Annotated in this window: 48 protein-coding genes (2 of these 48 only partly in view); 28 read left to right on the forward strand and 20 right to left on the reverse strand. The window is 58.7% G+C overall.

From position 1 onward, the window contains the following. Nucleotides 1-456, reverse strand: partial view of a HipA family kinase gene (locus tag M9Q49_RS08675; protein WP_254508323.1) — the 5' portion only. The gene continues 264 nt to the left of window position 1, outside the view; 456 of the gene's 720 nt are visible here — the first part of the coding sequence; the start codon lies at nucleotides 454-456; its stop codon lies beyond the left edge, outside the window. Between the two features lie 294 nt (nucleotides 457-750). Here M9Q49_RS08675 and M9Q49_RS08680 point away from each other — a divergent pair, with 294 nt between their 5' ends. Continuing rightward, nucleotides 751-972: a hypothetical protein gene (locus M9Q49_RS08680; RefSeq protein WP_254508324.1), complete on the forward strand. Its 222-nt coding sequence runs from the start codon at nucleotides 751-753 to the stop codon at nucleotides 970-972. A gap of 484 nt (nucleotides 973-1,456) precedes the next feature. On the opposite strand, the gene mtaB is transcribed toward M9Q49_RS08680, so the two are convergent. Next, complete coding sequence (mtaB, locus tag M9Q49_RS08685) at nucleotides 1,457-2,761, reverse strand: tRNA (N(6)-L-threonylcarbamoyladenosine(37)-C(2))-methylthiotransferase MtaB (protein WP_254508325.1); 1,305 nt, start codon at nucleotides 2,759-2,761, stop codon at nucleotides 1,457-1,459. A gap of 146 nt (nucleotides 2,762-2,907) precedes the next feature. Between mtaB and M9Q49_RS08690 the strand changes: the two genes are divergently transcribed. Together M9Q49_RS08690 and M9Q49_RS08695 are read left to right on the forward strand one after the other, a co-directional pair. Continuing rightward, entirely contained in the window at nucleotides 2,908-3,789 is an 882-nt protein-coding gene (locus tag M9Q49_RS08690) for a 2-oxo acid dehydrogenase subunit E2 (RefSeq protein ID WP_254508326.1), read from the forward strand. A gap of 81 nt (nucleotides 3,790-3,870) precedes the next feature. Continuing rightward, nucleotides 3,871-8,481, forward strand: a complete 4,611-nt coding sequence (locus M9Q49_RS08695; protein ID WP_254508327.1) for a serine/threonine-protein kinase — start codon at nucleotides 3,871-3,873, stop codon at nucleotides 8,479-8,481. 5 nt (nucleotides 8,482-8,486) lie between these two features. Here M9Q49_RS08695 and M9Q49_RS08700 read toward each other — a convergent pair whose 3' ends face one another. The 6 genes from M9Q49_RS08700 to M9Q49_RS08725 form a co-directional block, all read right to left on the reverse strand. Next, nucleotides 8,487-9,353, reverse strand: a complete 867-nt coding sequence (locus M9Q49_RS08700; RefSeq protein ID WP_254508328.1) for a metallophosphoesterase family protein — start codon at nucleotides 9,351-9,353, stop codon at nucleotides 8,487-8,489. A 22-nt stretch (nucleotides 9,354-9,375) separates the two neighbouring features. Next, nucleotides 9,376-9,711, reverse strand: coding sequence for an AtuA-related protein (locus M9Q49_RS08705; RefSeq protein ID WP_254508329.1), 336 nt, complete (start codon nucleotides 9,709-9,711; stop codon nucleotides 9,376-9,378). Further along, on the reverse strand, nucleotides 9,708-11,069 hold the full coding sequence (locus M9Q49_RS08710) for an acyclic terpene utilization AtuA family protein (protein WP_254508330.1): 1,362 nt from the start codon (nucleotides 11,067-11,069) through the stop codon (nucleotides 9,708-9,710). Before M9Q49_RS08710 ends, M9Q49_RS08705 begins: the two co-directional genes overlap by 4 nt. A gap of 91 nt (nucleotides 11,070-11,160) precedes the next feature. Then, complete coding sequence (locus M9Q49_RS08715; protein ID WP_254508331.1) at nucleotides 11,161-13,194, reverse strand: amylo-alpha-1,6-glucosidase; 2,034 nt, start codon at nucleotides 13,192-13,194, stop codon at nucleotides 11,161-11,163. A 32-nt stretch (nucleotides 13,195-13,226) separates the two neighbouring features. Next, the gene (gene treZ / locus M9Q49_RS08720) at nucleotides 13,227-15,125 is read right to left on the reverse strand and encodes a malto-oligosyltrehalose trehalohydrolase (RefSeq protein WP_254508332.1); all 1,899 of its coding nucleotides are present in this window, start codon (nucleotides 15,123-15,125) and stop codon (nucleotides 13,227-13,229) included. A 155-nt stretch (nucleotides 15,126-15,280) separates the two neighbouring features. After that, nucleotides 15,281-15,523 (reverse strand): BON domain-containing protein, encoded by a 243-nt coding sequence (locus M9Q49_RS08725; RefSeq protein ID WP_254508333.1) that lies wholly within the window; start codon nucleotides 15,521-15,523, stop codon nucleotides 15,281-15,283. 497 nt (nucleotides 15,524-16,020) lie between these two features. Between M9Q49_RS08725 and M9Q49_RS08730 the strand changes: the two genes are divergently transcribed. Both M9Q49_RS08730 and M9Q49_RS08735 read left to right on the forward strand, forming a co-directional pair. Further along, a complete protein-coding gene (locus M9Q49_RS08730; RefSeq protein WP_254508334.1) occupies nucleotides 16,021-16,239 on the forward strand; it encodes a hypothetical protein in 219 nt (72 codons plus the stop codon). Nucleotides 16,240-16,298: 59 nt separating this feature from the next. Beyond that, the gene (locus M9Q49_RS08735; protein ID WP_254508335.1) at nucleotides 16,299-18,050 is read left to right on the forward strand and encodes an HAD family hydrolase; all 1,752 of its coding nucleotides are present in this window, start codon (nucleotides 16,299-16,301) and stop codon (nucleotides 18,048-18,050) included. Nucleotides 18,051-18,062: 12 nt separating this feature from the next. Here the strand turns inward: M9Q49_RS08735 and M9Q49_RS08740 are convergent, their stop codons facing one another. From M9Q49_RS08740 to M9Q49_RS08755, 4 genes are read right to left on the reverse strand one after another with little or no spacing between them, the layout of a single operon-like run. After that, a complete protein-coding gene (locus M9Q49_RS08740) occupies nucleotides 18,063-20,030 on the reverse strand; it encodes an acetylxylan esterase (RefSeq protein ID WP_254508336.1) in 1,968 nt (655 codons plus the stop codon). Then, nucleotides 20,027-21,079 (reverse strand): prenyltransferase/squalene oxidase repeat-containing protein, encoded by a 1,053-nt coding sequence (locus M9Q49_RS08745; protein ID WP_254508337.1) that lies wholly within the window; start codon nucleotides 21,077-21,079, stop codon nucleotides 20,027-20,029. The genes M9Q49_RS08740 and M9Q49_RS08745 overlap by 4 nt, the downstream gene beginning before the upstream one ends. A gap of 42 nt (nucleotides 21,080-21,121) precedes the next feature. Continuing rightward, nucleotides 21,122-21,523, reverse strand: a complete 402-nt coding sequence (locus tag M9Q49_RS08750) for a 6-pyruvoyl trahydropterin synthase family protein (protein ID WP_254508338.1) — start codon at nucleotides 21,521-21,523, stop codon at nucleotides 21,122-21,124. Between the two features lie 24 nt (nucleotides 21,524-21,547). Next, nucleotides 21,548-22,216: a 7-cyano-7-deazaguanine synthase gene (locus M9Q49_RS08755; RefSeq protein WP_254508339.1), complete on the reverse strand. Its 669-nt coding sequence runs from the start codon at nucleotides 22,214-22,216 to the stop codon at nucleotides 21,548-21,550. A 193-nt stretch (nucleotides 22,217-22,409) separates the two neighbouring features. Here M9Q49_RS08755 and M9Q49_RS08760 point away from each other — a divergent pair, with 193 nt between their 5' ends. Beyond that, nucleotides 22,410-23,873 carry a nicotinate phosphoribosyltransferase gene (locus M9Q49_RS08760; RefSeq protein WP_254508340.1) on the forward strand — a complete coding sequence of 488 codons (1,464 nt, stop codon included), beginning with the start codon at nucleotides 22,410-22,412 and terminating at the stop codon, nucleotides 23,871-23,873. Nucleotides 23,874-23,919: 46 nt separating this feature from the next. On the opposite strand, the gene M9Q49_RS08765 is transcribed toward M9Q49_RS08760, so the two are convergent. The 5 genes from M9Q49_RS08765 to M9Q49_RS08780 all read right to left on the reverse strand — a co-directional run bounded on the left by M9Q49_RS08765 (nucleotide 23,920) and on the right by M9Q49_RS08780 (nucleotide 28,617). Next, nucleotides 23,920-24,138 carry a hypothetical protein gene (locus tag M9Q49_RS08765; RefSeq protein WP_254508341.1) on the reverse strand — a complete coding sequence of 73 codons (219 nt, stop codon included), beginning with the start codon at nucleotides 24,136-24,138 and terminating at the stop codon, nucleotides 23,920-23,922. Between the two features lie 69 nt (nucleotides 24,139-24,207). Next, nucleotides 24,208-25,800 carry an aldehyde dehydrogenase (NADP(+)) gene (locus tag M9Q49_RS08770; RefSeq protein ID WP_390843640.1) on the reverse strand — a complete coding sequence of 531 codons (1,593 nt, stop codon included), beginning with the start codon at nucleotides 25,798-25,800 and terminating at the stop codon, nucleotides 24,208-24,210. Between the two features lie 89 nt (nucleotides 25,801-25,889). After that, the gene (locus M9Q49_RS08775) at nucleotides 25,890-27,968 is read right to left on the reverse strand and encodes an FAD-dependent oxidoreductase (RefSeq protein WP_254508343.1); all 2,079 of its coding nucleotides are present in this window, start codon (nucleotides 27,966-27,968) and stop codon (nucleotides 25,890-25,892) included. A 119-nt stretch (nucleotides 27,969-28,087) separates the two neighbouring features. Continuing rightward, nucleotides 28,088-28,387 (reverse strand): type II toxin-antitoxin system RelE/ParE family toxin, encoded by a 300-nt coding sequence (locus M9Q49_RS35960; protein WP_390843642.1) that lies wholly within the window; start codon nucleotides 28,385-28,387, stop codon nucleotides 28,088-28,090. Continuing rightward, a complete protein-coding gene (locus M9Q49_RS08780) occupies nucleotides 28,384-28,617 on the reverse strand; it encodes an addiction module protein (RefSeq protein ID WP_254508344.1) in 234 nt (77 codons plus the stop codon). Before M9Q49_RS08780 ends, M9Q49_RS35960 begins: the two co-directional genes overlap by 4 nt. Before the next feature lie 189 nt (nucleotides 28,618-28,806). Between M9Q49_RS08780 and M9Q49_RS08785 the strand changes: the two genes are divergently transcribed. The 20 genes from M9Q49_RS08785 (at nucleotide 28,807) to M9Q49_RS08880 (ending at nucleotide 48,978) form a co-directional block, all read left to right on the forward strand. Continuing rightward, complete coding sequence (locus tag M9Q49_RS08785) at nucleotides 28,807-30,264, forward strand: leucyl aminopeptidase (RefSeq protein WP_254508345.1); 1,458 nt, start codon at nucleotides 28,807-28,809, stop codon at nucleotides 30,262-30,264. 45 nt (nucleotides 30,265-30,309) lie between these two features. Further along, a complete protein-coding gene (locus M9Q49_RS08790) occupies nucleotides 30,310-31,617 on the forward strand; it encodes a lactate racemase domain-containing protein (RefSeq protein WP_254508346.1) in 1,308 nt (435 codons plus the stop codon). A 1-nt stretch (nucleotide 31,618) separates the two neighbouring features. Next, the gene (locus M9Q49_RS08795; RefSeq protein ID WP_254508347.1) at nucleotides 31,619-32,068 is read left to right on the forward strand and encodes an acyl-CoA thioesterase; all 450 of its coding nucleotides are present in this window, start codon (nucleotides 31,619-31,621) and stop codon (nucleotides 32,066-32,068) included. Between the two features lie 3 nt (nucleotides 32,069-32,071). Continuing rightward, entirely contained in the window at nucleotides 32,072-32,893 is an 822-nt protein-coding gene (locus tag M9Q49_RS08800) for a tetratricopeptide repeat protein (protein WP_254508348.1), read from the forward strand. A 31-nt stretch (nucleotides 32,894-32,924) separates the two neighbouring features. Further along, nucleotides 32,925-33,470 carry a hypothetical protein gene (locus M9Q49_RS08805; RefSeq protein WP_254508349.1) on the forward strand — a complete coding sequence of 182 codons (546 nt, stop codon included), beginning with the start codon at nucleotides 32,925-32,927 and terminating at the stop codon, nucleotides 33,468-33,470. A 134-nt stretch (nucleotides 33,471-33,604) separates the two neighbouring features. Then, nucleotides 33,605-34,708, forward strand: coding sequence for a glucose 1-dehydrogenase (locus M9Q49_RS08810; RefSeq protein ID WP_254508350.1), 1,104 nt, complete (start codon nucleotides 33,605-33,607; stop codon nucleotides 34,706-34,708). 116 nt (nucleotides 34,709-34,824) lie between these two features. Beyond that, nucleotides 34,825-35,634: a carbon-nitrogen hydrolase family protein gene (locus M9Q49_RS08815; protein WP_254508351.1), complete on the forward strand. Its 810-nt coding sequence runs from the start codon at nucleotides 34,825-34,827 to the stop codon at nucleotides 35,632-35,634. A 236-nt stretch (nucleotides 35,635-35,870) separates the two neighbouring features. Then, nucleotides 35,871-36,218, forward strand: coding sequence for a hypothetical protein (locus M9Q49_RS08820; RefSeq protein ID WP_254508352.1), 348 nt, complete (start codon nucleotides 35,871-35,873; stop codon nucleotides 36,216-36,218). Then, nucleotides 36,179-36,811, forward strand: a complete 633-nt coding sequence (locus tag M9Q49_RS08825; protein WP_254508353.1) for an IS630 family transposase — start codon at nucleotides 36,179-36,181, stop codon at nucleotides 36,809-36,811. The genes M9Q49_RS08820 and M9Q49_RS08825 overlap by 40 nt, the downstream gene beginning before the upstream one ends. A gap of 683 nt (nucleotides 36,812-37,494) precedes the next feature. Continuing rightward, complete coding sequence (gene folK / locus M9Q49_RS08830; RefSeq protein ID WP_254508354.1) at nucleotides 37,495-38,244, forward strand: 2-amino-4-hydroxy-6-hydroxymethyldihydropteridine diphosphokinase; 750 nt, start codon at nucleotides 37,495-37,497, stop codon at nucleotides 38,242-38,244. A gap of 131 nt (nucleotides 38,245-38,375) precedes the next feature. After that, nucleotides 38,376-39,248 (forward strand): pantoate--beta-alanine ligase, encoded by an 873-nt coding sequence (gene panC, locus M9Q49_RS08835; RefSeq protein ID WP_261365036.1) that lies wholly within the window; start codon nucleotides 38,376-38,378, stop codon nucleotides 39,246-39,248. A 12-nt stretch (nucleotides 39,249-39,260) separates the two neighbouring features. Continuing rightward, nucleotides 39,261-40,601 carry a prolipoprotein diacylglyceryl transferase gene (locus M9Q49_RS08840; protein ID WP_254508356.1) on the forward strand — a complete coding sequence of 447 codons (1,341 nt, stop codon included), beginning with the start codon at nucleotides 39,261-39,263 and terminating at the stop codon, nucleotides 40,599-40,601. Nucleotides 40,602-40,629: 28 nt separating this feature from the next. Further along, a complete protein-coding gene (locus tag M9Q49_RS08845; protein ID WP_254508357.1) occupies nucleotides 40,630-40,986 on the forward strand; it encodes a DNA polymerase ligase N-terminal domain-containing protein in 357 nt (118 codons plus the stop codon). 762 nt (nucleotides 40,987-41,748) lie between these two features. Continuing rightward, nucleotides 41,749-42,537, forward strand: a complete 789-nt coding sequence (locus M9Q49_RS08850) for an OmpH family outer membrane protein (RefSeq protein WP_254508358.1) — start codon at nucleotides 41,749-41,751, stop codon at nucleotides 42,535-42,537. Nucleotides 42,538-42,673: 136 nt separating this feature from the next. After that, a complete protein-coding gene (gene lpxC / locus M9Q49_RS08855; RefSeq protein ID WP_254508359.1) occupies nucleotides 42,674-43,558 on the forward strand; it encodes a UDP-3-O-acyl-N-acetylglucosamine deacetylase in 885 nt (294 codons plus the stop codon). A 145-nt stretch (nucleotides 43,559-43,703) separates the two neighbouring features. Further along, nucleotides 43,704-44,510 carry an acyl-ACP--UDP-N-acetylglucosamine O-acyltransferase gene (gene lpxA, locus M9Q49_RS08860; protein WP_254508360.1) on the forward strand — a complete coding sequence of 269 codons (807 nt, stop codon included), beginning with the start codon at nucleotides 43,704-43,706 and terminating at the stop codon, nucleotides 44,508-44,510. Next, nucleotides 44,507-45,589 carry a Gfo/Idh/MocA family protein gene (locus M9Q49_RS08865; RefSeq protein WP_254508361.1) on the forward strand — a complete coding sequence of 361 codons (1,083 nt, stop codon included), beginning with the start codon at nucleotides 44,507-44,509 and terminating at the stop codon, nucleotides 45,587-45,589. The genes lpxA and M9Q49_RS08865 overlap by 4 nt, the downstream gene beginning before the upstream one ends. A 61-nt stretch (nucleotides 45,590-45,650) precedes the next feature. Further along, nucleotides 45,651-47,741 carry an FAD-dependent oxidoreductase gene (locus tag M9Q49_RS08870; protein ID WP_254508362.1) on the forward strand — a complete coding sequence of 697 codons (2,091 nt, stop codon included), beginning with the start codon at nucleotides 45,651-45,653 and terminating at the stop codon, nucleotides 47,739-47,741. Nucleotides 47,742-47,789: 48 nt separating this feature from the next. Then, entirely contained in the window at nucleotides 47,790-48,710 is a 921-nt protein-coding gene (locus tag M9Q49_RS08875; RefSeq protein WP_254508363.1) for a Stp1/IreP family PP2C-type Ser/Thr phosphatase, read from the forward strand. A gap of 34 nt (nucleotides 48,711-48,744) precedes the next feature. Further along, entirely contained in the window at nucleotides 48,745-48,978 is a 234-nt protein-coding gene (locus M9Q49_RS08880; RefSeq protein ID WP_254508364.1) for a CDGSH iron-sulfur domain-containing protein, read from the forward strand. A gap of 10 nt (nucleotides 48,979-48,988) precedes the next feature. Here the strand turns inward: M9Q49_RS08880 and M9Q49_RS08885 are convergent, their stop codons facing one another. Beyond that, nucleotides 48,989-49,942, reverse strand: a complete 954-nt coding sequence (locus M9Q49_RS08885) for a hypothetical protein (RefSeq protein WP_254508365.1) — start codon at nucleotides 49,940-49,942, stop codon at nucleotides 48,989-48,991. Nucleotides 49,943-50,223: 281 nt separating this feature from the next. On the opposite strand from M9Q49_RS08885, the gene M9Q49_RS08890 reads away from it, so the two are divergent. Both M9Q49_RS08890 and M9Q49_RS08895 read left to right on the forward strand, forming a co-directional pair. Then, a complete protein-coding gene (locus M9Q49_RS08890; RefSeq protein WP_254508366.1) occupies nucleotides 50,224-51,012 on the forward strand; it encodes a class I SAM-dependent methyltransferase in 789 nt (262 codons plus the stop codon). 8 nt (nucleotides 51,013-51,020) lie between these two features. Then, complete coding sequence (locus tag M9Q49_RS08895) at nucleotides 51,021-51,602, forward strand: HAD family hydrolase (RefSeq protein WP_254508367.1); 582 nt, start codon at nucleotides 51,021-51,023, stop codon at nucleotides 51,600-51,602. Nucleotides 51,603-51,613: 11 nt separating this feature from the next. Here M9Q49_RS08895 and M9Q49_RS08900 read toward each other — a convergent pair whose 3' ends face one another. Beyond that, on the reverse strand, nucleotides 51,614-56,653 hold the full coding sequence (locus tag M9Q49_RS08900) for a Calx-beta domain-containing protein (protein ID WP_254508368.1): 5,040 nt from the start codon (nucleotides 56,651-56,653) through the stop codon (nucleotides 51,614-51,616). 189 nt (nucleotides 56,654-56,842) lie between these two features. Then, nucleotides 56,843-57,671, reverse strand: the end of a protein-coding gene (locus M9Q49_RS08905; protein WP_254508369.1) for a WD40 repeat domain-containing serine/threonine protein kinase. Its footprint extends 2,849 nt past the window's final position; the window shows 829 of its 3,678 coding nt (coding positions 2,850-3,678); the start codon falls outside the window, past its right edge; its stop codon occupies nucleotides 56,843-56,845.

Below are 57,671 nucleotides of genomic sequence, written 5' to 3' on the forward strand. Positions count from 1 at the left end.
CAGACAGTGAGCACCGATTCCAAGTCTATTTCTATTCTTTTCCATTTCGGTGCGTTGTCCCGTCGGACTGTCGTCGTCTGCTGAATAAATCGCCGCTCCGTGGTCGAATATGAACGTCTGCTGCGTCTCATCGTCGTAGGAAATGTTCTTATTGTGGCGGTCGGCATTTAGAATCCAGCTATCGAAAACGATAATTCCGCAAGCCAACTTGTCATCGCAAAGGATTGCGGAAATGTCTGCCTTTGTTGCTTTGGGCAGCGTCTCCGCCGAGCCTGCAACGTGCAAAGATGCGTAGTATCGCTGCCCTTCATCATTGACCGCACAGCCTTCGTAGGGGTGCGTTTCGTGGTACTTGACTAGCGCTCGCATTCCAACCGTAAAGATCGTGCCACTTCCTTCGTTGCACGGCGGTCCCTTGCGAAAAATGTTGTACGGTAGTTCTCTCGGGGTACTCACTGCGCAGACTCCAGGGATTAGCCATGCTACCACCAGCAACATCGCTTCTCTACAATTCGGAGTGATCACTCTAGGAGCCATCGGCATGAGTCAGAAACGAAGTCCAGGCAGGGACGGCTATCCGCTATCGTTGGCACCCCTGACGCCAGAGGAAGCCCTACGACGCGCAATGAGCGTCCCGCCACCGAAGGACGAACCGGCCCCGCCGAAACAATCGGCAAGGTCAACCAAGGCGAAGTCGCCCCCAAAGAAGCCTACGGGCAAGGCGTGACAACTTAGGTCCGGAGCAGCATCGTGGAAGAAATCAGCAAAGAACTGAACGCCGAAATCGTGAAATCGGTTGCCGAGTACGAAGCCGCTTTGAACGCAATGACGGACCAGGAGCTAGACGGCGAACACTTCCGCAGGTTCAATCGCGGAATTCTTGTCGGCTATCCACCGCCGCATCGCGAGAACGCAATTGATCGGCTGGTTTTGCAGCGAAATAACGACATTCGCACCGGCGCGAAATCATGACCGACGAATCAAAGCCAATTCCGCCGCTGTCGCCGTACCAAGTTTTCATCGCGTGCATTATCGGCTCTGTTGGTTGTGCGTTTTTCGCAGCGGAGCTTGGGCCTAATCGATTCCTTCTTGGCCTAAGTGCCTATGTGCTTGGGCAGTGCGCAATTGTTCTCCCCATCGTGATGGCAATCCGAGAATCTAAAAGGTAGCCTGCCTGCACTTTAGGCACTGCTCCCGAAATCCGGCCCGATCTATCCGGAGCCGTAAAATCACCGTAAGTCAGTTGGTGGTAATGGGGTCTGCGGATTAATGGTCCGGCAAGTATATAATTCCGATAAAGTGCGATATTGGAGAGGTGCAATTGCAGCTGTTTTTTGGGTTTAAGCGTTTGCCAGCAGGACTTACGAAGCAAATCGTTGTCCGTATCACCCTGTTATATTCTGGGGGTATGAAAGGGGGGGCGCGAACGCGACCCGAATCGGGGCTGCCAGCGGCGTTAGGATGACGCCAGGCGAGCGATGATGCGGCCGTCGGCGACGCGGTGACCTACCACATCGACCAGCGTGCTGGGTTGCAAACCCGTCGCTTCGATTTCGACCGGTGCGTAGCGACAAGAGGTGCCGGCGAAGCCGTCAGGTACACCCGGCGACAACTCGGGCAGGTATTCGCTTTCCCCTTCGACCATCACTTGCAATGTGCGGCCGAGCAGCGAGCGGAAATATTCGTCGCGGACTTCAGCTTCGACTTGCTGGAGGTGGACGAGTCGCTGCTGCTTCATTTCGTGCGGGATCTGGTCGGGGAAGTCGTACGCCGGCGTTCCCTTGCGGCCGCTGAAGGGAAAGATGTGGACCTTGGCAAAGCCGCAGTCGCGCACGACCTGGCAAGTCGCAGCAAAGTCTTCTTCGGTCTCGCCCGGAAAGCCGACGATGACGTCGGTCGATAGGCCAGGCTGATCGAGCGACTCGCGGACCAGTCGGCAGCGATCGACGAAGAGCTTGCTTCCCCAGCGACGCTTCATGCGGCGGAGCACGGCATCGGAACCGCTCTGCAGACAGATGTGCAAGTGCGGCGCGATGCGCGTCGGATTCTCGGCGAGCACGCTGATCAGATCGCGAGTGACTTCGGTGGCTTCGATGCTGCTGAGTCGAATGCGGAACTCGCCCGGCAGGCGGCAGAGCTCGCGCACCAGCGTCGCCAGGCGAATCCATTCTTCGCGCGGCTTGCCGTGGTTTTGCTCCACGCCGAAGTGGCCGAGGTGAACACCGGTGAGAATGATTTCGCGATGGCCGTTGTCGACGAGGCGGGCGACCTCATCGCGAATGTGTTCGACGGGCCGGCTGTAAACGTTCGGCCGGACGTGCGGAATGATGCAGTAGCTGCAGCGAAGCAGGCAGCCGTCCTGCACCTTCACATAGGCTCGCTTGCGGCCGGTGAAGCGCGAAATGCCGGTGGGAATGTCGATCACTCCAAACCGCTGCAGCAGATCGGGGATCTCGCGCTTGTCGGTGACCACTTCGGCGACATTCGGCAGGGCAGCAACTTCTTCCGGCGCGCGCGTCGCGTAACAGCCCATCACCACGATGCGAGTCGTGGGATTGACGCGAGCGAGCTTGCGGATGACGTGGCGACTTTTGCTGTCTCCCTCGGCAGTGACGGTGCAGGTGTTGACCACGCACAGATCGGCGGCCTGATCTTCGGCGGCGTCTTGATAGCCGGCGCGGCGCAGGCCTTCGCGGACCAGTTCGGTTTCGTACTGGTTGACCTTGCAGCCGAGAGTGATGGTTTTCAGCGTGGCAGACATGTCATTATCGTAACAAGCCGACCCTCGTTTGCGGGAGAGGATCATTACGAAATGGCGACAGGCCGCGGCTGGCAACTAAGCTGCAAGCAGGGGAGTTTTTTCACTAGAATCTCCCTTCCAACCTGCCTGCCCATTGGACCTGTTGCATGTCGCGCCTGCTCAATCGCAAAGTCCCCTGCGTTGCCGGGAAAAAGATTTCCTTATCGTTGCCGCGACGCTTCATGGGAGATGTGCTCCACTTTGCTCGCCGCATTCCCAGCGTTCCCATGCAACGGCGGATGCGGTTGGCCGATGTGATCGCGGCTCGTGCTCAATCGGCCCGCCGCGTGAGCTGGTGTGCAATCTTCATGAAGGCTTGGTGCCTGGTCGCGGCTCAGCGGCCGGAGTTGCGGCGGACGTTTCTCACTTTTCCGACCGGTCACCTTTACGAGCATCCGATCAACGTGGCGTCGTTCAGCTTGGAACGCACGTGGCAGGGCGAAGAGGGAGTCTTCGTCGCTCGTGTGCCGCAGCCGGAACTCATTTCGCTGAGCGTGCTCAATCAAATGGTGCGGGCCCACAAGTCGGCGCCGATTGAGCAGGTAGATAGCTTTCGCCAGGGCTTGTGGATCAGTTCGTTGCCGCTGCCGTTGCGCCGGTTGATGTGGTGGACCGCACTCGAAACCACCGGCCGTTGGAAGAGCTACTATTTCGGCACCTTTGCTATCAGCGTGGTGGCTTCGCTCGGTGCGGCTGGCTTGCACGTGCTATCGCCGTTGGCGATGACGCTTAACTACGGCACCTTCGAAGCCGACGGCAGTCTCGACGTGCGGCTGGCCTACGATCATCGAGTTATCGACGGAGCCACGGCGGCGCGAGCGCTTGACGCCGTCGAAGGAGTATTGCATCAGGAGATTCGCGAGGAGTTGCTCGCCATTGCCCAACCTGGCGAGCGGCGCGAGCCGCGGCAGAGCAGAAAAATTGACCACTCGGGCCGCCGTCGCCCGATCGACCCAATTCGATGCGTGGATGCATCAAAGCCGCACTAAAGTTGCTCCGGCGCGGGCCATCGCTTATTCTGGAATGGCTCGTTTTTCGGCTACGCCGGTTCGATTTTTCGTGGTGAAATTGTGACGGAACCAATTCTCTCACGCCCGCCTCTTCGCTTTGAACGCGGCGAACTTGTTTTTGGCTATCGGCTGGTGCGCAAGCTCGGCGAAGGGAGCTTCGGCGCCGTTTGGCTCGCGGCCAATGAGAAGGGCTTCGAGTGGGCGCTGAAATTCGTCAGCCTGCAAGGGAGTGGCGGCCTGAAGGAGTTCAAGGCGCTGCAACTGATCAAAGACCGCAAGATCAACAATACGAACTTGCTCAAACTGATTGACTACGGTCTGCTCGATCACGATGGGAACAGCCTGGCGACATCGGCCTCGCCGCTGACCGAAGCGACCACGCCGGTCCGCCGCACGATCGAGACCGATCCCGGCGAGCCGCAGCGAGTGACGCCGCAAGGAACCATGTTGCCCGCAGCGAAGCCGTCTTCCAATCTCACGGCCGTCGAGCAACTCGCCGAGACACAGGGCGCCGCGACTGATACCAAGACGGGTGATAAGCATCGCGCCGCTTGGCTGGTGATTGTGATGGAGGTCGGGCAATACACGTTGCATCAGTTGCAACTGCAACACACCGAACGCGAAACCGCGCGGACACCACATCGCCCGACGCGCGCGGTAACGCGGATGGGTGTGACTGCGGGCGACTCGCAAACAATCGCCACCAGCACACCGGCCGTGCTCAGCGATCCGCTCGAAGAGCCCCTCGTGCCCTTGCCGGCGGCGACGGTGCTCCCTTACTTGGAGCAAGCGGCCCGCGGCCTCGATTATTTGCACCGTCACGACATCGTGCATCGCGATATCAAACCGCAGAACATCATTCTTGTCGGCGACGATGCCAAAGTTTGCGACTATGGCCTGGCGAGTGATTCGACGAGCTCGACAGCGACGACCATCGGCTGCACGCCGGCGTACGCCGCGCCCGAAGCGATCAATAACCGTCCGGTTCCTGCCAGCGACCAGTATTCGCTCGCGGTGACGTACATCGAACTGATCACCGGCCGTTGGCCATTCTTCGGCGTAACGCAAACGGCCATCTATCGAGAAAAAGATGAAGGCCGGCACAATCTTTCCTTCATTACGAACGCGCGATCGCGGGCTGCGCTCAAGCGAGCCTTGTCGAAGTTGCCGCAGGATCGCTTTTCCACGTGTACCGAGTTCATTCAAACGCTCGCTGCGGCCGAAAAATCGAACGGCCGTGTTTGGTCGCCCGTACAAGTGGTCGGGCTCGCGCTGGCGGTGCTGCTGCTACTCCTTGGAATCTTTGGGTTCGCCTTTCAAGGCGATTGGTGGCAGCAAAAGCAGGTCGCTGCTATTCCTCCAAGGCCGATCGTTCCGCCGATAGAAATTCCGGCCAACGAACCTGATCCCAGCCCCAATCCAATGCCTCCGGGAAAAGTGCTGCCGACTCAGCCAAAGATCAAACCGGAAGTCAAACCAGAGACGCCACCCACGCCCATCGGAACGCCTCCGCTGTTGCATGGTGATGAAGCGCTCACGGTGGCCTTTGCCGATGCCAAGTTGCCGCCGCGCGAGTTGCTGCGAGTGCTGGAATCAGAAGTGCGCAGCGCTGCCGATCCTACCGAGTGGTTTTTGGCGCTGCGTAGCAAAGCCGAAGAGAACCCCGCTGTCTTCGCTGCTACCGAACAGTGGCTGCAGCGAAACTCCAATCGCACGCCGCCGAAGAGTTTGGACAGCAGCGAGTTTCGAGTCTTCGAGCAAGAGTTTCGCACCGCTAGTTTGCAACGACTGCTGAATCGTCCGTTGCCGACGACCAGCGATCTGGAAAGTATGCTCAGCAGTCCCGCGCTGCGGCTGCACGATTCGCACCCACTCGGAGTTTTGCTGCGCATCGATTGCGAATTGCGACTAGCCGATTCTGCGCCGGGAAAAGACCAACTCGAAGCCTGGAATACGCAGATCGAATCGGCCCACACGGCGGAACTTCCGGCGAAGCTCGCCACGCTGCGAAACCAGTTTGTCGTTTACGTCGATGCACTTCGTCTGCCGTGGCGTGTTAAGCAAGTCGACGTCCACGCCGAAGGCGAACGTCTGCAGGAACTGCTCAATGCTTCGCCGCAGCCGGCTTGGTTCATTGCTGATCGCAAGCAGCGTTTGGCCGAACCTCTGGGGCAGATCGCGCTGCTGGAACTCGGCAAGACCGACAGGGACTTGCTCGAACTCCCGCGCTTTCAACTGGACTCGAATAAGCAGCTCGACGAATTGCTGGCGACCGCCAGCCACAACCAACTGCCGGGGAAGTCGCTAGCCGCTGTGCAGGCCATTAAGCAAGCCAGCCAGGCGCTCGAAAATCCCAATCGGCCCGCGGATTGGTCGGCGATTGGCCGACTTGCGAGCGCGGCTTTCAACAATTCGGCCACGAACGCCGTGCTCGACAATCAGCAGCAGCGGAGGCTCGTGTTTTACGTCATGAAGTTGGCCATACTGCGAACGGCTGCACCGGGATCAGATGGATTTCGCGACGCTGTGAACGGCTTTGCAACGCTCCTGGCGACGAAGCAAGATGGCGTGCCTCTCTATTTCGACTTCGCGCAGGAAACACGGCCGAGCGACGTGGGACTTTATCGCACGCTTCTCGAGCCAGTGCTGAATCAAGCTGCCCTAGCGAATCCAAATTCAACCGCGGCCGATCCCGCCAGTCTGGCGTTATTGGCTGCCGCGCAAGCTCGCTTAGTGCAGCGAACGCCCGAGATTGCCCGACTCATCGAACCGGCTAGTCAGCCGAATCTTTCCGCCGACGTTCGCACGCTGCTGGTCGCGCATCGCGCGTTCGAGCGAGCCCGGCAGTGGGATAAGCAGGCCGTCGCCGCCGGCAAAGTTCCAGCGGAACATCTGACAACGGCGCATCAGCAAGTCCTGGCCACGATTCCCAAGTTGACTGCCGATGTGACCCGAACGTTGCCCGATCTGCTCGCCATCATCGATGCCTTCGATCCTACTGGTACCGCAACCGATGCCGAGTTGCTGCGGATTGGCGGCTACGTGCGCCGCCAGCAAGCCTATCAAGAGCCCAGTCTGCAACGGCGAAATGAACTCGTCCGCGATGCCTCGGCCCGTTATGAAAAGTGCCTGGCGGCCGCAACCAACAATCCCGCCTTGTCCGCGCAAGCGGCGAATGAGTTTGCCGATTTGCAGTTGAAACTCGCCGGCTGGACAGAATTGAGCGGCACCGACTACGAGGTCAGCAACGAGCAGATCGAACCACCAGCAGGCACGAAATCGCACTATTTGTGGAAAGCGGCCAATCTCGCCCGCCAGGCCATCGCTGGGGCCAAGCCGGAGGGTGCGGAGCCGTTTGTTACCTTGGCCGTAGCGCACGAAGAGATGGCCTTTGCGCTCGGACGGATCGACAATTATGCCCTGGCTCTCGCCGCCTGCGAACAAGGCCTGCGCGCGGTTCCCGCGAAATCGGCTGGCGTCAGTCAACTGCAAGCCGGCAAGGGTCGGGCTCTGATGCGGCATGGATCGGAGTTGTTCTCGGAACTTTCTTTGGAAGACCGCAAAGCAAGGTTGCAGCAAGCCGTCGCCGAACTCGAGACCTCGCTCAGCGATCGCCGCACGACCAAACGCTGGCAGCCGCACGACGCGGAAAACCTCGCTGCCCTCGCCGAGGCACATATCGGCCTCGCTACCGACGCCGATCGGGCGGCCAGGCTCACGCAAGCCGAAGCAGCGTTACGAACGGCCATCGAAGCGGCCGATCCTCGCGCGCCGCGGCTGACTCATTATCGCTGGCGGTTATTGCAAGTCGTGAGCAATCAGGAAGGGCCTTCGCTTCGTCCCGCTCAACAACTGGCCGATGAGATCTTCGTCGCGCTGGAAAAGAATCCCGCCGATCAAGACCCAGCCGCGGTCTTTGGCATCGCGACTGCCACGGCTGGGCTCTATTCGGAGCCCTCCAAATTACTCCGTTGGTTGCCCGCGAAAGGTCCTTGGTATGACCAATGGCGATCGAGCGACGCCTGGAAACTCGAAGCCGCGCGACTTTATGCCGAAGCTTCACTGACCGGCGCGATTCCCGATTTGAAGCGCACCGCGCAGCAACTGACGTTGGAACTCCCGGCCCGTTCGCCGCACCGTCGTCTGGCCGAAGCGTACCTGCAAGACATTGCTGCCCGTGAACTTTGTCGCGACTTTGAGCGAATGAAGCCGCTGGGAAGTGCAGCTTCGGAAGTCTCGCAGCGCAGCTACGAGGCCGACCGCCAGGCTAAGGCGGGAATTGCGACAGCTGCGATTCGTGATTGCGTGCAGAAGCATTGGGACAGCCAGGACCTGCGCATTCAGGCGTTGCTCACGGAAATCAATCGTGCCAGCGCCGCCGATCTGTTGGCCGGCAAGGTGCTGCCTGGCGCGAGCGTGCTGGAGAAGCGGGCGCTGTGGAAGTATTTGACGACAGCTCCCTCGCTCGAGTCGCGCGAGAAGTATCTGGACGTCTACCAGCAGCAAGGATCTCAGACTGCGGCGTCCGATCCGAACCGGCAGCAGTCAGCGCAGACTGCCAGCGAGTTGCTGAAGCCGGCTCTCTATTTTGCGCCCCTCGTGCCGCAAGATTCTCGCTTGGAATCGCTCGTCAAACGCTACAAGTCGGCCGAGAGCGAAAAGAAAAAATAACTCGCTCACCGCGCGAACATATCGAGCGATGGCTCGGCTGGTTCGGCGAAGTATTGCTGAGTGGCCCGCGGATAAATGTGCCGGCTGAACGGCGCAAAGCCGTCCGCTCCGTCGAAGTACATGTAGTGCGTGATTCGAATCGACTCGTCGGTGACGCGGATGAAATTGAACGAATTCTTCTCGCGCTCACGAGCCCGGCCGCGGCGGGAGGTGGTCGTCCCGCTCTGCGCGATCACAATGCCATGCTTCCGATCCTGGCCCGGATAAACGTCGAGCGAGTTGCCAACATACGCCCGATGCAAATGCCCGCCGAGGACCAGTTCCACGCCGCAGGCCTCGAACACATCCATCGCCCGGCGGGCTTTCGGCATCGCGGTGCTCCGTTCGTAATCGGGCGCGGGGGCAAAGTGATGATGCGCGACGACGATACGAACTTTCTCCGGCGGTGAGGCTGAAAAGACATCGCGGGCGAAGACCAGGTGCTCGCGGCGGATCCGGCCATTCTTGATGGCTCGTAGTGGCGCCGTGGAATCGAGCGACACGATCGTCGCCGCCGGCAGGTGCAACACGTCGTTCAGCTTCGGCGAGATGTACTTCTGATAATTGGCATGTGGCTGGAAGATCCGTTCCCAAACACGATACAACGGCACGTCGTGATTGCCGGGGCAGACGACCAGCGGCACGGGCGGCAACTGATCAAGAAACCTGCGCGCGGCGGCGAATTCTTCCACCGTTGCCCGCTGCGAAAAGTCTCCGCTGGCCACAATGCAATCGACCTGCAGGGCGGCCGCGCTCTTCAGAAGGGCCTCGGCCACGCGTGGCACGAAAAACGGGCCGAAATGCAGATCAGAGATGTGCAGGATACTGAGCATGAACGCCCATTGCCTGCAATCCTCATACCTCAGGAGCGAGTCGCAACTGCAAATCGAGCAAAGAAGTGGCGAGAAGTTTCCCCTGAGTATCGATTCGGAGCGACCGGCTCGCGCCGCCGCCGAGAGCATCGTACAGCAGGAAGTTAAACGCCCCGATCAGCGGCAATTCGAAGCGCTCGACGCGGGTAATTCCTAGGCCGGAGAAATGCGATTGCACGCGGACCGACGTCAAACGGCTGCGGAGGATTTCGTAGCTCTCGGCATCCTTGGCCACGACGCCGATGTTGGCGTGGTTTCCTTTGTCGCCGCTGCGCGCGGTGGCGAGATCGCGAACGAACATGAGTTGGCCGGAGGTCATGCGAACTTCTCCGCTGTTTGCACCTGGACCTTCGCGATCACCAGCGACTTCGGAATGAGCGTGGGCCAGTAGGCGAACACGGGTCGTACCGACGGCCGACCAGCGGCATATCCCGCGAGACCGGCGGGGCCGCTGGTGATGAGCGGGGCGATCTCGCGCGTGAAGTGTTCCACGGCAGCGCGGTTAGGATCGTGAACGGTGACGCGGAGCATCACTTCGCCCGGCGGCTGATATTTCCGCCAGAACCACGAACCGGGAACACCGGCCCCTTGTCCCAGCAATTCGATGTTCGTGCGCGCGAGCGGAAAGCCAGCCGCAGCCGTTCGCTGCAAAATCATTTCGCCGCAGGCTTGCGCTTTCGCCGGGCAATCGAGGCCATAGACCAGCAGCTGCCCGCTCGCCATGAAGCCGTCGCGATAGGCGAGCGAAACTTTGTAAGTGCTGGTTGCATCCGAGCCGCTCGCACCGGTGACCAGGACCCGATCATTTCCCAGGTCTTTCAATTCAACGGTCGTGAAGTCGCAAACGATGTCGGGAGTGTAGTAACGATGTGGATCACCAATTTCATAAACGAGCTGCTCGGCGACAGTACGAAAATTCACGCAGCCGCCGGTGTTCGCTGGTTTTGTGATGATCGTTTCGCCGGCTTCGTTCACTTCAGCGATCGGATAGCCGACGTTGACGAGGTGCGAATGCTCCCAATCGGTCGCATAGCCGCCGGTGACTTGCGCGCCGCATTCGATGAGATGCCCCGCCACGGTTGCCGCCGCGATTTTCGGCAAATCGTCCCAGCTCCAACCGAATTCATGCACCAGCGGCGCGACGGTCAGCGAGGCATCGGCCACGCGGCCAGTAATCACGATTCGCGCGCCAGCAACGAGTGCAGCGACAATCGGTCGTGCGCCGAGATAGGCATTCGCACTGACGATTTTCTCGCGCGGCAGCACCGACAATGGTTCGTCGGTATCAAGATTGCGAAACTCCGCGGCTGCAAGATCCTGCATCAAATCGTCACCTGTGACGACGCCGATAACCGTGTCACCAAGGCCTGCGTCTTTCAGCACTTTGCTCACCGCCGCTGCGCACGCGAGCGGATTCATGCCGCCGCTGTTGGCGATGATCTTCAGCTGCGGCTGTTTTTTTAGCGGCTCGCACAGACTGCGGATGATCTCGACGAAATCTTCCGCATAACCGGCCTTGGGATCTTTCTCGCGCTGCCGCGCGAGAATCGACATCGTCAGCTCGGCTAAATGTTCGATCGTCAGATAGTCAACAGTCGCAGCTTCGACGAGCTCGCGCGGCGCAGTGATGCGATCTCCAAGAAACCCCGCGCCATTAGCAATACGAACGACTCTCATGCCGACAGCTTAACGAATGCAGAAGTAAGAAGGCAGAATGCAGAACTAAAAAAAGAATTTTCATTCTGCGTTCTGCCTTCTCCATTCTGCATTACGACGTTCGTATCCAACATCGCAGCACCTCGGCCACGCTCCAGGCCTGGGCGATGCAGCCACGGGGTACGAATGGCGATTCGGCGTCGAAGACTTCGCTGATCGAGCCGAGGCAAGCTTCGCCCAGGTGATCGACAAATCCTTCGAGGAAACGTCGCGCGCCGGTGCGGTCTTCGGGATGAACGGTCAGCCAAGCGTCGATGAACGGCCCGATGAGCCAGCCCCAGACGGTCCCCTGATGGTACGCCGCATCGCGCGCTCGCAGATCGCCGAAGTATTTGGCTTTGTAATCGGGATGCCCTGCCGCAAGCGACCGCAAACCGACCGGCGTAAGGAGTTGCTGCTGCACAACGTCGAGCACGGGTTTCCAGCGCTGTGGATCGAGCACCGGATGCTCGAGCGAGAAGGAAAAAAGCTGATTAGGCCGCAGCGCGGTGTCATCTCCTGTCTCGCCGTCGATTACGTCGTACAAGTAATTTCCCGGCGCGTACCAGAAGCGACGATTGAACGACGCTTTGGCTCGCTCGGCGAGGTTGGCGTATTTTTGCGCCGCGTCGCCGCCGTGCTCATCGTGCACCCAGTTCTGCATAAGTCGCAGCGCGTTGTACCAGAGCGCATTGATTTCGACGGCTTTGCCGCGGCGGGGCGTGACGACCCAATCGCCGACTTTTGCGTCCATCCAAGTCAGTTGATAACCGGGCGCGCCCTGGCGGATCAAGCCATCGGTCGGATCGAGGCCGATGCCGAACCGCGTGCCGCGCTCGTGATGATCCACAATGTCGATCAGCTTGGGCAGCAGCAGCCTCAGCGTGTTGCGATCGCCGGTCGCACTCACGTAACGACTGAGCGCGTGAAAGAACCACATCGTGGCATCGGCCGTGTGATAGAGACCTTGCTTCTCCCCTTCGGGGAAGAGATTGGGAATCAAACCATCGCGGACGTAATGGCCGAACGTCCGCAGAATGTAGCCCGCTTCCGCGTGACGGCCGGTCGAAAGCGTCAGCCCTTCGAGGCTGATCATGGTGTCGCGGCCCCAATCGGTGAACCAGTGATAACCGGCGATGACGGTGCGCACATCGTCGCCCGCAGCCCGCGAGCGAGCGGCTTCTTCGACGCGGCCAGCCGGCGTGATCAGAAACTGATCGGCAGCGAGCGTCAGTTCACTGGCAGGGCCGGCGCGCAGTGCAGGATGAGCAATCGTCAACAACTGCGTTCGGCGATTCGCTTCATATTCCTGAGCTTGCTCGGGCGACAAGGCCTGAATGGTGTCCCAAGACTCGGTCGAAGCAATCAGCGTGACTGGCTTTTCTTGGGAAAGATCGGCGCGAAAATAACCGGGACTCCAGAGCTCACCGAGGGCTTCGTAACCACGACTCTCTTCGACGCGATAGATGACGTTGGCAAGGTGAGTCCCTTCCAGCGTGCAAGCCTGGCGTTCCCCGATGAGTTTCATTCGCAGCGGCGGCAATGGCTCGGGGGAAGCCAGTTCGAGACGGCCATCATTGAAGCTGACAGGACATGGGCCGGAGTGCGGATGATTCACCGGCGCTTCGTGGGGACGGAAGTGAATCGACGGCCGGAGTTTCACCCGCACGGGACCATCACCGCGAATCAAGCGATAGTTGACGTGCACCGTGTTCTGATGGTGAGGCAGCAAAATCCGCCGCTCGAGCACATAGCCATCGAATTCGTACCGCCACACCGGCAGGCCGAGCTCCAGGCGGAATTCAGTGAGCCATTCGCTGCCGTGCAAATTGAGTTCGCCGCCGCGCTCTTCGCCGCCGATCAGATACTTGGCGCGATTGGGGAGGCGGATGAGTTCGGTTAAGTGATTGAGCATTACGCGCCGACCCAGCGGCGCCGGTAACGCGGCAATGAGTAACGCATGGTAGCGCCGTGCCGCGACGCCGCCGATCGTGCCGGAGGCGTAACCACCGAGCCCGTTGGTCACGAGCCATTCGCGCGTCAGGAGCGACTCTCGCTCGACTTCCTCGCGGCCGGCCCACGGCATGCGTAAAACCCAACTCTCCATCTCGAGTCCTTTCTCTGCCAGATTCAAAGCGATTATTTCTTAGGCGGTGTTCGTTGCTTGATCGCGACTTCTGGATCCTGCTTCCGCGGTTTCAAAACCACGGCAGCCATCGCGGGAATGCGCCAGATCAGCTCTTCCGACTCCAGCGGCGGCGTGCCGCGACCGCCATATGCCGGGTCTTCGCTCGACAACAGGATTTCCCATTCTTGATCGGGCGGCGGCGCGAGCAGTGGCTCCGGCGCGGGGTCGTAGATCAAATCGCGGCCGAAATTGATGAACAGCAACCGATCGTCCGATCGCTCGCCGAAGAAGCGAAGGACAAATGCGTCGTTGCTGAGGACCGAGGCATCGAAGCGATGGCGATCTTGGGACCGAAAGGCAGGTTCATCGCGCCGCAGCTTGAGCAGATCGCAATGGAACTGATACAACTCGCGGTTTTTCTCAACTTCCGACCAATCGAGAATACAACGACGGAACGTTTCCTCGGCACTGGGATCCGGCAAGATCGTTTTCATCTCTTCCGTCGCCAGGCTGGGAAACTGGCTGAGGAATTTCAGTCGGCCTTCGCGAATGGCGGTGTTCAAATCGGGCTTGTGATCAGCAAAAAACAAAAACGGCGCGCTAGCGGCGAACTCCTGCCCTTGAAAGAGCATTGGCGTATTCGGCCCGAGCAGCAGCAGCGCAGTGAGCGCTTTGTACTGATCGATGCTCGTCATCTGATGCAGCCGCTCACCAGTGCCGGAGTTGGCGATCTGATCGTGGTTCTGTGTGAACGTGATGAACTGCGCCGGCTGCAAATCGAGCGAATAATGGCCACGCCGCGCTTGCTGCCATTGGTAACGTTGGCCTTGATAGAGAAAGCCCCACTTCAGCGACGAGATCAGCTCTTGGGCAGTTCCTTTGTAGTCGGTGAAGTAGGCTTCGTTGTGACCGGTCACGGCGACGCGAGCGCTGTGATGAAAATCGTCGTTCCAGATCGCATCAAGGCCGCAGCCGCCTTGGTCCACGGGCCGAACCAATCGCGCTTCCTGCCGTTCGTTTTCATTGACGATGAGAGTAGCGCGGCCCTTGGCTGCAGCACGCACTTCGTTGCCGATGACCGTCAGGATGTGCTCGGGCGAGTCATCGAAAATCTGTTGCGTCGCGTCCAGTCGCAAACCATCGAGATGATACTCGTCGATCCAATAGCTGGCGTTCTTGGCAAAGAACTCCCGCACGGGGCCGTTCTGCTCGCCGTCAAAATTGATGGCGTCGCCCCATTCATTGTCGTACTTGTGGCTAAAGTAATGATCGGAAAAACAGCCGGTGTAGTTGCCATCCGGCCCGAGATGGTTGTAGACGACATCCAAAATGACGCCCAGCCCGAGCCGATGCGCTTCGTCCACAAAACGGCGAAAATCATCGGGTTTGCCGTACAGGCGCGTCGGGGCAAACATGAACGTGCCGTCGTATCCCCAACCGAAACGGCCGGGGAACTCCGCGACCGGCATCACTTCAAGCAGCGTGATACCCGTCTCGGCGAGATGAGGCAGCTTTTCGATCGCCGCCTGCCAGGTACCTTCAGGCGTGAACGTGCCGATGTGCAGTTCATAAATCACTTGGCCGGCGAGCTTGCTTCCCTTCCAGGCCTGATCGGTCCATTTGAACTTAGTCGGATCGACGATCTGCGATGGGCCATGCGGTCCATCAGGCTGATAGCGCGAGACTGGATCAGGGAAGCGATTGCCGTTGACGACATACCAGTAGAGCGCGCCATCACTCAGTTCCGGCACAGTGCCGCTGTGATAGCCATCGGCTTCGGGCGTGAGCTCAAATTTGCTCGTCGTATCGTGAAGTAAGACTTCAACGCGCTGGCTCTTCGGCGCCCAGACGCGAAAGGATGCGCTTCCATCAGACAACAATTCGGCGCCAACGGGCAGGCGTCGCGGCATATCAGCATCCTTTCGTGAACCTCCTGAAGCGATGTAGCTTCGGTCGAGGGGCGAAACCAAATTAGCAACTACCGCGCCGCAAACGAAAAACGGCTGGGCGCGATTGCTCACGCCCAGCCGCGAGGAGATGACTCAATGAATCAAACGATTGCGGACTAAGCCACTTCAATCAGATCAACAATTTGCTCGACTTCGCCGAAAGAGCGCGCGTCGTGTAGCCACAACTGACGCTGATAATACGTAGGTGCCCAACCGCGTAGAGTGGCAACACCGGCGCTTACTTCCACCAACAGCCGGCGCTCCGCAATGCGGTGCTTCGACACGATGTGCTCGCGAATACGCTGTGCAAGCGCCTCATTATCAACCTGAGGGGCGAGATCCATCGACAAACTAGACATGCAACACCAAATCCTAGCGAGTACATAGAGACGGTACGGGTTGTGTGGAATAAGTGCAAACTGCGGGCCACCGCGTAAGTCCTTAATCCATGTCGAGTGATTGCGGCGCGGCCAGCAGATTTGGTCGTTCAGCAATCAGCTTGGCTCGCCAACAACCAATCTGTCACGGCTGAATGCTGAACGATCAACGAACACTTTTCGGAACCGGCCGACGTCTCATCGCAAATCAAATTTTCTCGTTTTGAGACTTGGCGAGGTTCCGTCACGGGCGAAAGCGGTGCGTGTCGGAGATTTTTTCTGAATCTCAGAAATCGCCTAACAACTTAGCTTTGAGCGAGTTGGGACCGAGTGACTAGGTTGCAGTTGCACGCGATAGCTCGCTACTGGCCGACGCGGCGCGGCGATTGCTTTACGGTGCATCCAACAAATCGCCGGAGAAATTGACTCGCCGGCAGCAATGCAAAATCCTCTCAGTCGTTTGCCAAGGAAGTCGTCCGATGGTCACCCAAGCCAAGCCCACCCGCCCCACAACGAGCACCGCCGAACACACGAACGGTTCGATCCTCAGCGAAGCCGCTCGCATCCGTAACCAATGGTCGGCTAATGAAAAGCTCGATCGCCGCCACCAAGCCTATCTGTTTCAACAACAGCTGCTGCGGGCTGTGGGACTTGCCTCCAGCGATGGCTTGGAAGAAGTGATCACTGTCGCTCAGTAGTAAGTAGCGTGCGCCACTTGAACCCGCAACACTGACCAACAATAGATTGCAAACAAGCCATGCGTTATCTGGCTTTGGCAGCCGACTACGACGGAACCCTCGCCCATCACGGCAAAGTGAGCGACAGCACGATTGCGGCCCTGCAGCGATTGAAAGATTCGGGCCGTAAACTGCTTATGGTCAGTGGCCGAGAATTGCCCGACTTGGCGAAGACGTTCGACCATTTCGAACTCTTCGACCGCATGGTCCTCGAAAACGGGGCCCTCCTTTACAACCCGGCCACCCGCGAAGAAACGGTCCTGGCCGAAGAGCCACCGCCGCAGTTCGTCGAAACGCTGTACGCTCGCGGTGTTTCGCGCATCTCTGTCGGCCGCGTGATCGTCGCCACTTGGGAGCCGCACCAAAAAGAGGTGCTCGAAACGATCCACGACATGGGGCTCGAGCGGCAAGTCATCTTCAATAAGGGGGCCGTAATGGTGCTCCCCTCCGGCGTGAACAAAGCGACCGGGTTGACTGCTGGTTTGCTTCAACTCGGACTATCGCCGCACAACTGCGTTGCCGTAGGCGACGCAGAAAACGATCACACGTTTCTTTCTGCCGCCGAATGCGGCGTGGCTGTTTCGAACGCGCTCGATGTGCTCAAAGAGCGATCCGATTGGGTTACCAACTGCGATCACGGTCATGGCGTCGAAGAGCTCATCGATCAGCTGATCAAAGATGACTTGGCCGTGCTCAATGAGCGGTTGAAGCGGCATGGAATTCTCGTCGGCAAGACGGCGACCGATGCGGAACGGCGACTCGATCCGTTTGGCGTGAATCTGCTCATCGCTGGTTCGTCGGCGAGCGGCAAATCGACGGTTACTACGGGATTGCTCGAGCGTTTGCAAAGCAAGGGCTATCAGTTTCTGATTGTCGATCCCGAAGGAGATTACTCGACGCTCAAAGGCGCTTCCGTTCTCGGCGATGTCACTCGTGCGCCGCTAGTCGAAGAAGTTCTCGATCAGCTGAAGAATCCCACGAACAACGTCGTCGTCAACTTGCTGGGCATTCCACTCGATCAACGACCCGCTTTCTTCGACTCACTTTTGCCGCGGCTGCAAGCGATGCGCATCGCTAAAGGTCGCCCTCACTGGATCCTGGTGGACGAAGCGCATCACTTGCTGCACGCCCAATGGAAGCCGGCCGAGCAAACGCTCTCCGGGCAAAGCATGGGGATGACGCTCGTGACGGTTCATCCCGAGAGTGTTTCGAAATCAGCTCTCGAAAAAGTGAATGCAGCCATCGTCCTCGGCGAACGGCCTGATAAGACGCTGACCACGTTCTGCGCGGCCGTCAGTCATCCACTGCCACTCGTGCCCCAGCAACTCAACCGCGGCGATGTATTGTTGTGGGAAGCGGGGCGTGATGAAGTCGCGGTCGTGCACACCGAGCCGCCGAAGAACGAACGCCGCCGTCATTCCCGCAAGTATGCCGAGGGAAATCTCGGCCCAGACCGGAGCTTTTATTTCCGTGGGCCAGAAAAGAAGCTCAAGCTGAAAGCGCAGAACCTAGCCATCTTTCAGCAGTTGGCCGAAGGAATCGACGACGAGACCTGGTTGTTCCACCTGCAGCAAGGTGATTACTCGGCCTGGTTCCGCGAATCAATCAAGGATGAAGAGCTTGCCGCCGAAGCGGAGAAGATCGAAGCTACCGAACTCTCCGCCGAGGAGAGTCGCGAAGCGATTGGCGCCGCAATCGGCAAGCGATACACGCTGCCGAGCGAGAAGGCCACCGGCCATGAGGAAAAGGTCGAAGCGGCAAAGGCCGAATGACCTCGCACGGGATTACTCGCGCACGATCGCTGGATACGGCAAGCTGCGAAGCAAATCGGGCAGATCATAAGCTCGCAGCGCGCCATGCACCGAGTTGACAAGTTGGCCGGGCCGTTCGGGATGACGAACGTAGTCGGACCAAGAAACCGAACTGCCGCGCAATTCCAGGCCGGCAAATAGATCACGTTCAACTGCGGCTGCGTGCAACGCAGGCGGCCCGCACACTCCGACGCCGATCAGATGGACTTCGCTCTTTTCGCCGGACTCACTCAGATGTTGCGCGGCGACAAGAATATCTTCGGCGCGCATTCCGAGTAGCGACCGGCCCAGCAGGTAGCTGACGAAAATGTCGTTCCAATCGCCGCCCCATAGCCCTTCGGGCGCTGGACCTGTTTCGCCGCAGCCACGCACGTCGATAGCGAGCACGAGATGGCCACTGCGAACGAGTTTCAGAATTTGTTCGTCGGCGATCGCCGATTGTTTGCCGACGCCGGAAACGTAGAGATACTTTTTGCCGCTAAACTTCTCAGGCTTCAGCCACAGCGCCGGAATAGCAAGATTTGCCTCGGGTTCGATCACGAGTTTCTCGATCGAATAACCCACGCCCTGCTGAGCTTCTCCTTGTCGAATCGCTGGCTGAGGAAGTTCTTTCAGCGGCCTGATGCCCGCGATCGCACGCACCTTGGTGAGCGCTTGCGGCAGGTTTTCCTTTTGCCAGATTTTCTCGCGTTGCGGTTTCAAACGGTCATCAAGTTCGGCGTTTAGATCGGTTACCGAACGTGCGCCAGGGCGCAACATCACCTGACCTGCCGGTGTGCAGCGAGCGGCGGCTTCGCTAGGCGTGGTGAATTGAGCTTCGCTGATCGGTTGGTCTTTCTCAAGCAACCAGCGGTTCATCCAATGGGCCATCGCTTCGCGCTGCAGCAGCGGGTAGCCGTGCTTGGCGTCGGTTTCGATCAGGCTCACAGCTTCGGGATGGCCGAGCCGCGTGTAGACCCGCTTGGCTTGTCGGAAGGTGTCCCAGGTTCCTTGAATGTCGAAGAAATCATGCGTCGAAGCGAGGATCAACGTCGGCCGCGGCGCGCGCAGCAGAAGATATTCCGCATGATCGATGCCGAGCGCGATCTGCGCGTGAATGTTCTGCTCGGCATCTTGCGGGCCGATGGTAGCGAGCAGCCGCGGAAAGCTCGTGATATAGCAACTCGGCGCGGCGCAGAGCACGCGTTGGTCGAGAGCCATCAAGTAACTGCTGAGCGTGCCTCCGCCGGAACAGCCGGTCACGCCGAGTCGTTTGGCATCGATGTCGTCGCGACTGGCGAGATAATCGAGCGCCCGCATGCCATCCCAAATACGGTAGCTCGCGGTGCCGCGGCCGAGCAACATCGACGTGCTGCCGAGCAGCGTGTGTTCCTCGGTCATCTTGAAAAGCGGCTTTCCCTTTTCATCGATGATCTGAATTCGCTCGCCCTGGCCGATCGGGTCGTAGCACATCGCCGCGATGCCGTTCATCGCGAGCAGGATGCAAACTCGTTGATTTGATACCTTGCCATCCTGACTGTGACCGGCCGGAACCAGCACGGCGGGGAAAGGGCCTTTCGTCGTCGGCAGAAAGATCACGGCAGTGACGAAGTGTTGCGGCTGACTTTCGAAAATCACTTTCTCCGCGCGATAGCCTGCGCCTTTCAATTCGCCGACGACGCGGGGATTCAGCGGAGTCCGCTCGGGCCGTTCGCCCAGTTGCTGCAGCAAGAGCGCACGAATCTTCGCCTGATATGCGGCTACATCTTCCGGCGTTTTGAGCTGCTCGTACGCGGCCTGCCGGCGAGCAAACGCCGCTTCGGTTTGGGCCTTGAGATAACGCCGCAACATTTGCTTCGGCGGTCCATCGGCGAGTTGATCGGGCAGTACCTTCAGGTCGTCGGCTGCGAACGCATTCGCAGCCGCGGTCAGCAACAACAAAGCGAATGTCGTGCGGATCATTGAGGCTTGCTTTCCAAGTTGGCAGGTTTTGGTTGTTCGTTCGTCGGCGTCTCGGGCAGCGACAGGAGCAGGGCGTTCGTTGCCCAACCGGCCGCGGCAATCGAGATGAACTGATCCTTTTCGTGCGGATAGCCCGATTCAAAATAGGGCTGAAACGGTTTGCTGCGCGACTTCACGTGCCACGAACCGTCGGCGAGTTGCGACTTCAGCAAAAATTGCAGGCCGCGCTGATACGCCTTGTCCATCGTCGATAGGCCTGCGCTCTCTTGCAAAGCGACAAGCACCGAACCAGTCGCGTAGGCATCGCTTTCCAGATCGGGCAACTGCGACCAACCACCGTCGTCGCGCTGCGACTTCAGTAGTTGCTCTTTCGCTTCGGCGATGGCTTCCTGCTTGGCGTCGACGATTGGCAACGAGCGCAACTGAAAGACGCGATCCTCGGTATCTTTGGCCTCACCTTTTAGCAGCCATTCGCGAACTTTCGCAAAGCGGGCCGTGATACGCTCTTTTTGTTCGTCCGTTCCATAGGCCTGCAAGCTGTAGAGCGATAGATAGGTCGCGGTGAAGGCGCTGGCTTCGCTCGGCGGGCGGTTCGAAACCGAAGTCCAGTGTTCCTTGTCGCTTTGATAGCGCAAAAAGTACTCGGCGACCGCCGCCGTCGTGTCATCCGCAGGCCAACCGCCGGCTTGCAGCGTCCACAGCGCATAACCGGCCATATCGATCGCGCCACCTTGGCCTTTTCCTTCTCGGTAGCGGGCCTGGTTGGTTGCGAGGAACTTGACTGTGTGCTTCAGCTGCGCTTGCAGATGCTCTTCATCGATCGCAAAGCCTCGCGACTTTGCAGCAACCAGGGCAAACACCGGCATGGCCTGGTTGTGACACATGAAGCACTTTCGCTCATGGCCGAGCACTCCTTTCGCGCCGGCGACGAGGAGCGGCAGGGATTTTTCGACGGCGGATTTGATTTCGGCGGGCGCGGGCTCGTCGGCAGCGATTGCCAGAGTGTTCAGCAGGCAGCAGACAATCGCGGTTGAGATGATGGGTCGCATGATTCGCTCCGAAGCGTGGGCTCGAAGCGAATCATCATAGGGCTACGGCCGGTAAGTCGCAAAACACTTCGGCGTTTCCCACAGGTGCGTCTCGACGACGGGAAAGCCGCGGCTCGCCGTGAATTCATGAATCAGCTTGGCGATGTTTTCCGCTGTTGGATTCTGATCCATCAGGAATAGCGGCTCGCCGAGGCCTTGAAACATTTTCACGTACGGATCGTCGCGATGCAGCAGCATGCGATGATCGAGGTTCTCATCGATCCACGTGCTGACGACGCGCTTGATATCCGAAAAATCGAGGACCATGCCCCGCTCGTCGAGCGTTTCGCCTTCGATGGCGATGATCGCCCGGCCGTTGTGACCGTGCAGGTGCTTGCACTTGCCGTCGTAGTTAAGCAGGCGATGGCCGTAACAAAAATCGATTTCGCGCGTGACTCGAAACATCGGTACTCGATTGATAAGGAGAGATTACGAGGCGTAGGGCGTGAGGTCGGTGCGCCCGACTAGTTCAAAAGCGTGCTGCCGTTCGGCGCACTTGTTACAGCGCCCGCAATGCAGGCCGCGGACGGGATGAATGCAGGAAAAAGTCAGCTCGAGCGGCAGTGATTCGCCGAGCGTCATCACTTGTTGTTTGTTGGCTTCGCCGAAGGGGCGGAGCAATTCTACCTGGCGCTCGACGCCGCGGTTCATGGCGGCTTGAAACTCGTGAAAGAACTGCGGGCCGGCGTCTTCGAAGGGACTTGTGCCGAGCGGCGCGATCGCGAGTTGCTTGATGCCGTGCAACTGACAGTAAATCGCCGCTTTGATCAGCAGCAGTGCGTTGCGACCAGGCAGAAATACCGCTTCGTCGGGCGAAGTTGCATCGGGGGTGCCGCGGCCCGTCAGGCTCCAATGGCCGACGTATAAATCATTCAGGGGTAAGTCGAGCACGATCAGCGGCCGAAGATTCTCGGTTTGAATCGCTTGCAGAAATCGATCGAGTGCGGGTAACTCCGCCGCTTGCCAGGTTAGTCCCGTGCGGATGTAAAACGGCTGAACGGCATGCTGCCGTCGCAGCAAATCGCCGATCAGGATGCAGCTATCAAGGCCCCCGCTAGCCATCACGCCGACGGTCGCTGTTTCAGAAGCAGAAATCATGAGGCAGTGATGGGAAGGTGCGTGCGGCGAGTGACGGCGATGAGCAGGTGTCTTATTCTATCTCGCCGACCGAATGTGCGGGCAGGTGGAGCTGCGAATTGCGGCCAGCTGCCAGAGACCGATTGCCGGCCGCGAAAAGGCCTTGATTTGTGGTGGTGTTAATAATACACTAACACAAAGGATTAGCAGACATATGAACCAGCTGTTGTACAACGCCTCCCTCGCGCTGCTGACAGATTTGTATCAACTCACGATGGCCTATGGCTATTGGAAGCTCGGTCGGGCCGAGCAGCGGGCCGTGTTTCATCTGTTCTTTCGCTCGCCACCTTTCTCGGGTGGTTACACGCTTGCGGCTGGTTTGCAGCCGGCGCTAGATTTTCTGTCTGAGTTTCGGTTTGACAAATCGGACATCGAGTTTCTCGCGACGCTCCGCGGCAACGACGGTGGGCCGCTGTTTCCGGATCAGAAATTTCTCGACTATCTCGCCGAACTGCAACTGACTTGCGATGTGCACGCGATGCCCGAAGGCTCGCTCTGTTTCGGCCGCGAGCCGCTGCTCCGCGTAACCGGACCGATCTTGCAATGTCAGTTGCTAGAAACAGCGCTCCTCAACATCGTTAATTTTCAAACACTGATCGCTACCAAGGCCGCGCGGATTTGTTCGGCGGCCCGCGGTGAACCGGTGATTGAATTCGGCTTGCGAAGAGCTCAAGGCATCGACGGTGGACTCGCTGCCAGCCGGGCCGCGTACATCGGCGGCTGTGCGGCGACGTCGAATGTGCTCGCCGGAAAACTGTACGGCGTGCCGGTGAAGGGAACACATGCTCACAGCTGGGTGATGTCGTTCGACACCGAGCCAGAAGCTTTCGAACAATACGCTGCTGCCCTGCCGAACAACTGTGTGTTTCTGGTCGACACTTACGACACGCTCGACGGAGTGCGGAACGCGATCGAAGTCGGCCAGCGCCTGCGTGCTCGTGGCCATGAGATGGTCGGCATTCGACTCGATTCCGGCGACCTCGCTTACTTGAGCATCGAAGCCCGCAAACTGCTCGATGCGGCGGGCTTTCCCAAAGCGGCGATTCTCGCTTCGAACGATCTCGACGAAAAGATCATCGAGAGCCTCAAGCAACAAGGCGCCAAGATCGCCGTGTGGGGCGTCGGCACGAAACTGGTCACGGCCTACGATCAGCCGGCACTTGGTGGTGTGTATAAACTCGGCGCGCTGCAGAATGCCGACGATAGCTGGTCGCCAAAGGTGAAGTTGTCGGAGCAAGTCGTGAAGACGAGCATTCCCGGCATCCTGCAAGTGAAACGCTTTGAAAACGATGGCGAGTACATCGGCGACTTGATCTACGACGAACTCCTCGGGAGTGACTCACAGCAAACGATTATCGATCCGAAAGATCCGCTGCGAAAGAAAAAGATTGACGCCGCTGCAGTCGCGCGCGATGTGTTGATTCCCGTGTTGAAAGCAGGCCAGCGCGTTGTGGAAGCAGAATCGTTAACCACCATTCGCGAGCGTGTGCAAAGCGAACTTGGAAAACTCAACGCAGGCAGCAAGCGGTTTTTGAATCCGCATGAGTATCCGGTCGGACTCGATGCGCACTTGCAGGCGCAACGCGAAAAGATGATTCGCGGTGCGCGAGAGAGATGAAAACTAGTTTTTCTGGCACCAAAGGTACTGAAGTGAACGCCGATGGTTACTCGAACAGTGACTCAAAATTAGCAAAGCGATTCTTTAGTTCGGCCTTGAATTCTTGCTGCTGAGCTTCGCTCAAGCGTCCACCAACAAATGTTGGAAACCAGCTGAAGTCGATCTCCTGCAATTCGTTCAGCCGCTCGAACAGGATTGACTTAACATCAAAGGGAAGTTGAACAATTACGACCGGTAATTCCGGAACAGTGAATTTCCAAACCAATGCAGCAAGCAGTTCATCGGTAAATTCTTTGTCAGTAATGACGCTCCGCTGCCATAAAGGAATTAGCCTTCATTGCGGCAACGGCAAAACATCCGCCTGCGACCAACTGTTGTTGATCTGCCGCCAGAGCTTGCCGCTGGGATTTTTGTTCTGCAGTGATGCAGGCAAGCGATTGTCGCGCACGCCGTCGTAGCAATGGAGCGCCGCGAAGCGACGCAGCGAAGCCGGAATTCCGACGGCGGTGAAGCCGGGATGGCCCGTCGCTGGGAATGGTCCGCCGTGGTTCATCGCGGGGCTGACCGCCACGCCGGTCGGCATCTTGTCGTCGAGCAAACGGCCCACCTTTTGTCGCAGGATCGGCGCAAGCTGCGCATAGGCCGCATCGTCGCTGACAATCTTGCTGGAATAGATACAGCCCGTGAGGTTCCCCTCGAGTTGTCGGAGCACGTTGGCAGCTTCCGCAAGATCTGCGCAAACGACGAGCAGCGAGGCATTGCCAAACGCTTCGGTCTGTAGCGCGGTGGCATTTTTCACAAAGTGCGAACCATCGACGCGCAGCAGCGTGTTGGCGTGGCTGTATCCTTTGCCGCCACCCGCGGTGCCGCCGACGAGCAACTTGGCGCCGGCGCTTTGAAGCGTGGTCACCGCTTTCGTTAGCGAAGAAGCGACACTCGAAGACAACAGGGTGCCGACCGGTGCTGCGCCGAACTTCGTCGTGATTTCGCTGATGAAAGCTTCCGTATTCGGATTGGCAAGCAGCACGATCAGGCCCGGATTGGTGCAGAACTGCCCCACACCCATTAAGCAGCTCGAGGTGAACTGACCGGCGATGTCGGCAGATTTTTCCGCGATAGCGCCGGGAAGAATGACGACCGGATTGACGCTCGAAAGTTCAGCATAAAATGGCTTGCCAACAGCATCGGCGGCGGCCTTCAGTTTCAAACCGGCGTTGCGACTGCCGGTGTAACCAATCGCGCCGACGCGGTGATCGGCGACGAGTTTTTCACCGTCGGCATGGCTGGTGCGATAGATCAACTGCACCGTGGCGAGCGGCAGGTTAGTCTCCTTCAGCGCGGCGAGAGCTTCTTCGGCAAATAGCTGTGTCGTGCCGGGGTGCGACGTGTTCGCTTTAGCGATGACAGGATTTCCCGCCGCAATGGCCGCCGCGAAATCGCCACCGGCGGCGCTATTGAATGCAAATGGAAAATTGTTCGGGCCAAAAACGAGAACTGGCCCGATCGGCGCGAGGACCGAACGGATATTCGCGGCGGCATCGATCGTCGGCTGTGTCCAACTGCCATCGCGAGCAGCGGCAGCGGCTTGGCGTAATTGGTTTGTCGTGCGCGGAAACTCCGCATCCGCCAAGCGCGGTGCGACCGGCAAGGCGCTTTCCTGATTGGCGATTTTCACGAAGTCGTCTTTGCGGGCCTCGATTCGCTTGGCGAACGCTTCGAGGAATTCCGCGATGCGCTCGGCTGGCAACTTTTGCAGTTCTTCGGCCGCTGTGGCTGCGGCAGCAAGCGCTGCTTCGCAATCGGCCCAGGTGCTGACAGGGAACTGCGCGGCGAGCTTTTCTTGCGTGGCGGGATTTTCGGCTTGGAAGGAGCCGCTGGAGATCGAGGTTCGCCATTCACCGGCGATGAGGACGGGTTGCATGGTCATATTGAGTATGGAGAAGTAGCTGAATTCGCCAGAATTCAGATGATTTGCAGTTCGACTGAATTCTGGCGAATTCAGCTACAGGAAGAGTACTACGGCAGTTTCACGGCTTGCACGGCGTCGGCGATCACATGGCCATCGGTGCCGGCGTTGCTGATGATGACGATGATTTCTTTCTCTGCCTCGAAGTTGCCGAGCGAGACATAGTTATCGGCTTTGGGCTTTTCTCGCTGATTGACTTTCACTTCGGTCGTCTTGTCGCCGACTTTCACGGTCACCGGCACGTTGGTCGCGCGGTTGCCGTTCGACGTGTAGAACAGGCGGACGTCGTACTTGCCCGCTTCGCTGATCGGCAGGACGAACGTGACGGTTCGTTGCCCCTTCTCTTCATTGTTGTCGTGCAAGTACTGCGTGCCGACAAAGCCAGGAGTTACGCTGCTCACGCCCCAATCGCCGACGACCTTGGCTTTGTTGTCATCGACGACCACGCCCTTTAGATCCTTGACGTCGATGCCAGCAGAACCCTTCACCGCGCCGGTCCAGACCAGCACTTGTTTGTCGGCGAGGAGCCGTTCGTTGAGCTTCTTGTAGTCAACTTTCTGCACAGTCACTTTGTCGTCGATGGCGATGCAGGCCGCCGTGGCTGCCGATTGGCCAAGGACCATGAAGACCGGTTCCATGCGGATGCTGCCGAAGGCGATGTGCGAGCTGCTGAGATTGACCGGCACGAGCAGGTTGCTGGCCTGGTCCTCGCTGGGGACGATCGACTTGTATGAAATCGGATAGGGCGAAACGCCGACTTGCACGTCACCCTCGTTACGGACTTGGCCCTTTTCGTCGACATAGCGCTGCACGTTGTGCGAGTCCATGTTGTAAGCGCCGAGGCCGACCGGATCGTCGCATTTGCGGCGAGCCTGGCAATCGGCTTGCGTCATCACGTAGTCGCTGATCATGCGGCGCGCTTCGCGCACGTACATCTGGTGCGGCCAGCCGTCGTGCTCGGCGAACTCGTCTTTGCACAGGCCCCAGCGGCTCACTTCGTTCCGAATCTTTTCCGGCACGCGCGGATCGCTGACCAGCGTCCACATCAAGCCACGCTGGTACAGCAGATGGTCGTTGAAAATCTCGTCCCGCCGTTTGTAATCGGCTTCGGGATAGTCGTAGTTCATGTTGATGTTGTCGCTGGCAAAACCGTGATTGTTGTTCACGTCGGTCTTGCGATTCGGCATGAGCGTGGGAGCCCACGGCGCTTTGGTTTCACCGGCTTCGAAGTTGCGCAGCAGCAGTTCAAAACGGAGCGGGTCGTAGCCTTCGGGTTTGCTGAACGGAATTTTGTTCTCCGGCCGATCGGTCAGGCACATGCGAAAGTTGTAGGCCTGCACGCGTTTGTCACCAGCGCCTTCCTCACCGGGCGAATCGCCATGCACGCCCGGCAGCAGGCCGCTCGATTTATCACCTTTCTTCACGTACGGATCGACGCCGGCAACCAGTTGATGCGAACGAGCATTCTTCACCTGCACGCCGTTGAGCGTTTCGCCGTAGACGGAATTCGCTTCGCGGCCGACGTGAAACTTGACGCCGGCGAAGGCGAAGAGATCCCCTTCGTAGCTGGCATCGAGAAACATCTGCGCTGCGTAAACCTCACCACTCTCCATACGAATCGAAATGATGTGATTGCCTTGCTTCTGCACGCCATCCTTCAGGTCGAGCCGCTTGCCGTAGATGACCGTGACTTTTTCTTCCTCACACCAATTGCGGAGAATCTTTTCGGCGACACTCGGCTCGAACGTCCACATCGCATCTTCGACGGCGCCTTCGGTGCCGCGACCGCTGCGGTAGTTCTCGGGCTTTTCGTAGGTCCAGCTTTTCGGATCGTTGTAGTGCTTGCGAACCCGCTGATAGAACTCACGGCTCACGCCGCCGATGGCGGCTTTGTTGCCGATGTCGGTCGCGCCGAGACCGCCGCTCGTCAAACCACCCAGGTGTTTGCCGGGCTCGATGATCGCAGCCGTCTTTCCCATCCGCCGCGCTTGCACAGCGGCTGCCACGCCGCCGGCGCTGCCGCCATAAACAATGATGTCGAAGCCCGCCGTCGTCGGCGCTGCGTGCGTAACGGCGCAAAGGACCAATGACAAAATCAACAGGCCGGCCAGGCAACGAGTCACATTCATGAGAGCGTCCGCAGCGGGGAGGATTCGACAATGCCGCACGAAACAAGGTCAGGTGTGCGGGATTGCGAATTATAGCGACGGCGGGAGCGGCGGGGAATTTGGCGGAGGGCAATCAACGACTAGGGAATTCGGCTTTGCCACGTCTCAGGAGCACGTGAAGTATGAGTGATTGCAAATATCACTACGTAATTGCCGTCTATCGTGAACACAATGATGTACGGGTACCGGTCAACTTTGGCGACTCTTCCTCGGCGATGCTGAATGGCAAAAAGTTCGGGATTATTTCGGACAAACTCAACTTTCTGTTCGACGGCCTTTAGGAACAGCAACCCCCGTCCTGACGATTGCTCGTCGTACCAGTCCCTGGCCTCGTCCAAGTCGCGCGCAGCGCCTGGCATGATGATTGACTTGCGGCTCATTCTGCATACTTCGCAGTAAGTTCAGCGAATACGTCGTCCCAAGCCCGAGCTTGGCTAGGATCCTTTTCATAGGCGTCCATTCGCCGGTCAAGTTCGGCGATCAGCCAAGGAGGTAGTTCTTGCTTGTCTGGAATTTCAACAACTGATTGCAGGATCGCTGAGGCGAGTTCAATTCGTTCATCACGATTCAAGCGGTCAATTCCAAAACTTGCCAAATCGAAGTTAGACACCTTGAGTCTCCATAAGGGGCTTTGGCCACTTCTTCGGCCGCAATACTCCTGATCGGTTTTCCTCACCAATTCTACCTCCCACTTGCGATCAGACCAACTCCTTCCCCCATCTGCCAATCTGCCGCTGCATCGCTAAAATCCACGCTGGCGAAAACTTGTTCGACACATTCCAAAGATTGGATGACGTTCATGACCGTGCAGGCAATTCACGAGTCGGTGACCAACCTCCAGGCCGATACACTCGTTGTGGGCCTCTATGCCGACGAACCGCTGAGCGGCGCTGCCGAAGAACTCAACCGGGCCACGCAAGGCATGCTGACGCGGTTGCAGGAGACAAAAGACCTGAGCGGCAAGCGGGGTGAATTGGTCACGCTGTATGCTCCGAGCGGCTTGAAAGTGCGGCAGGTGACGCTTATTGGCTTGGGGCTTCGTTCGGCGCTCGATCGCAGCGGCGCCTTTCGAGCTGCAGCGACAGCGGCTAAGGCCGTGGCGGGGAAAGAGCGCGGCCTCGTTGCGTTCTATCTTGCCGATCGCTGGTCGAGCGAACTTGTCGAGAGCGGCGTATGCGGCAGCTTGGTTGGTTGCGTCGGACAGGATCTGTATCGCGCGAAGAAGAATCGCTTTCCTCTCACGCAGGTTGCTTGGGCGAATGTGTCTGCCGCTGACATTGCTCGCGGCGAGAGCCTGGCCGACGGTGTGAACCTCGCGCGGCGATTGGTGAATGAACCGCCAGGCGATATGTATCCGGAGACGTTTGCCAATGAAGCGGTGAGCGTCGCCGAAGCGAGCGGACTGGCGATTGAAGTTTGGGACAAGCAGCGTCTGGAAGCCGAACGCTGCGGCAGCTTGCTGGCCGTGGGCAAGGGGTCTGATCGCGACTCGCGACTCGTTATTTTGAAATACAACGGTGGACCGGAGGGGGCCGCGCCGATCGCTTTCGTCGGTAAGGGCGTGACATTTGATTCGGGCGGGCTGTCGATCAAGCCGACCGACGGCATGAAGACCATGAAGTGCGACATGGCCGGCGCTGCCGCCGTCGTCGGCGCCATGCAAACGATCGCGCAGCTGAAACTGCCAGTGAATGTGATCGGGCTGTGCGGCCTGGTCGAAAACATGCTCGGCGGCAGTGCGTTCAAGCTCGGCGATGTGCTGCGGGCTCGCAGCGGCAAGACGATTGAAGTGCTCAACACCGACGCCGAAGGTCGTCTCGTTCTGGCCGATGTGCTCGATGTCGCGCTGCAGCACCAGCCGGCGAAGATCGTCGATTTGGCAACACTGACCGGCGCGTGCGTTGTCGCCCTCGGCACGGACATCGCCGGTTTGATGACGAATGATCAAACGTGGGCCGATGAAGTGAAAGCGTCGGGCGATGCTGTGGGCGAAGCCCTCTGGCCGTTGCCGATGTTCCCCGAGTTTAGCGAGCAGATTCGCAGTGAAGTTGCCGACATCAAGAACACCGGCGATGGTCGCTGGGGCGGCGCGATCACGGCTGGCAAGTTCCTGGAAGAATTCGTCAACGGCAAACCGTGGGTTCACCTCGATATCGCCGGCCCCGCGTTCCTCGACGGCCAAAAACCCTGGCTCGACGCCGGCGGCACTGGCTTTGGTGTGCGCACGCTCGTTGAGATTGCCCGACGAGCAACGTAACGCTGAGTTCCCTACTCTCTTCAACCCTTCATCCCTCTTATTCCCATGCCCTGGTTCACTAAATCCGCCGCTGAAATTTCCCGTGCTGAAGTTGTTGCGCTCATCGATCGAACGCTCGATGAAGCGAAGCAGCGGATCTGCAAAGATCCGAAGCGGGTGCTGCTGCTGCCGCCGGATATCACGCGGATGCACTCCGGCGCCGGTTGGATCACCGAGGCGTTTTATAACCTGCTGTCGCCGACGGCCGATGTGCATGTTATTCCCACGCTCGGCCAGCACGAGCCGCACACCCGCGAGCAAAACGCGCAGATGTTTGGCAAGATTCCGCACGAGCGGATTCACGCGCACGACTGGCGCGACGGCTGCGTGCAGATTGGCGAAGTGCCGGCCGATTATGTGAAGGAGACAACCGGCGGGGCTGCCGATTGGGCCTTTCCGCTGTGGCTCAACTCGATGCTGATGAAGGAGAAGTGGGATCTCATTATCAACATCGGTCACGTCGTGCCGCACGAAGTGCTCGGCTTTGCGAATCACAACAAGAACTACTTCATCGGCCTCGGCGGTAAGGATCTGATTTGCACGTCGCACATGGCCGCGGCTTGCTGCGGCATTGAGAACAACCTCGGCAATCTCCTTACGCCGGTGCGGCAGTGCTTCAACTATGCCGAAGACACTTACTTGAAATCCCTGCCGGATTTCTACGTGCAGGTCACGCTTGCTCGCAACCCTGCCGGCCACCTTGTGCACACTGGCGTCTTTGTCGGCGACGATTTGGAAACGTATCTCGGCGCAGCACGTCAGGCCCGCGACCAAAACATCACCACGCTCGACGAGCCGCTGAAAAAAGTCGTCTGCGTCATGCAAGGCGACGAGTTTTTCAGCACTTGGGTCGCCAACAAAGCCGTCTATCGCACACGCATGGCGCTCGCCGACGGCGGTGAGTTGCTAATTCTCGCGCCGGGCCTCAAGCGTTTCGGCGAACAGCCCGACGTCGATGCTCTCATCCGCAAGTACGGCTACTGTGGCACGCCGCAGGTGATGGAACTCTACAAGAAGAACGCCGATATGCAGGACCTGGCCCACGCCAGTGCGCACCTGATTCACGGCAGCAGCGAAGGCCGCTTCAAGATCACGTACGCTCCAGGCCACTTGGAAAAGGCCGACGTCGAGCAAGTGAAGTTCGGCTACGCGAATCTAGACGAGATGCTGCTGAAGTATCCGATCGGCCAACTCAAGGAAGGCTTTAACGACGTCAACGGTGAGCGGATCTATTTCATCCCCACGCCGTCGGCGGGCCTGTGGGCAACGAAGGATCGGCTACTCAATCGCAAGACGGGTTTTGGTGCGGGTTAATATGACCACTCCTTTTCGCACCACCCGCCGTGTCGAATTCAGCGATACCGATGCGGCCGGCATTATGCATTTCTCGGCGTTCTTCCGCTTCATGGAGCAAGCCGAGCACGATTTGCTTCGCTCGCTCGGCTTGAGCGTCGTGATGGCGGACGATGTCGCCAAGGCTGGCGGCGGCAAACTCAGTTGGCCGCGGGTGCATGCCGATTGCGACTTTCGCGTGCCGGCGCGTTACGAGGATGTACTCGAGATTGAAGTGACCATCGGCCGCCTCGGCGAGAAGAGTGCGAATTATCAGTTCCGCTTTGTGCTCGGCGGCAAGGAACTCGCGACCGGCGAAATCACCAGCGTCTGCTGCCGGATCATCGCCGGCCAACCTCCGCAGTCGGTGGCAATCCCCGAATGGTTTCGCGCCAAGCTCTCACCGTTTGTCGTTTCTGCAACGGATGGCTAGATCATGCGCACGCTCGCCTGCTGCTGCGGAGTTCTGCTCTCCCTCGTCGGTGGACGACTGGCAAGTGCTCAGCCGCAACCGGCCCCCATTCGCTTCGGCATTGATGAAGTGATTGCGCCTGTGGCCGAAGTGCCAGCGGCGGAAAAGGCGATTCTCAAGCAACACACCGAACTCGATTTTTCCGTCGGCTTTGCGTGGCGATGTGCCTTCGTGGGGAGTTCGTACGGTTCCTTTGCGAACTGGCACGGCCGGTACGTGCTCTTCGATGGCGACAACATTCTGGAAATCACTCGCACCGACCTGGAACGCATGCTCGGCAAGGATCAATATGCCCGCCTGCATCCGCCGCTGCGCTATCGAATTCCGCCGGGCCTGATCGGGCTCCTGATTCTCATTGTCTTCCTGGCCAAGTTCGATGCACTCTTCCCCACCAGGATATTGCTTGCCAAACGCCTGCTGAACGATGCGCAGTATGTCCAAGCCGTCGAAGTCTACGAACGGAGCCTGCCGGGGCCGGACGAAGAATCGACCGCCGATCTGCGCAAGCAGGCCTTTGCTGCCGCCGTCGAATTTCTCACGACCGCTAAGTCGCTCGCCAAACCAGAGGCCGAAGCTCGGCTGCGAAAAATCATCTCCAGCCGAGAAGAGGAAAAATCTAAGTACCTCCGCCAGCAAGCGCTCGCCTACGAAGAAGCAGGCGATTGGAACGAAGCCCTCGACCATTACGAAGAGGCCGCCGAACTGCGGGAATTGTGGGATGCGAAGGATTTTGCTTTCCTGCAAAAATGCATCCGGCGGGTCGAGCAGAAACAGAATTCAGCTTAATTTGCGCTTATTGCCCAAAAGGAAGTGGCCTATGAAGCGGATCGGGATACGTGAATTTCTGTTGGCAATGCTCGTGGCTGTTCTGGTTGTGATTGTGGCGCGTGCCTGGCAACGCAGGTCTGCAGCAGACACGAAAGGTCTCGCTGATGTGCCAGAACTCATCGGAGGCTCGTTGGGCTACGAGGCATTTCAAAAGTCGGACCAAGTGCTCGCTTATCGAATCAGTCATCCGGAAGATGTTCGCAGCATAACTCAGGATTTTCCGGTCATCGCCGGACGGGTAGCGGTTCCGGCAGAAGTTCGCGACGAGTTCCGCACCAGCGTCTTGCCGCGAAGGTTTCTCGGCGTGACAGGTTGTGCGCCGGAATACGCAGTGAGAATCGACTTCGTCAAAGGGGAGCACACGTTGCGCTTCTTAATCTGCTTGCACTGCAATTCGATCGTGGCGCTTCTCGATGGCCAGGAATGCACCGCACGCCCAGACAAGCTCAGGCTCGATTTTAATGAGGAACAAATGATCGAAGTCGCCAAAAAACTCTTTCCGAATGACCAGCGGATTCAAGAGCTTAAATCTTAGGACGACCGTCAATCCTCTATTTTTCGGCGGTTTCAGGCATTGCTAACGCCCTCGTCAGATCGGCACGAATTGGCTAAAATTTCGAGCTTTCCAGTTGCCAATTCCTCTTCGCTCGTCGGAGCCGTGCGCCACCAATGAAAGCCATCGCCGTCTATCCAGGCCAGAAAAACAGCGTCCACCTCGAAGAGATTCGCAAACCCGAGGTCACCGATATTCCGAACGACAAGGGGATCCTGGTCAAGGTTCTCAAGGTCGGCGTTGATGCGACCGACCGCGAAATCAACGACGCTCTGTACGGCCAGGCCCCGCCCGGCGACAAGCACATGGTTATTGGCCATGAGTCGTTCGGCGTGGTCACCGCCGTCGGCAAGGCTGTGAACCGGGTCAAGGTCGGCGATTACGTCACCGCCACCGTCCGTCGTCCCGGCAAGTCGATCTACGACATGATCGGCACGTACGACATGACGAGCGAAGAGACCTACTACGAGCGGGGCATCAACCTGCTGCACGGCTACCTCACCGAGTACTTCGTCGACCACGAAGACTACATCGTCAAGGTGCCGAAGGGGCTCAAGCATTTGCATGTGCTGATGGAACCCATGAGCTGCGCCGCGAAAGCCGTGCAACAAGCCTACGAAGTGCAACGCCGGATGCGCGTCTGGAGCCCGAAGAAGGCCTTTGTGTTTGGCGTTGGCCAAATCGGCTTGCTCTCGGCCCTCATCCTCAAGCTCCGCGGTCTCGAAGTCTATTCACTGGCTCGTTCGAAAGCCGGCACGCTGAATAGCAAAATCGTGCAAGGACTCGAAGCGACTTACGTCAGTACTTCCGAAACACCGATGGACGAACTCGTGAAGAGTGTCGGCAAACCCGACCTCATCATCGACGCCACCGGCAGCAGCCAGATGGCCTTCGACGGCATGCGGTGCCTCGGTCTCAACGGCGTGCTGGTGTGGACGAGCATCACCGGCGCCGACCGGGCCATTGAAGTGAAGTCGGACAAGATCAATCTCGAATGGGTGCTCGGCAACAAGCTGCTCCTCGGCAGCGTGAACGCCAACCGCGAGCACTTTGAATCGGGCATCCGCGACCTGGCTCTCGGCGAAATGATGTACCCTGGCGTGGTGCAGCAGATCCTGACGAACCCCGTCGACGGTCTCGACAAGTACGAAGAGATGATGAAGCTGTTGACGAATGAAAAAGCAGCGCTCAAGGTCTACGTCAACGTCGCCGACGAGTAATACGTCGTACGCCGGAACAAGTGGTACTCGGCGCAGTTCCGGCAAGAATCGCAGATTGATATCGAAAGCAGCTCCAGGACGGACCAATGGTCCGTCCTACTTTTTTAGGTAGGCCGATGAAAGCAACGATTCGCGTCGCCGCCGTGCAGTTGTGTGCCTCCACCGACAAGCGTGCGAATCTGGCGGCAGTCGAAACGCTCGTCAGAAAAGCGGCAGCCGGCGGAGCCGAGCTGATCGTCCTGCCGGAACTCTTCAACCTCTACGGCAATTTGCGAAAAGCGGCTGCTGAAGCAGAATCGCTCGAGGGGGAGACGGCAACGCTACTAAAACGTCTGGCCCAGGAATCGAATGCCTGGCTGATCGGCGGCAGTTTTGCGGAAGTGGGCCGCGACGGCAAAGCATTCAACACAAGCCTGGCGATCGATCCCGCCGGCGAAGTTCGCGGCAGCTACCGCAAGATGCATCTCTTCGACGTCGATCTCGGCGAAACGCTGCGGGTCAAGGAATCCGACAACCTCCTTCCCGGTCAAGATATCGGCTATGTCGAAACACCGCTGGCGAACGTCGGCTTGTCGATTTGTTACGACCTGCGGTTTCCGGAACTTTATCGCCAGCAGTCCCGTCGCGGCGCCGAGTTGCTCTGCATTCCAGCCGCCTTCACGCAGAAGACGGGCCGCGATCACTGGCATCTGCTAGTCCGTGCGCGGGCGGTAGAGAACCAATGCTACGCAATCGCTGCCAACCAAGTTGGCGAGCACGCGCCAGGGAGCGTCAGCTACGGCCATTCGTTGATTGTCGATCCCTGGGGTCGTGTGCTGGCCGAAGGATCGGATGGCGAACCGGGCGTGATCACGGCAGAACTCTCGGCAGAGGTGCTGAACGATGTCCGCCGCAAGTTGCCGGCGCTGCAGCATCGCATCTTGTAGGCACTTAGACCGCAGGTTGCGAATAAGAATCGGTCGTTTATTTAGCCACCAGCTTCAGCTGGTGGTGTTGAATCAAAGAGTGACCGGCTTTAGCCATTGATCTCGCGCGCCGATGGATGGCTAAAGCCGCATGCATTTTTCGCTGCAAGCCACCAGCTAGTGCGTTTCCATGACCCATCTAGCGCCAGGTGGGCAAGGTCGGTAACTTAGGGATCATCTCAAGGAGGTGTGGTCTGATGGAACCGATTGCCGTGGAAATTCGCACCGAGATTCTTGCCGCTTGCGATGCTGGCGAGGGCACACGCATCGTCGCCGTACGCTACGGCGTGTCGGAGTCGTGGGTGCGACGCGTGAAGCAGCAGCGTCGCGAATCGAATCAGCTTGGCCCGAAGACGGCAGCGCCGCGGCAGCCCGAGTGGAAGGCGTGGGGCGATTGGTTGGTGGCGAAAGTCACGGCTCAGCCGGACATTTATTTGCGCGAGCTGCAGGCGGAACTCAAGGCCGAGCGCGGCGAAGAAGTTTGTTTGATGACGATCTGCAATGCGTGTCGCGCGCTCGAGCTCACGCGAAAAAAAAGACGCTGATTGCGAGCGAGCATGATCGTCCGGATGTTGTCGAGAAGCGCGAGAAGTGGCGCGCTGAGCAGCAAACCATTCCTCCCGAAAAAGCAGTTTTCATCGATGAAACGTGGGCCAAAACTTGTATGACGCGGACCTATGGGCGTTCGCTCATTGGTACGCGACTGATCGAAAAAGTTCCCAGCGGCCGTTGGGAAACAACGACGTTTCTCGGTGCGATGCGAGCCGAAGGATTTATCGCGCCGCTGACAGTCGAAGGAGCCATTAACGGCGAGCTGTTTCTTTCTTGGGTGCGGAAAGAACTATCGCCGGTGTTGCGGCCTGGCGACATTGTCGTGATGGATAATCTCTCCAGCCACAAAGTGGCCGGCGTCCGCGAAGCGATTGAAGCCGTAGGTGCCGAGGTGCGTTACTTGCCGCCGTACTCACCCGACTTGAACCCGATCGAACTGGCGTTCGCGAAGTTCAAAAAGCTACTGCGCGATGGCGCGCGACGCACCGTCGAAAAACTTTGGGAGCTATGCGGCACACTGCTCGATGAATTCACCGAGCAGGAGTGCCGCAACTACTTCAAGCACTGCGGCTACCGCTACACCTAAGATGGAAACGCACTAAAGCTGGTGGCTAAACGGCAGCGAACAACTTTGATAAATGCGTACGGAATCGATCGCTAACTAGAATTTCACGGATCACCAGATACACGTCACATACACAGTAACTATTAACAATAACTTGTTATTAACAGTAATAATTCTGCAGCTCATCTCCGTGTGACTTCGCGGTTTGCTTGTTGCTAGCTGCAAGAAAAATTCTGCGGGCATCCTTGCTTGACAACGGCCCGCGACTTCGCACAATGTCGCAAGTCGGATCGATTGCCGGAACAATACGCTCGATACGATGATGAAGAGGCATCTAAGCCTGAGTTGATAGTGCCCGCAAACTTGCCTGCGACCAACGCTCGGAACTGATCATCCCGAATCGTGATTCGCCGGTCTTATCGCTAACCTTTGGTTGAGCGGCGCACTCCTTCATCATTCGTCACGTATTGCCGGCAGGTCAGCCAGTGGAAGCACCACGCGCAATCGCTCACACCTTGGGCATGGAACTGCGATCGTGTTGTTTCCGTAGCAATCAGACCAGCGGGTACGCTCGCTAAGAAACAGATCCGACTCAAAAGCAAAGCTACTGGGGGCCGGCGACTGATGTTGGAGCGACAGTCGGCGACCTAGTCGAGGAACGGAGGCCCCCCCATGGTTTTTGTTATCAGTGTTAAAATTCGCTGATGGCGAATTGCTTGCTCAGTTTGGGTTCGAATCTCGGCGATCGCGGCGCGCATCTGCAAGCGGCGCTGCGGAGCCTGAGTTCTCTTCCCCAAACGGTTCTTCTCGCGCAAAGTTCCTTTCGCGATACAAAACCGGTCGGTGGTCCTGCGGCGCAAGATCCGTTTCTCAATGCGGCAGCGCTGATCGAGACTTCGTTATCAGCACAGCAACTACTCGCCGAACTGCAGAGGATCGAAAACGAACTCGGTCGCGTGCGCACGGAACGCTGGGGGCCGCGAACGATAGACCTCGATCTGCTGCTCTATGACAAACTGGAACTGGAATCACCTGAATTGACCCTGCCGCATCCGCGAATGTCATTTCGGCGGTTCGTTCTGGAACCGGCAAACGAGATCGCGGCGGAGATGGTCTATCCGATCAATGGTTGGACGATCGCTCGATTGCTGGAAAATATTTGCAAGCTGCCGGCTGAGATCGCGCTGTCACCGGGGTTGTCGGAATCCGAATTGCGGATTGACCATTCTCCAGAGTGGGCGCTTGTGGACTTCGATGAGCAATCGCGCCGCGAGTTGCACGGCGGAGTAAAGCCGCGTTTGGTGGTTGTCTGGCATCCGGCCGATGCACCGAGTCTTTCGCGGCTGCGTCGAATTCGTCGCCGCCCTGATTCGCCGCCCATGCTGTGGATTGCTGGCGCCTCGTTCGAACAAGCACGGCAAGAGGTCATCGCCGCAATGGCTGCGATGGAATAAAATCGAATTTGTCTCATCAGCGGGTGCAAGCCACGGCTTGGCAGTTTGCACCGACCGAGCCGGAGGCTAGCGCCTGGCGGCTGATTTGGGACAATCGTCGGGTTGCTTAGGCGCGAAAGGCGGGCAGAGTCTTGGCGGAACAATCTCAACCTCGGATTATTGAAACAGCAGCCAGCATGCGCGCAGAGGTTCGCCGCTTGCAGCGCGAGGGACTGCGCGTCGGCCTGGTGCCGACGATGGGCGCTTTGCACGATGGGCATCTGAGCCTGGTGCGAATGGCGCAGAAAAGTTGCGATCGGGTCGTGACCACCATTTTCGTAAATCCGACGCAATTCGGCCCACAGGAAGATTTTTCTCGCTATCCGCGGACGCTCGAGCGCGATTTGCAGTTACTGCGAGAAGCCGGTTGCCAATACGTCTTTGTGCCGAGTAAGGATGAGGTTTATCCGCCCGGTTATTCGACCGAGGTCGATCCACCCGCCGTGGCCAAGCGCTGGGAAGGGGAATGCCGGCCGGGGCATTTTCGCGGTGTGTGCACGGTCGTGCTGAAGTTGTTCAACATGATCCCCGCCGATGTTGCGGTGTTCGGCCAGAAGGATTTTCAGCAGGCGGCCGTTCTGCAGCAGATGGCCCGCGATCTGAATGTCGGCATGCAAATCAAAATCGGGCCGACCATTCGCGAAGTCGATGGCTTGGCGATGAGTTCGCGCAATCGCTATCTCTCGCCAGAAGAGCGGCAGCGGGCTCTGTCGTTGTCCCAAAGTTTAAACGCGGCGCAGGCTGCAGTTGCCGCCGGTGAGAAGCGTGCTGTCACTCTCGCAGCCATGATTGGCGAAACGCTGCAGCCGCAAGTCGATCACATCGATTACGTTGCCATCGCCGATGCCGAGACGCTTGAACCGGTTGACGCAATCGGCCCGAACACGGTCATTTTGCTCGCCGTGAAAATCGGCAAGACGCGGTTGATCGACAATTGCCTTCTCTCTCCCACTCGCCACGAATAGGAACGGAATCCCGTGCGCTCGACTCTTTTTCTTGTTCCTCAATTCATCCCCGGCGATCCGTTACATCTGCAGGTCTTCGGCTTCGGCTGGCTGTTGATTTTGTGGCTGGTGATCGCTGTCGGTCTCGTCATTGGTTGGTCGCGCTGGTCGAAGAGTGCGCTTGATTGGTACGGGCTGCTCCCCTACATCGGTCTCGTCGGTGTCGGCATTGTTTTCGTGCTGCCGAACCTGCTGGTCAAGGACGAGGCGGGTAACGTAGGTCTGCCGATTCGCACGTATGGGCTGTTCATGGTGACTGCCGTGATCAGCGGTGTGCTGCTGGCGGCCTATCGCGCGCGGAAGATGGGCATCGATCCGGAAGTGATTTATACGCTGGCGATGATGATGACGATTTCGGGCATTGTCGGCGCGCGGGCTTTTTTCGTCATTCAGTATTTCAACCAATTCTGGGTGCCGGGAAGCATCGTCGGGACCTTGCAAAAAATCGCCAACGTGCCGCAAGGTGGCCTCGTTGTTTATGGCGCGGTGCTCGGCTCGTTTCCCGTCGGCGTGTGGTATTTGTGGAGCCGCAAGTTGCCGCCGCTGGTGATTGCCGACATCACCGCGCCGAGCTTGCTGATGGGGCTGGCGATCGGCCGGATGGGTTGCTTCATGAACGGCTGTTGCTACGGCGGGTTTTGTACGTTGGAACCGCCAGCCGTGACCTTTCCCGCCGGCAGTCCGCCGTATCAACAGCAAGAAATGCAAGGCTGGCGAACTGGCGTTTGGCTGAAGCAAGAAGAAATCGACAAGCAAAAAAAAGCTCTGACCAACGCTGCGGATCTGCCGCCGCCGAAAATCATTGTGGCCTATGTCGCGCCGAACTCGGCTGCTTCGTCTTCCAAGGTGAAGGTGGGAGAGGTCATTACCAAAATTGGCGGCAAGGCGGTGGAATCGCTCAGCGACGCTCAGGAGCAACTGCGAAAAAGCGATGCTGCGGTGGAAATTCAATTCGCCAACGGCATGATCAAGCGCTGGACGCTCAACCGGCCGCCGCCGCGCAGTGCGCCGGTGCATCCCGCGCAGGTCTATGCTGCCGTTGATGCCGGCTTGCTGGCGCTGCTGCTGTGGGCGTTCTATCCGTTCCGTCGCCACGATGGCGAAGTGACGGCGCTGATGTTCACGCTCCATCCCATGTCGCGATTTCTGCTCGAGATCGTCCGCGTCGACGAGGGTGGCCAGTTCGGCACGGGCTTGACGATTTCACAGTGGGTCAGCATCGGCCTGTTTCTCATCGGCCTGGCCCTGTGGTGGTATGTCGAAAACCAACCGCGCGGCAGCGTCGTTCCCGCGAAACGCCTCGCCGTTGCGTGAGTTCGTGGCCGAAACGAGTTTGTGAACGATGCCGCAATTCGTGATTCTCCATCATCGCCTCCCCGCCGAGTCAGGCCGGGGTGATCACTTCGACCTGATGCTCGAGGACGGCCCGGGCGGTTTGCTGACCTGGGCCGTGGCGAAAATTCCAAGTTCGCGCGAGCAACCGGCGGAACAGTTGCCGCCGCACCGTCGCGACTATCTCACGTACGAAGGGCCGATCTCAAACAATCGCGGCGAAGTACAGCGTGTGGCAGCAGGGACGTTTGAATGGCTCCGGCGGGATGAGGCGGAAGTGCGCGTACGGCTGACGAGCATGGAGCTTTCGGGAGAGCTTGCGCTGCGACGACAGGCTGGGGCCTGGCTGGTGCAGTTGACTGCCTGACTTTGTGCCGGCGATTCGTATTTGACCTGGCGTGTCCATTTGTATACACTTATTCGGCAAGTGCTTCTCAGGTCATTGACAAGTCGGTAGTTTTCATTGCGCACGTTGGTTGGAGTTGCAATCAACGTGTTGATTTATTTCTTGGGTGTGAACGAGCGAAATCCGCGTTCTCGAAGTTCCGCCGGTCGTTATCGAACAGCCCGGCGGCGGTTATCACGCGGCGGAGAGGTGTGATAAAAGGTTATAGGCTGCTGGCGCTCTTTTGCTGTAAGTGATGCTGGAATAGAGGGTTACGGTATTTTGGAAATGAGATTGCCTGTTATATAACCACTCCCTGAACTGAGGGTTTTGGAGTCCGGGTCAGGTTGCATCCATGAATTCTCATTTTTCTGACGGAAAACTCATCCCAGCCGTCAAAGTTTGCCGATACTGGGGAGGCAACCGTAGGGCTGTCGATCGCTAGCGGGATTTTGCGCGTCGTTCACGTGCGGAAATGCCTGCGAAATCGGCGGGAAGATGGCGAACCATGGCCCCTCGGTCAGCGTAGGTCAGTAGGCGTAAACTTCTGACCTTTACCCATTCGAGAGATTGCGGCACAATCCGCCCTGCCAATGTTTCAAGGGCAGCCGCAACCTTCCCGAGTTCCAGCAATTCGGGGCTGGTCCCCCAAAAACCCGAACCCAGGCGTGCGAAACCGCCGGCTATGAGAGCCTCGATTCGCACTGGTCAGGACGACCGAAAAATTAGCAAGGAGTGCTGAGCGTGAAAGTCTGCTTTCCCGCCACGTTTGTGGCAGGCGTCATGTTTTGTTTGATCCCGGCCGCCGCATTTGCCCAAGTTGGTGGTGCACCTGGTGCTGCTCCTGGCATGGCTCCCGGCGCTCGCCCGCCGGCCGCTGCCGCTCCGGCAGCAACAGCTCCCGCCGCGGGACCACGAGCCGCCACGCCGATCGTGGTGATCGACATCGCCAAGGTCTTCAAGGGTCACTATCGCTTTAATCAGCAGATGGGCGACATCAAGAAAGACATCGAAGACTTCGATGGCTATGTCAAGAACGAAACCAACAAGCTCAAGGCCATGGGCGAAGCCCTGCAGAGCTATCGAGCCGGTTCGCTCGAATACAAGCAAAAGGAAGAAGAGGCCGCTCGCCTGACTTCCGACCTGCAAGTCAAAGTCGGCCTGAAGAAGAAAGAGCTCCTCGAAAACGAAGCTCGCGTCTACTTCAACGTCTACCGCGATCTGGAACAGAAGGTTGCGATCTTCGCTCAGCAGAACCAGATCATGATGGTTCTCCGCTTTAACAGCGACGAGATGAAGGAAGACGATCGCAACAGCGTGCTGCAAGGCGTGAACCGCGCGGTTGTGTACTACAACCCGGGCCTCGACGTGACGCAGCACTTGCTGGTGGAACTCAACCGCGGTGTGCCTCCCTACAACCCGCCAGCTCCGGCCGGTGGCGCGACGGGCCCGCAGGCCAACAACAACTTCAACAACCGTCCGCAGATTCCAGGACCGAATGGTCAGCCAGTTCAGCCGAACCGGCCCCGGTAACTGCGGTTGGACGTAGTCACTTTCACCGGCCCGGAATCCTGCAAACCGTGGTCGGTGGTATCGCGTGGTCTGGCTCTGGAAAATCTTCCTGCGGCTGGTCTCGCTTCCTTCACCACCTTGAGCTGATGCAACTTTGATGGCTGTGTTGCGAAAACAACAGACGCTGGCCCGCGTGGCCGAATTTACCGGGTATGGATATTGGAGCGGCAAAGACGTTCGCGTCGAGCTGCGGCCTGCTGAAGTCGACTCCGGACTGCAGTTTGTCCGGGCCGATCTCGCGCCGCACATTCGCATTGCCGCCGATGCCCGCAATCGACTGGAAGCGCCGCGGCGAACCACGCTGGCTGCTGGCAACGCTCAAGTCGAAATGGTCGAACACATTATGGCCGCACTGTACGGCCTGCAGATCGACAACTGCGAAATCTGGGTCGATCAGCAAGAGATGCCCGGCCTCGATGGCAGCAGTCAGGCCGTGATCGACGCGATCGATTCGGTTGGCATTATCGAACAAGAAGCTCCCAGCAAACGGCTCGTCATTTCGGAAGTGACACGCGTTGGCGATGACGAAAGCTGGGTCGAAGCCCGCCCGCACAAACACGCCGGCCTGAGTGGCTTGGTCGTGAAATACCGTCTCGATTATGGCCCCGAATGCCCCATCGGCCGCGAGACGATCGAAGTCAAAGTGAATCCCAAATCCTTCCGGCAGGAACTGGCTTCGGCCCGTACGTTCCTGCTGGAAGAAGAAGCCAACTGGCTCCGCTCGCGCGGCCTCGGCACGCGGGTGACGAACCAAGACCTGTTGATCTTCGGCCAGAACGGCTTGATCGACAACACGCTCCGTTTCGAAAACGAATGTGTCCGTCACAAGACACTCGATTTGGTCGGCGACCTCGCACTCGCGGGCTGCGAACTGGTCGGCAATGTTCACGCTCACCGCAGCGGCCATCGTTTGAATGCCGAACTCGTTCGCGCGTTGCTGCAAGAAGGTCGCATCGAAGGCGGCCTGCGAATGACTGGCTAAGGAGGGGCTAGGAACTAGGAGCTAGGATCTGGGGAAAGACCTGCAGGTACTAACTTCGAGCGTTCTGCTTCTTCTAAATTCACCAACAATCACCCCAATCAAACTCTGAACCCTAGCTCCTAGATCCCAGCCCCCAGTTCCTCCCATGCCAACCCACATTCATCCGAGCGCGGTCATCGATCCGCGAGCTGAAATCCACGACAACGTGGAAGTGGGGCCGCATTGCGTGGTCGGGCCGCTCTGCAGCATTGGCGAAGGGACGCAACTGATCGCCAATGTCACGATCATGGGGCGCGTGACTCTCGGCCGGGGCAATAAAGTTTTCCCGGGCGCGGTTCTCGGCGGCGATCCTCAAGACATCAGCTATCGCGGCACCGATACGCAAGTCATTGTCGGCGACGACAACCTGATTCGCGAAGGTGTAACCATCAATCGCGGCAGCGAAAAAGAAGACGGCATTACGTCCGTCGGCAACAGCTGCTTCCTGATGGCCGGCAGCCACATCGCGCACGACTGCAAAGTCGGCAGCCGAGTGATCATGGCCAATGCGACGCTCCTTGGCGGTCACGTGCATGTGCACGACGACGCTACGATCTCGGGCGGAGTCGCTGTCCATCACTTCTCCACCATCGGCAGCTTCAGCTTCACCGGCGGCCTGAGCCGCGTGTTGCACGACGTGCCGCCGTACATGCTGGCCGAAGGAAATCCTTCGCGACCGCGGTGCATCAACCTGGTGGCACTCAAACGAAACAATTTTTCAGCCGATTCGATTCGGGCCCTCGCCGAAGCCCATCGCCTGATCTTTCGCGCTCGCGTTGGTTTGGATCACGCGCGAGAACTGTTGCGGGCCGGCGATCTGCTGATGCCCGCGGTTAATCATCTCCTTCATTTTCTGCAAAATCAGCACGAAGGTCGCCATGGTCGCGGCCGGGATCGCCGGAGAGCCGCATGAGTGAGTCATCTTCAACCTCGCTGCGTTTGGCCGTCATCGGGGCGGGGCACTTGGGGAAGATTCACGCCCGGTTAGCGAAGCAATTGACCGGCGCCAATCTCATCGCTGTTGTCGATCCAGTGGAAGTCTCGCGAACTTCCGTCGCCACCGAACTGCAAGTTCCGACGTTCGACGACTATCATCCGCTGCTCAAAGACTTCGACGCCGCTATCGTCGCCACGCCGACGCAATTTCATCACGCGGTGGTCATGGAACTGCTCGAGCACGGCAAGCATGTGCTCGTCGAAAAGCCGATCGCCTCGACGAATGCCGAAGCACAGGAAATGGTTGCTGCCGCTGCCACCCGCGATCTGGTGCTGCAGGTCGGCCATGTCGAACGCTTCAATCCGGCCTGGATTCCCGTTCGCGCACAAATTCAATCGCCGCGGTTCGTCGCGGCCCGCCGTTTGGCTCCTTATACCTGCCGCTCGACCGACGTTGGCGTCGTGCTCGATCTGATGATTCATGATCTCGACCTCGTGCTGAATCTCGTTCCCGAAGAAGTGGTCGACGTGCAAGCCGTCGGCGCTGCTGTCGTCGGGCCGCATGAAGATTGGGCCGAAGCCCGCCTGACTTTCGCCAACGGCTGCGTGGCTCAGTTCAGCGCTTCGCGCGTCAGCCCGGTTGTCGTTCGCTCGATTGATGTTTGCGACGAGCAGGGTTTCGCTTCGGTCGATTTCAACACCAAATCGGCCCGCACGCTCACACCATCGGCCGCAGTGCAGCAACGACAGATCGACCTTGGCCGCCTGTCGCCGGTGGAAAAGGTTGAGTTCAAAGACAAGTTCTTCACCGAGCACCTGGCGAAGACCGATCTCACCGTCACCGATCATAATGCCATCTTGGAAGAGCAACGCGACTTCTGCCGAGCGATTCACGACGGCACGCTGCCGCAAGTGACCGGCCAGGATGGTTGGCGGGCTCTCGAGACGGCTGAGCGAATCGTCGCTGCCATCGCTGCTGGCCAGAGTCGTCCGTCGCGCCACACGTTGCGTGGGCCACACTGGTCGCAAGTGCCTGCCCATCGCAAGGCGAGCTAATCGCCTCGAAAATTCTCTCGCCTGTGACCGACACGGCGAAATTCGGATTAGAATTTCGCCTATGAAAACCAACCTCTCTCTCGGCGTTGTTTTGAGTCTCTTTCTCTGCGCCTCGCTGCGCGCGGCTGAGTACGACGTGGTCGTGTATGGCGGTACGAGCGCGGGCGTGACGGCTGCCGTGCAAGCCAAGAAGATGGGGAAGACGGTGGTCATCGTCGGCCCCGACAAGCATCTCGGCGGTCTATCGAGCGGCGGCCTGGGCTTCACCGATACGGGCAACAAAGCAGTCATCGGCGGCTTGTCGCGCGATTTCTATCACCGCGTGTGGAAGGAATATCAAAAACCCGACACGTGGAAGTGGCAGAAGCAAAACGAGTACGGCAACAAGGGCCAGGGAACGCCCGCGATCGACGGTGAGAACCGCACGCAGTGGATCTTCGAGCCGAGCGTTGCCGAGCGCGTGTTCGAGAGCTTCGTGAAGGATTTTGAGATTCCCGTCGATCGCGACGAATGGCTCGATCGCAAGAGTGGCGTGAAAAAGACCGACGGGCGGATCAGCAGCATCACGATGCTTTCCGGCAAGAAGTACACCGGCAAGATGTTCATCGACGCGACGTACGAAGGCGATCTGCTCGCTGCCGCGGGCGTCGATTATCACGTCGGCCGCGAAGCGAACTCGGTCTATGGCGAGAAGTGGAACGGCATCCAAGTGGGCGTGCTCCATCACCGGCATCACTTCGGCGCCGTGAAAGAAAAGATCAGTCCATACGTCGTGCCCGGCGATCCCAAGTCGGGCGTCCTGCCGCGAATCAGCGCCGAGCCGCCGGGCAACTACGGCGAAGGTGACAAGCGCGTGCAGGCCTATTGCTATCGCTACTGCGTGACCGATCACGCCGAGAATCGCATTCCGTTTCCGAAGCCCGAGGGTTATGACCCGAAGCAGTACGAACTGCTGGTGCGCGTCTACGAAGCCGGTTGGCGTGAGACGTTTGACAAGTTCGATCCGGTGCCGAACCACAAAACCGATACGAACAATCACGGTCCCTTTAGCACCGACAACATCGGAATGAACTACGACTATCCCGAGGCAACTTACGAACGCCGCAAGGAGATTCTCGCCGAGCATCGGACTTATCAGCAGGGCTGGCTGTACTTCATCGCCAATGATCCGCGCGTGCCGAAGGATACGCAGGAAAAGATGAAGAAACTCGGCCTGCCGAAGGATGAATTCACCGACAACGGGAATTGGCCGCATCAGATTTACGTGCGTGAAGCCCGCCGGATGATCGGCCAGTTTGTGATGACCGAAAACGAACTGACGAAGAAAAAGCCGACGCCCGATTCCGTCGGCATGGGAAGCTACACGATCGATTCGCACAATGTGCAGCGCTACATCACACCCGAAGGCTACGTGCAAAACGAAGGCGACATCGGTGTGGGCATCACGCCCTACTCGATCGCGTATGGTTCGCTCGTGCCGAAGAAGGCCCAGTGCGAAAACTTGCTCGTGCCGATCTGCGTCAGCAGTACGCACATCGCCTTTGGCAGCATTCGCATGGAACCGGTATTCATGATCCTCGGCCAGAGCGCCGCCACGGCCGCGGTGATGGCCATCGATTCGAAGATTGCTGTGCAGGACGTGCCGTACGCCAAACTGCGCGAGCAACTCGAAAAGGATGGCCAGGTGTTGGAATATGCGAGCGCCGCGCCGAGCGGCAAGGAAAAGACCTTTGTCGATCCGAAAAAACTCCCCGGTGTTGTGATCGATGACGACGAAGCCAAGTTGACTGGCGACTGGAAGAGCAGCTCGGCAGCGCCGGATTTTGTCGGCATCGCCTATCGCCACGACGACAAGACCAACGACGGCAAAGCGTCGGCCCGCTTCGAAGCCAAGTTACCGAAGCCCGGTCGGTATGAAGTGCGGCTCGCCTTCCCGCCGAACGGCAATCGCTCGGCCAAGGTGCAGGTCGAAGTGCACTCCAGCGGCAGCACGAAGACGTTAACCGTCGATCAGCGGCAAACGCCCGAGATCGAAAAGCTCTTTCACTCGCTGGGCGAATTCGAGTTTGCGGACAGCGGCGCCGTAGTGATTTCCAACGGCGGTTCGAATGGTTACGTCGTGATCGACGCAGTGCAGTGGCTGCCGAAGTAGCTTTGGAACAGGCTTTGCACTTCGGGGACGCCACCGAAAGGAACCTGCATGAATAGCCCCGAAGTCCATTCTGAAGTGAAAGTGGTCAACACGATTGACCTCGATACGGCCATCGTGCCCGATCCGCGGCGCTCGCTGGCAGTTCATTGTTGCGGCGCGACCGACAAAGGCCAGGTGCGGCCGAATAACGAAGATCAGTTCCTCGTCGCGCAGCTTAGCAAAGCCCTGCGGGTGCTGAAGACCAGTTTGCCCCAGTCGAAAACGCGGCATAGCAGCGACTGTAGTCATCTATTTATCGTCGCCGACGGCATGGGTGGTCACGCGGCGGGCGAACAGGCCAGCGCGCTGGCGATCGATTCAGTCGAGACGTATGTGCTCGAGGCGCTCAAGTGGTTCGCTCACAAGCACGGTGATGACGACGACCAACTGCTCGCTGAGTTTCGTCAGGCCTTGGGGCTCGCGCATGAACGCGTGCGTCATGAAGCCGTCGAGCACCCCGAGCTGCACGGCATGGGAACGACGCTGACGTTGGCGTATAGCTTGAACGACCAGTTGTTTGTCGCCCACGTCGGCGACAGCCGGTGCTATCTGTTTCGCGAGCGGATTTTGTTCAGCGTTACGCAAGATCATACGCTGGTCGAAGAAATGGTCCGCAAGGGCATGCTCACGCCCGAAGAAGCCGTCACGCATCGCTGGCGGCACGTCATCACTAGCACCGTCGGCGGCGAATCAGAAAAGGTTCGGATTGATGTGCATCGGTTGCATTTGCAGCCCGGCGATGTTGTGCTTCTTTGTTCCGACGGTCTGACCGAGATGCAAAACGGCGATCAAATCGCGGCGATCTTGCAAAACGTCACCGATCCGGAAGCGGCTTGTCAGCGACTGATTGCTGCCGCCAACGAAGCCGGCGGCAAAGACAACATCACGGTTGTCGTAGCCGCATTTAGCGAGGCCGAGTGCGAAGGCTGAGAACCCGCAGAATCATCTAGAACGGAGATCTAGCATGGCCGACGTAACCATTCGCGTTCGGGACAACGGGCCGCTGCTCGTCGAAGGACCCGCGACGGTGATCGATGCCGAAGGGAAGAAGTTCGAGATTCCCGTCGGCAAGCCGGCCATTGCGCTCTGTCGCTGCGGTCAATCACTACGCCGGCCGTTCTGCGATGCATCGCACAAGGCGTGCAACTTTGCTGCGGTAGATCGCGCCACGCCGAAGCCAGAAACACCGCCAGCGTAAATCAGAAAGACTAGCGGTCGCGGCGGTTTTGTTTCCGCATCCACCGCCGTCGACCAGGCGAGGCATCGTCGGGCGATTCACTGCCGAGACCGTAGTCGACGAGTTCCAGTGAAGACCGCCTAGTCACAGCAGTTCCCGCGGCATCGCGTTCTTGGGCAGAGTGATTCACCACGCCACCGGGAACATCGGCCGATTGAATCTCGACGGTCACGCTCGAGCTCTTGGTCCCTTGATAGTTCGTCCGCACATACGCGACCGGCTTGAGCATGCCGGCGACGCGGAAGGGCAGATTTGCGGCGATCACTTCCACAGTCGTGCTCGTGGCGGGTTGCGTCGAACCCTCGAGCGGCGTGATGCTCGATTCTCGTTTGAGTAGATAAGGAAATTGCGTTGTCGTGTAATGCACCACAGTCTGCCGTCGCTGCCCATCGCGCTCGCTGATGGCCTGGCGAATTTCGCAGGCGACGTGGCGGCCGTTGAGTTCCAGTTCGCTGGAACTCATTTTTCGCAGGCCCGTTCCACTGTTGGGCGTCGCTGCCAGGTCGCCCCAATAGCTGTGCCGTGTCACTTGCGGTGGATTCGCAAACCGTCGCCCCGCTACTTCTACGGTCGATTCGACGCGCAGCTGATATTCATGATCGTCGGCAGCGACGAGCGTGGTTTTCGTCTCGGTCAGACTCGTGGTGACGATGCGCCCTTGCGGGTCGAGCGTTTCCGAAGTCACGCGCACCGTCTTCCAAGACCCCACGGGGAATCGTCCCCACGGATGAGCCTCTGGCGGCAACTGACCATCGGGTGGCGACTCAGGCTGATCATGATCGGGCCGAATGGCAACTGGTTGCGTCGTTTTGGCCGGTTGAGTAGTTGGCTGAGTGGGAGTCGCTGGCGGCTTTTGTTTTTCTTGTGCCGCGAGCTGAGCAATATCAACGTCGCTGCAGATGCAGAGAACGAGGAGCGCAGGCATGAAAATGCGACACATAACAAAAGCCGATTGAGTTGTACATCAAGGTGGTTGCTCAAAACCCTCCGCCACAGGCCGAGCCGATCAACCACTGAGTTTAGCTACGTCTCAGGGGAGGTTCGATGGTGAAATCTCCCTTTCTGAGAATTGACAGCGGCAAACTGGCTGGAGAAAAGGTGTGGTTGGCGCGATTGGAGCGACCTTGCCGCCTGCTGAACGACGGCCGCTTTTGCTAAGCTGGGTGTTTCCGCCCCTGCTTTAGCGCTGTCCAGCGAACGACACTCATGCAAGAAGTCTCTGGCAACCTCTACGATTATCCCGCCTACTACGACCTCGTCTTCGGTTCTGACTGGAAAGCGGAGTACGACTTTCTGCTGCAGGTCTTCGAGCAGTTTGGCGGCAAGGTCGAACGCGTCTTCGAACCAGCGTGCGGTACGGGACGCATTCTTTATCGTCTCGCCGACAAGGGTTTCGAAGTCAGCGGCCTCGATCTCAATCCGAATGCCGTCGAGTTCTGCAACAAACGCCTGGTGAAGCACGGCTATCCGGCGAGCATCATTTGCGGCGACATGAGCGATTTCAAGTTGCCGAAGAAGGTCGATGTCGCCTTCAACATGATCAACAGCTTTCGCCATTTGCTGAGCGAGAAGCAAGCCGAAGGTCATTTGCGTTGCGTGGCCGAATCGCTGCGGCCCGGCGGGTTGTATGTGCTCGGCCTACATCTCACGCCGACGGCCGGCGTGCCGATGACCGAAGAATCGTGGTCGGCCCGCCGCGGCAACCTGGCGATCAACACGCATCTGCAAACGCTCGATCTCGATCGCCGCAAGCGAACCGAGCGCTGCCGCATGAAGCTCGACATTTACACACCGACCGAGCGGAAGCAGATTCTTGACGAGCTCGTCTTCCGCACCTACACGGCCGACCAAATCGAAAAGTTGCTGGCCTCGGTCACGCAGTTCGAGATCGCGGAGCTCTTTGATTTCAGCTACCGTCTCGATCGGCCCATCGAGATCGAACCGGAAACACAGGACGTGGTCTTTATTTTGCGAAAACGGCGGGCGGGAAAGTGAGTAAGGAAGTGACAGGCTCTGGAGAAGTTCAGGCTCTGATTTTTGATTGCGACGGCACGCTGACCGATTCGATGCCGATCCATTACCGCAGTTGGCGCGCGACGATGCTGCTGCACGGTATCGATTTTGCCGAAGATCGCTTCTACGCGCTCGGCGGTGTGCCGAGCAAGACCATCATCGAGATGCTTGCGGCCGAGAAGTCGATGGAACTGAACGCAGCCGCCGTCGCCGATCAGAAGGAAGCGGCCTTTCTCGATTTGCTGCACGAGCTACAACCGCTCGCGCACATTCTCGATATCGCCCGCCAAAACCGCGGCAAGCTCAAGATGGCCGTCGCCAGCGGCGGCACCCGGCCGGTGATCCTCGCGCAGCTCGAACACATCGGCTGCGCGGATTGGTTCGATACGATCGTGACCGCCGAAGATACGACGCGTCACAAGCCGGATCCCGATTGCTTTCTCGAGGCGGCTCGCCGCCTGGGTGTTCCGCCCGCCGAGTGTCGCGTCTATGAAGACGCCGACCTCGGCATCGAAGCGGCCCGCCGCGCCGGCATGCAATGCGTCGACGTGCGGAAGTGGCCTGGCGAATAAGCGGTTGCTCGTTACTGATCCGATTCAGCGAACAGTTCACAGAGAGCCTTGGTCGTTCGCGACTGGCTCGTCGCGGCATTCAAGTCGTCGCTGCTCGCGCCCGACTTGTTGCGCGTTTGAGCGTTCAGCAGCTCGAGCAGGGCAACATCGACAGCACTTGCTTGGATGCCTGCCGACTTCAAGCTCGTACTTGCGCCCGCAGCCAGGTTCGAAACATTGCTGCTCGCTCCCTGGACCAAAGGCGTCGACAACGGTTGCGCGGCAGGCGTGGCGGCTGAGTAGGTCACGCTCAACTTTGGTCGCTGCGAAACGGTCGCAGCTTCCGAAGTGCTGATGCGCACAACTAAGCCCGTCGATTCATTGACCAGCAGAATCCCCTGGTTCGCGGCCGGGTTATTTACCCAACTTTGCACCACGGCAGGATCGAGAGCCACCGTGATCGTCTGCCCGCCGACAGCTCTTATCGTTGGCAGCGTGAAGCTTTTGCCAGCAATCACGTCGGTCCCCTGACCACGCGCTCCCGGCGCGCTCCAACTCTGACCATTGCCGCGACTCAACCAGCCGAGCTGCGTGCTGCTCGCTCCCGGTGTTGCACTCCACGGCGCCGCAACATAGTAGCCGCGAATCGTCGGATTGGCATCCCACGAATCGACCCGCAGCGTCAACGTTGCGCCGGTGACCGCCGCATCCGCTGGAATGCCGAGGTTGCTGAAGCGAATCAGATCCTCGACGCTGTAAGCGCCGTTGCCCGGTATCTGATACAGACCCATTTGCGGATCGTTGAAAGTCGTCAGCCCGTTGCCCGAGTTGTACTGCGCGTACTGTGTCGAAATGCTGACATCGGTTGTGCCGGTGTAACCATTCACCCCTTGCTGCAAGCTGACGGTTACCGGTTGACCGTTCGTGTCGTCCGAAATGATCGTCAACGTCGCCGTAGCGACCCCGCCGAGCGTCGCGCCGCCGGTGGGATTGCTCAGCGTGAGCGTGATGGTCTCCGGACTCTCGATCGCCGTGTCGTTGATGATCGGAATCGTAAAGCTCTTGCTGATTTCACCGGCGGCGAAGTTCAGCACACCACTCGTGGCGGTGTAATCGCTCCCCGCCGCGGCCGTGCCGTTGCTCGTGGCATAGGCAACTGAAACCGCTCCGTCGCTGCCACCGGTGCGAGTAACGGTGATCGTCACCGTGCCGTTCGTTTCACTCACGGAGTACGTCGCGCTGCTAAATTGCAGAGCACCGGGTACGGTAGCGACATCGTCCGACGTGATCGTCAGTGTCGACGTTGCTTGACTACCGAGCGTTGCACCGCCGGTGGGATTGCTCAGCGTGAGCGTCACTGTCTCAGGGCTTTCCACGGCGGTGTCGTTGATGATCGACACCGTAAATGTCTTGCTGAGTTCACCGGCAGCAAAGCTCAACACTCCGCTAGTTGCCGCGTAATCGCTCCCCGCCGTGGCCGTGCCATTGCTCGTGGCATAGGCAACGGAAACAGCACCATCGCTGCCAACCGTGCGAGTAACGGTGATCGTCGCCGTGCCGTTCGTTTCGTTCACGGCGTACGTTGCACTGCTGAACTGCAACACCCCAGGCACGGTTGCCACATCATCCGAAGTGATGGTCAATGTCGCCGTCGCTTGACCACCTAGTGTCGCTCCGCCGGTTGGATTGCTCAGCGTCAGATTCACCGTTTCCAAGCCTTCGACCGCGGTGTCGTTGATAATCGGAATCGTAAAGCTCTTGGAAGTTTCACCAGCCGCGAAATTCAGAGTTCCGCTGGTTGCGGTGTAGTCGCTCCCCGCTGTGGCGGAACCATTGCTGGTGGCGTAGGCAATAGAAACAGCTCCGTCGCTGCCGCCCGTACGAGTAACGGTGATTGTTGCCGTGCCGTTTGCTTCATTCACCGCGTAGGTCGCGCTGTTGAACTGCAATGAGCCCGGCTGCGCAGCGAAATCATCCGATGTGATCGTCAGCGTCGATGTCACCTGGCTTCCCAGCGTCGCGCCGCCGGTTGGATTGCTCAAGGTGATATTGACCGTTTCCAAACCTTCCACCGCCGTATCGTTGATGATCGGAATCGTGAACGTCTTCGAAACCTCACCAGCTGCGAAATTCAGCACGCCGCTGGTCGCCGTGTAGTCGCTACCCGCCGTTGCGGTACCGTTGCTGGTTGCGTAATTCACCGCCACGGCTCCTTCACTGCCGCCGCTACGCGTGACAGTGATGGTCGCCGTCCCTTGGTTCTCATTCACCGCATACGCCGCCGCACTTAACTGCAGCGAGCCAGGCTGCGGCGACTGCGTACCGACGGTGTAGGTCACGCCCAGCTTCGGTCGCAGCGCTGCATTGGTCTGCTCCGACATGTTGATGCGAACGACGGCCCCGGTCGTTTCATTCACCAGCAGAATGCCGTTGTTCGAGCTTGGATTGTTGATCCAGCCTTGCACGACAGCGGGGTCAAGATTGATCGTGACCGCCTGCGTGCCGGTTCCTTGAATGCCGGAAAGGACAAAGCTCTTGCCCGCGAGCACGTCGGTACCTTGGCCGAGTGCACCAGGTGTGTTCCAGTTCTGCCCCGTGCCACGATGCACCCAGCCGAGGTCGGTGCCAGGATCGACCGACCACGGAGCGGCCAGGTAGTAGCCGCGAATCGTCGGGTTGTTGCTGAAGGTGTCGACACTCAGCGTGAGTGTCGCGGCCGAAACATTGGCATTCGTAGGAATGCCGAGATTGGCAAAGCGGATCAAGGTCTCGATCGAGTAGCCGTTGGTCCCGCTGATTTGATACACGCCTCCCTGCGGATCAGTCACGCTCGTGCTGCCGTTGCCGCCGGTGAACTGCGCGTACTGATTGGTGATGCTTACGTCGGTCGTACCGGTGTAGCCACTCACTCCTTGCTGCACCGTCGTCGTCGTCGGTTGATTGGTGGTATCGTCCGACTCAATCGTCAGTGTGGCCGTCGATGGGCTCGCCAGTGAAGCGCCGCCAGTTGGATTGCTCAGCGTAAGCGTGACCGTCTCTGCGACTTCAACGGCTGTATCGTTGATGATGGGAATGACAAAAGTCTTCGTGATTTCTCCAGCACCGAAATTCAGCACGCCGCTGGTCGCCGTGTAATCGCTTCCTGCCGTCGCCGTGCCGTTCGACGTCGCATAATTCACCGAAACCGCGCCGGTCGAACCGCCGCTGCGAGAAACCGTAATGGTCGCCGTTCCCTGCGCTTCGTTCACCGTAAAGTTACTCGCGCTAAACTGCAGCGATCCGGGCTGACCGGCAGAATCGCTGCTGGTCAGCGCCCAAGAGAAGCTCGCCGCGTTCTTATATTCCCACGTATATCGCCGCGGCGGCGAAACGTTGAAATTGGTTCCTCCGGGGCGAGTCCAATAATTCACACCAATGTCGTACGTGTGATAAAGATCGTTCGCCAGTTGCCGCAGCGAAGCATCGGGCGTGCCGCGCAGATCGGCGAAATAGGTCGCCCAGGCTGCGACCGCGCCGACATCGAGCGCGTGCTGCACGTCGGTGTCGGTGCGATTCTCGCTCGTGCCGTCGGTTCGCATCAAGTAATCGGGGTAGCGCATCGAGCCGGCTTCGAATTGCCCATCGCCATCGACCTTCGACGCTACTTTCTCGAAATTGCCCATCCGTACGATGAAGTCGCTGACCTGCGCGTTCTGCCACACGCCATAGACGCGGACCATGGGATCGACGATCAGTGCCGACATCCATGACGAAGCAATGAGCACATTCGGATCTTCCACCTCGCTCGCATCGTGCTGTTCGCCGATGTGATACAGCCCGCCGTCGACGCGGTTGGTCGGCAGTTGCCCACCAGCACCGTTCTGGTGCCAGATGAGATCGGCGACGATCGTCTGCACCGTATTCTTAAAGGCCGCGTTCCCAGTAACTTCGTAACCCACTTCATTGGCGAGTAACTTGTAGCCGACGTTGCGCTCGGTCCAAAAGCTGAGGTTCGGATTCCAGCGTGTCACCGTGCCGCTGTGCGCGCTCACCACGTTCGAGATCGGCGTCAGCATCTTGCTGTCGCCCATCAGCCAATAGGTGTAAGCCAGCGATTCGTTGTACGCGTACTTCGCATCACCGGCCTTGAGCGTGAAGAAGCCTTGCGAGTTGATGTGATCGGCATAGAAATCCGCCGCTCGCACGGCTTCACGCAGCGCGGTGGTGAAGCCGCTGCGGAGATACAGTTCGTACATTCCGGACGCGCGATCATACAGCCACGGTTCGGGATCGGTTTTGTAGTTGACTGTGATCCCCGGGTTTTGATTGATAATGGTGTAAAAGAAGTTCTTCTGCGCGTAATCGAGCTCGGTGTAACCGCTGAAATTCATCGCGTCGGTTACGGCAGGATCATCGCGCGTCGGCGCGACAGCATTCGCAGTTGGATCGGTGCGGGCATCGAGCATCCCCTTGGCCAGGTATTCCTTCGGCAACACCGGCAGCACGTCGGGTTCTTCGACGTTATCGCCGGCGACGAAGGTACCGCTGGTTACCGTGTGCCATTCGATGCGCGGATCCTGCAGCGTGGTGCGGTTCAGCGTGCGCGCGGTTCCGCCCCACTCGACGGTGATCGATTCCGTTGAAAGTGCCGAGAATGTATACGGAATCTGAATCCGCGCCACGCGCACCGATTGGCCGTCAATCGCGGGATCGTCGATGCTGCGCCAGGGTGTGAGTTGCTCGACATAGGCAGGAATCTCTACGCCGTTCTTCAAAACTCGCACGTTTGAGAGTTGGGCTGCCGAAATCGATCCGCGCGTGAACGGCACGCCGAAGGTGACGATCTCTTGAGTTCCCGCCGCGACATTCGCCAGCGGCGTGAGCTGCACATTCACACTGCCGGTCGGTTCGGGCGGCGCGAAGTAAGCGCCGGCCATCAGATGGCGCGCTTCCAGCGTTTCTACGCTCAACTTGGAGGTCTTAAATGCGGCGCGCGATTCGCCGGCTAGAAACCGCCGCCGCCGCTGTTGCTTCACACCTTGCGACGACGATACTCGAGACAACGAGGCACGACCGGACACTTGCTTCTGCATGATGACTCTCTCTGCGATGGAGAAGGAGAGAGCGCGCGGCACCGCCAGCGCGTACCAGTAGACAAACTGTGTACGCAGTTACTGAAAGCCCCGCATCGCCCTCAAAGAAAAGAGGATCGGACGACGAACGACGATAAGATTTAGCAGCGGCAATCCATGCCTACGATCACGAACTCAACCAGCAACTCGTCACGAACTCGGCTCCGCACGAGAGGGACGATGAAAGGACATATCCACGCGGCCTGCTTCCGGATGGACCGGGCCAGAACGCGCGGGCAGGAGAACGGTGGGGGGACCACCGAATTCAGTCAGTTGGTCGCGACGCTTCGTCCACGTCGCCGAATTCAGTTCACGAAACACGCCGTCAGCATCGAGCTCAAGGCCGGTGAGGACTTGCAGCCAGGTGACGATGTGATTCACTTCGCCAGTCGTCGGCGGCGTCAGTTCCCAGGCCTTCACCATGCGATCGAAACCGCCGGTCCATAGTCGACTGCCATCGGGGCTGAAGGCGACATCGCGAATGGCGTATTGATGCACCAATGGCGGACTGATCGGCCGACCGGTGGCGACATCCCACAAGCGCGCGGTGCCGTCCCAGGCGCCGGTCGCCATGGTTTTGCTATCGGGACTGAAGGCCACGGCGAGAACATGCTCTTGGTGGGCGAGCGGTGGGCCAATGGGTTCCAGTGTCTCGGCATCGAACAGTCGCGCGGTGCGATCGTCCCAAGTGCCGGTCAAGAACTTGGTCCCATCAGGACTAAACGCGGCGGCTTTTACGGGGCCGCGATGTGGAATCGTCGTGATCAGCTCGCGCGTCGCGACGTCGTACAGCCTCGCGTTGCCATCTTCGCAGCCAGTCAGAATTGTCTGGCCATCGGGGCTGTAGACGGCAGCATGGACCCAGTTCGGCAGCATGATCGTTTCGCCGATTTGCTCGCCCGTTTTTGGATTCCAAAAACGTAGGCCGTTGTCCTTTGCGCCCGTCAGCAACGTTTGCCCATCGGGGCTGAACATCACC

The sequence above is a fragment of the Anatilimnocola floriformis genome (assembly GCF_024256385.1).
In the GTDB taxonomy this organism is placed as follows: domain Bacteria; phylum Planctomycetota; class Planctomycetia; order Pirellulales; family Pirellulaceae; genus Anatilimnocola; species Anatilimnocola floriformis.

What these genes read in the sequence shown, in the direction of transcription:
- mtaB (WP_254508325.1), bottom strand. Translation starts at nt 2,761, where the DNA reads ATGTCTGCCACGCTGAAAACCATCACTCTCGGCTGCAAGGTCAACCAG.
- M9Q49_RS08690 (WP_254508326.1), top strand. Translation starts at nt 2,908, where the DNA reads ATGTCGCGCCTGCTCAATCGCAAAGTCCCCTGCGTTGCCGGGAAAAAG.
- M9Q49_RS08700 (WP_254508328.1), bottom strand. Translation starts at nt 9,353, where the DNA reads ATGCTCAGTATCCTGCACATCTCTGATCTGCATTTCGGCCCGTTTTTC.
- M9Q49_RS08705 (WP_254508329.1), bottom strand. Translation starts at nt 9,711, where the DNA reads ATGACCTCCGGCCAACTCATGTTCGTTCGCGATCTCGCCACCGCGCGC.
- M9Q49_RS08710 (WP_254508330.1), bottom strand. Translation starts at nt 11,069, where the DNA reads ATGAGAGTCGTTCGTATTGCTAATGGCGCGGGGTTTCTTGGAGATCGC.
- M9Q49_RS08715 (WP_254508331.1), bottom strand. Translation starts at nt 13,194, where the DNA reads ATGGAGAGTTGGGTTTTACGCATGCCGTGGGCCGGCCGCGAGGAAGTC.
- treZ (WP_254508332.1), bottom strand. Translation starts at nt 15,125, where the DNA reads ATGCCGCGACGCCTGCCCGTTGGCGCCGAATTGTTGTCTGATGGAAGC.
- M9Q49_RS08725 (WP_254508333.1), bottom strand. Translation starts at nt 15,523, where the DNA reads ATGTCTAGTTTGTCGATGGATCTCGCCCCTCAGGTTGATAATGAGGCG.
- M9Q49_RS08730 (WP_254508334.1), top strand. Translation starts at nt 16,021, where the DNA reads ATGGTCACCCAAGCCAAGCCCACCCGCCCCACAACGAGCACCGCCGAA.
- M9Q49_RS08735 (WP_254508335.1), top strand. Translation starts at nt 16,299, where the DNA reads ATGCGTTATCTGGCTTTGGCAGCCGACTACGACGGAACCCTCGCCCAT.
- M9Q49_RS08740 (WP_254508336.1), bottom strand. Translation starts at nt 20,030, where the DNA reads ATGATCCGCACGACATTCGCTTTGTTGTTGCTGACCGCGGCTGCGAAT.
- M9Q49_RS08745 (WP_254508337.1), bottom strand. Translation starts at nt 21,079, where the DNA reads ATGCGACCCATCATCTCAACCGCGATTGTCTGCTGCCTGCTGAACACT.
- M9Q49_RS08750 (WP_254508338.1), bottom strand. Translation starts at nt 21,523, where the DNA reads ATGTTTCGAGTCACGCGCGAAATCGATTTTTGTTACGGCCATCGCCTG.
- M9Q49_RS08755 (WP_254508339.1), bottom strand. Translation starts at nt 22,216, where the DNA reads ATGATTTCTGCTTCTGAAACAGCGACCGTCGGCGTGATGGCTAGCGGG.
- M9Q49_RS08760 (WP_254508340.1), top strand. Translation starts at nt 22,410, where the DNA reads ATGAACCAGCTGTTGTACAACGCCTCCCTCGCGCTGCTGACAGATTTG.
- M9Q49_RS08770 (WP_390843640.1), bottom strand. Translation starts at nt 25,800, where the DNA reads ATGACCATGCAACCCGTCCTCATCGCCGGTGAATGGCGAACCTCGATC.
- M9Q49_RS08775 (WP_254508343.1), bottom strand. Translation starts at nt 27,968, where the DNA reads ATGAATGTGACTCGTTGCCTGGCCGGCCTGTTGATTTTGTCATTGGTC.
- M9Q49_RS35960 (WP_390843642.1), bottom strand. Translation starts at nt 28,387, where the DNA reads ATGAGCCGCAAGTCAATCATCATGCCAGGCGCTGCGCGCGACTTGGAC.
- M9Q49_RS08785 (WP_254508345.1), top strand. Translation starts at nt 28,807, where the DNA reads ATGACCGTGCAGGCAATTCACGAGTCGGTGACCAACCTCCAGGCCGAT.
- M9Q49_RS08790 (WP_254508346.1), top strand. Translation starts at nt 30,310, where the DNA reads ATGCCCTGGTTCACTAAATCCGCCGCTGAAATTTCCCGTGCTGAAGTT.
- M9Q49_RS08795 (WP_254508347.1), top strand. Translation starts at nt 31,619, where the DNA reads ATGACCACTCCTTTTCGCACCACCCGCCGTGTCGAATTCAGCGATACC.
- M9Q49_RS08800 (WP_254508348.1), top strand. Translation starts at nt 32,072, where the DNA reads ATGCGCACGCTCGCCTGCTGCTGCGGAGTTCTGCTCTCCCTCGTCGGT.
- M9Q49_RS08805 (WP_254508349.1), top strand. Translation starts at nt 32,925, where the DNA reads ATGAAGCGGATCGGGATACGTGAATTTCTGTTGGCAATGCTCGTGGCT.
- M9Q49_RS08810 (WP_254508350.1), top strand. Translation starts at nt 33,605, where the DNA reads ATGAAAGCCATCGCCGTCTATCCAGGCCAGAAAAACAGCGTCCACCTC.
- M9Q49_RS08815 (WP_254508351.1), top strand. Translation starts at nt 34,825, where the DNA reads ATGAAAGCAACGATTCGCGTCGCCGCCGTGCAGTTGTGTGCCTCCACC.
- M9Q49_RS08820 (WP_254508352.1), top strand. Translation starts at nt 35,871, where the DNA reads ATGGAACCGATTGCCGTGGAAATTCGCACCGAGATTCTTGCCGCTTGC.
- folK (WP_254508354.1), top strand. Translation starts at nt 37,495, where the DNA reads ATGGCGAATTGCTTGCTCAGTTTGGGTTCGAATCTCGGCGATCGCGGC.
- M9Q49_RS08845 (WP_254508357.1), top strand. Translation starts at nt 40,630, where the DNA reads ATGCCGCAATTCGTGATTCTCCATCATCGCCTCCCCGCCGAGTCAGGC.
- lpxC (WP_254508359.1), top strand. Translation starts at nt 42,674, where the DNA reads ATGGCTGTGTTGCGAAAACAACAGACGCTGGCCCGCGTGGCCGAATTT.
- lpxA (WP_254508360.1), top strand. Translation starts at nt 43,704, where the DNA reads ATGCCAACCCACATTCATCCGAGCGCGGTCATCGATCCGCGAGCTGAA.
- M9Q49_RS08865 (WP_254508361.1), top strand. Translation starts at nt 44,507, where the DNA reads ATGAGTGAGTCATCTTCAACCTCGCTGCGTTTGGCCGTCATCGGGGCG.
- M9Q49_RS08870 (WP_254508362.1), top strand. Translation starts at nt 45,651, where the DNA reads ATGAAAACCAACCTCTCTCTCGGCGTTGTTTTGAGTCTCTTTCTCTGC.
- M9Q49_RS08875 (WP_254508363.1), top strand. Translation starts at nt 47,790, where the DNA reads ATGAATAGCCCCGAAGTCCATTCTGAAGTGAAAGTGGTCAACACGATT.
- M9Q49_RS08880 (WP_254508364.1), top strand. Translation starts at nt 48,745, where the DNA reads ATGGCCGACGTAACCATTCGCGTTCGGGACAACGGGCCGCTGCTCGTC.
- M9Q49_RS08885 (WP_254508365.1), bottom strand. Translation starts at nt 49,942, where the DNA reads ATGCCTGCGCTCCTCGTTCTCTGCATCTGCAGCGACGTTGATATTGCT.
- M9Q49_RS08890 (WP_254508366.1), top strand. Translation starts at nt 50,224, where the DNA reads ATGCAAGAAGTCTCTGGCAACCTCTACGATTATCCCGCCTACTACGAC.
- M9Q49_RS08900 (WP_254508368.1), bottom strand. Translation starts at nt 56,653, where the DNA reads ATGCAGAAGCAAGTGTCCGGTCGTGCCTCGTTGTCTCGAGTATCGTCG.